Annotated in this window: 54 protein-coding genes and 1 pseudogene (2 of these 55 only partly in view); 23 read left to right on the plus strand and 32 right to left on the minus strand. The window is 71.4% G+C overall.

Translation table 11 applies throughout. The annotated features are described in order from the left end of the window. On the plus strand, nt 1-283 hold the 3' portion of the coding sequence (locus DVK44_RS28670) for a ketopantoate reductase family protein (RefSeq protein WP_114663351.1). 716 nt of this gene lie to the left of the window's left edge; 283 of the gene's 999 nt are visible here — the last part of the coding sequence; the start codon falls outside the window, past its left edge; its stop codon occupies nt 281-283. Nucleotides 284-460: 177 nt separating this feature from the next. Continuing rightward, nucleotides 461-868 (plus strand): hypothetical protein, encoded by a 408-nt coding sequence (locus tag DVK44_RS28675; RefSeq protein ID WP_114663362.1) that lies wholly within the window; start codon nt 461-463, stop codon nt 866-868. 20 nt (nt 869-888) lie between these two features. Here the strand turns inward: DVK44_RS28675 and DVK44_RS28680 are convergent, their stop codons facing one another. The 11 genes from DVK44_RS28680 to DVK44_RS37840 form a co-directional block, all read right to left on the minus strand. Then, nucleotides 889-1722, minus strand: coding sequence for a sirohydrochlorin chelatase (locus DVK44_RS28680; protein WP_114663364.1), 834 nt, complete (start codon nt 1720-1722; stop codon nt 889-891). A 5-nt stretch (nt 1723-1727) separates the two neighbouring features. Next, nucleotides 1728-2576, minus strand: a complete 849-nt coding sequence (locus tag DVK44_RS28685; protein WP_408055416.1) for an ABC transporter permease — start codon at nt 2574-2576, stop codon at nt 1728-1730. Between the two features lie 106 nt (nt 2577-2682). Continuing rightward, nucleotides 2683-3483: an ABC transporter ATP-binding protein gene (locus DVK44_RS28690; protein ID WP_114663368.1), complete on the minus strand. Its 801-nt coding sequence runs from the start codon at nt 3481-3483 to the stop codon at nt 2683-2685. A 55-nt stretch (nt 3484-3538) separates the two neighbouring features. Beyond that, a complete protein-coding gene (locus tag DVK44_RS28695; RefSeq protein WP_114663370.1) occupies nt 3539-4672 on the minus strand; it encodes an aliphatic sulfonate ABC transporter substrate-binding protein in 1134 nt (377 codons plus the stop codon). 286 nt (nt 4673-4958) lie between these two features. Continuing rightward, nucleotides 4959-6308 carry a sulfate adenylyltransferase subunit 1 gene (locus tag DVK44_RS28700; protein ID WP_114663372.1) on the minus strand — a complete coding sequence of 450 codons (1350 nt, stop codon included), beginning with the start codon at nt 6306-6308 and terminating at the stop codon, nt 4959-4961. Then, a complete protein-coding gene (cysD, locus tag DVK44_RS28705) occupies nt 6309-7247 on the minus strand; it encodes a sulfate adenylyltransferase subunit CysD (protein WP_114663374.1) in 939 nt (312 codons plus the stop codon). Next, on the minus strand, nt 7244-7840 hold the full coding sequence (gene cysC, locus DVK44_RS28710; protein WP_114663375.1) for an adenylyl-sulfate kinase: 597 nt from the start codon (nt 7838-7840) through the stop codon (nt 7244-7246). Before cysC ends, cysD begins: the two co-directional genes overlap by 4 nt. Continuing rightward, entirely contained in the window at nt 7840-8538 is a 699-nt protein-coding gene (locus tag DVK44_RS28715) for a phosphoadenylyl-sulfate reductase (RefSeq protein ID WP_114663377.1), read from the minus strand. The genes cysC and DVK44_RS28715 overlap by 1 nt, the downstream gene beginning before the upstream one ends. Further along, nucleotides 8535-8711, minus strand: a complete 177-nt coding sequence (locus DVK44_RS36835) for a hypothetical protein (RefSeq protein ID WP_181957551.1) — start codon at nt 8709-8711, stop codon at nt 8535-8537. Before DVK44_RS36835 ends, DVK44_RS28715 begins: the two co-directional genes overlap by 4 nt. Continuing rightward, nucleotides 8708-10405 carry a nitrite/sulfite reductase gene (locus DVK44_RS28720; RefSeq protein ID WP_114663379.1) on the minus strand — a complete coding sequence of 566 codons (1698 nt, stop codon included), beginning with the start codon at nt 10403-10405 and terminating at the stop codon, nt 8708-8710. The genes DVK44_RS36835 and DVK44_RS28720 overlap by 4 nt, the downstream gene beginning before the upstream one ends. 119 nt (nt 10406-10524) lie before the next feature. Then, nucleotides 10525-10608 carry a putative leader peptide gene (locus tag DVK44_RS37840; RefSeq protein WP_331461656.1) on the minus strand — a complete coding sequence of 28 codons (84 nt, stop codon included), beginning with the start codon at nt 10606-10608 and terminating at the stop codon, nt 10525-10527. Between the two features lie 226 nt (nt 10609-10834). On the opposite strand from DVK44_RS37840, the gene DVK44_RS28725 reads away from it, so the two are divergent. Beyond that, a complete protein-coding gene (locus tag DVK44_RS28725) occupies nt 10835-11257 on the plus strand; it encodes a VOC family protein (RefSeq protein ID WP_114663381.1) in 423 nt (140 codons plus the stop codon). On the opposite strand, the gene DVK44_RS28730 is transcribed toward DVK44_RS28725, so the two are convergent. Then, nucleotides 11197-11961, minus strand: coding sequence for a helix-turn-helix domain-containing protein (locus DVK44_RS28730; RefSeq protein ID WP_114663383.1), 765 nt, complete (start codon nt 11959-11961; stop codon nt 11197-11199). The two genes, DVK44_RS28725 and DVK44_RS28730, sit on opposite strands and share 61 nt — an antisense overlap. Nucleotides 11962-12147: 186 nt before the next feature. Then, nucleotides 12148-13287 (minus strand): YihY/virulence factor BrkB family protein, encoded by a 1140-nt coding sequence (locus DVK44_RS28735; protein ID WP_114663385.1) that lies wholly within the window; start codon nt 13285-13287, stop codon nt 12148-12150. 17 nt (nt 13288-13304) lie between these two features. Between DVK44_RS28735 and DVK44_RS28740 the strand changes: the two genes are divergently transcribed. From DVK44_RS28740 to DVK44_RS28750, 3 genes are all read left to right on the plus strand, one after another. Further along, a complete protein-coding gene (locus tag DVK44_RS28740) occupies nt 13305-14972 on the plus strand; it encodes an acyl-CoA dehydrogenase family protein (RefSeq protein ID WP_114663387.1) in 1668 nt (555 codons plus the stop codon). Nucleotides 14973-15175: 203 nt separating this feature from the next. Then, on the plus strand, nt 15176-16498 hold the full coding sequence (locus DVK44_RS28745; RefSeq protein WP_114663389.1) for a helix-turn-helix domain-containing protein: 1323 nt from the start codon (nt 15176-15178) through the stop codon (nt 16496-16498). A gap of 70 nt (nt 16499-16568) precedes the next feature. Then, entirely contained in the window at nt 16569-17108 is a 540-nt protein-coding gene (locus DVK44_RS28750) for a GNAT family N-acetyltransferase (protein ID WP_114663391.1), read from the plus strand. Between the two features lie 127 nt (nt 17109-17235). On the opposite strand, the gene DVK44_RS28755 is transcribed toward DVK44_RS28750, so the two are convergent. From DVK44_RS28755 to DVK44_RS28770, 4 genes are all read right to left on the minus strand, one after another. After that, on the minus strand, nt 17236-18252 hold the full coding sequence (locus DVK44_RS28755; RefSeq protein ID WP_114663393.1) for a LuxR C-terminal-related transcriptional regulator: 1017 nt from the start codon (nt 18250-18252) through the stop codon (nt 17236-17238). 80 nt (nt 18253-18332) lie between these two features. Continuing rightward, a complete protein-coding gene (locus DVK44_RS28760; RefSeq protein ID WP_114663394.1) occupies nt 18333-22022 on the minus strand; it encodes a S8 family peptidase in 3690 nt (1229 codons plus the stop codon). 1842 nt (nt 22023-23864) lie between these two features. Then, the gene (locus tag DVK44_RS28765) at nt 23865-24095 is read right to left on the minus strand and encodes a DUF397 domain-containing protein (protein WP_114663396.1); all 231 of its coding nucleotides are present in this window, start codon (nt 24093-24095) and stop codon (nt 23865-23867) included. After that, nucleotides 24088-24969, minus strand: a complete 882-nt coding sequence (locus tag DVK44_RS28770) for a helix-turn-helix domain-containing protein (protein ID WP_114663398.1) — start codon at nt 24967-24969, stop codon at nt 24088-24090. The genes DVK44_RS28765 and DVK44_RS28770 overlap by 8 nt, the downstream gene beginning before the upstream one ends. Before the next feature lie 234 nt (nt 24970-25203). On the opposite strand from DVK44_RS28770, the gene DVK44_RS28775 reads away from it, so the two are divergent. Further along, complete coding sequence (locus tag DVK44_RS28775; protein WP_114663400.1) at nt 25204-25623, plus strand: ATP-binding protein; 420 nt, start codon at nt 25204-25206, stop codon at nt 25621-25623. Nucleotides 25624-25796: 173 nt separating this feature from the next. On the opposite strand, the gene DVK44_RS28780 is transcribed toward DVK44_RS28775, so the two are convergent. The 5 genes from DVK44_RS28780 to DVK44_RS28800 all read right to left on the minus strand — a co-directional run bounded on the left by DVK44_RS28780 (nt 25797) and on the right by DVK44_RS28800 (nt 32547). Then, nucleotides 25797-28127 carry a spherulation-specific family 4 protein gene (locus DVK44_RS28780; protein ID WP_162794088.1) on the minus strand — a complete coding sequence of 777 codons (2331 nt, stop codon included), beginning with the start codon at nt 28125-28127 and terminating at the stop codon, nt 25797-25799. A gap of 225 nt (nt 28128-28352) precedes the next feature. After that, the gene (locus DVK44_RS28785; RefSeq protein WP_114663404.1) at nt 28353-28955 is read right to left on the minus strand and encodes a sugar O-acetyltransferase; all 603 of its coding nucleotides are present in this window, start codon (nt 28953-28955) and stop codon (nt 28353-28355) included. Nucleotides 28956-29198: 243 nt separating this feature from the next. After that, nucleotides 29199-30119, minus strand: a complete 921-nt coding sequence (locus DVK44_RS28790) for a S1 family peptidase (RefSeq protein ID WP_181957552.1) — start codon at nt 30117-30119, stop codon at nt 29199-29201. A 622-nt stretch (nt 30120-30741) separates the two neighbouring features. Further along, the gene (locus DVK44_RS28795; protein WP_114663407.1) at nt 30742-31908 is read right to left on the minus strand and encodes a serine hydrolase domain-containing protein; all 1167 of its coding nucleotides are present in this window, start codon (nt 31906-31908) and stop codon (nt 30742-30744) included. A gap of 126 nt (nt 31909-32034) precedes the next feature. Beyond that, nucleotides 32035-32547, minus strand: coding sequence for a CGNR zinc finger domain-containing protein (locus tag DVK44_RS28800; RefSeq protein ID WP_114663409.1), 513 nt, complete (start codon nt 32545-32547; stop codon nt 32035-32037). Nucleotides 32548-32628: 81 nt separating this feature from the next. Between DVK44_RS28800 and DVK44_RS36840 the strand changes: the two genes are divergently transcribed. From DVK44_RS36840 to DVK44_RS28815, 3 genes are all read left to right on the plus strand, one after another. Then, complete coding sequence (locus DVK44_RS36840; protein ID WP_181957553.1) at nt 32629-32955, plus strand: hypothetical protein; 327 nt, start codon at nt 32629-32631, stop codon at nt 32953-32955. Between the two features lie 71 nt (nt 32956-33026). Further along, nucleotides 33027-33377, plus strand: a complete 351-nt coding sequence (locus tag DVK44_RS28810) for a YkvA family protein (protein WP_114663411.1) — start codon at nt 33027-33029, stop codon at nt 33375-33377. Nucleotides 33378-33487: 110 nt separating this feature from the next. Beyond that, complete coding sequence (locus tag DVK44_RS28815; RefSeq protein ID WP_408055367.1) at nt 33488-35209, plus strand: glycoside hydrolase family 13 protein; 1722 nt, start codon at nt 33488-33490, stop codon at nt 35207-35209. Between the two features lie 66 nt (nt 35210-35275). Here DVK44_RS28815 and DVK44_RS28820 read toward each other — a convergent pair whose 3' ends face one another. After that, complete coding sequence (locus tag DVK44_RS28820; RefSeq protein WP_114663414.1) at nt 35276-35620, minus strand: DUF805 domain-containing protein; 345 nt, start codon at nt 35618-35620, stop codon at nt 35276-35278. Between the two features lie 366 nt (nt 35621-35986). Here DVK44_RS28820 and DVK44_RS28825 point away from each other — a divergent pair, with 366 nt between their 5' ends. The 3 genes from DVK44_RS28825 (at nt 35987) to DVK44_RS28835 (ending at nt 40102) form a co-directional block, all read left to right on the plus strand. Next, on the plus strand, nt 35987-38410 hold the full coding sequence (locus tag DVK44_RS28825; protein WP_331461640.1) for a M4 family metallopeptidase: 2424 nt from the start codon (nt 35987-35989) through the stop codon (nt 38408-38410). Between the two features lie 169 nt (nt 38411-38579). Next, nucleotides 38580-39785 (plus strand): S8 family peptidase, encoded by a 1206-nt coding sequence (locus DVK44_RS28830; RefSeq protein WP_114663503.1) that lies wholly within the window; start codon nt 38580-38582, stop codon nt 39783-39785. Nucleotides 39786-39922: 137 nt separating this feature from the next. Further along, nucleotides 39923-40102 (plus strand): hypothetical protein, encoded by a 180-nt coding sequence (locus DVK44_RS28835; RefSeq protein WP_114663505.1) that lies wholly within the window; start codon nt 39923-39925, stop codon nt 40100-40102. Between the two features lie 28 nt (nt 40103-40130). Here the strand turns inward: DVK44_RS28835 and DVK44_RS28840 are convergent, their stop codons facing one another. The 4 genes from DVK44_RS28840 to DVK44_RS28855 all read right to left on the minus strand — a co-directional run bounded on the left by DVK44_RS28840 (nt 40131) and on the right by DVK44_RS28855 (nt 44007). Next, nucleotides 40131-40829, minus strand: coding sequence for a TetR/AcrR family transcriptional regulator (locus DVK44_RS28840; RefSeq protein ID WP_114663507.1), 699 nt, complete (start codon nt 40827-40829; stop codon nt 40131-40133). A gap of 52 nt (nt 40830-40881) precedes the next feature. Further along, nucleotides 40882-42111 (minus strand): cytochrome P450, encoded by a 1230-nt coding sequence (locus DVK44_RS28845; protein ID WP_114663509.1) that lies wholly within the window; start codon nt 42109-42111, stop codon nt 40882-40884. Nucleotides 42112-42244: 133 nt separating this feature from the next. After that, complete coding sequence (locus tag DVK44_RS28850; protein WP_181957554.1) at nt 42245-43399, minus strand: SGNH/GDSL hydrolase family protein; 1155 nt, start codon at nt 43397-43399, stop codon at nt 42245-42247. 155 nt (nt 43400-43554) lie between these two features. Continuing rightward, nucleotides 43555-44007 carry an Lrp/AsnC family transcriptional regulator gene (locus tag DVK44_RS28855; RefSeq protein ID WP_114663519.1) on the minus strand — a complete coding sequence of 151 codons (453 nt, stop codon included), beginning with the start codon at nt 44005-44007 and terminating at the stop codon, nt 43555-43557. Between the two features lie 128 nt (nt 44008-44135). Here DVK44_RS28855 and DVK44_RS28860 point away from each other — a divergent pair, with 128 nt between their 5' ends. The 3 genes from DVK44_RS28860 (at nt 44136) to DVK44_RS28870 (ending at nt 45777) form a co-directional block, all read left to right on the plus strand. Then, entirely contained in the window at nt 44136-44753 is a 618-nt protein-coding gene (locus DVK44_RS28860; RefSeq protein WP_114663521.1) for a LysE family translocator, read from the plus strand. Nucleotides 44754-44790: 37 nt separating this feature from the next. Continuing rightward, nucleotides 44791-45270, plus strand: coding sequence for a PaaI family thioesterase (locus DVK44_RS28865; protein ID WP_114663523.1), 480 nt, complete (start codon nt 44791-44793; stop codon nt 45268-45270). 102 nt (nt 45271-45372) lie between these two features. Beyond that, entirely contained in the window at nt 45373-45777 is a 405-nt protein-coding gene (locus DVK44_RS28870; RefSeq protein ID WP_114663525.1) for a GNAT family N-acetyltransferase, read from the plus strand. 49 nt (nt 45778-45826) lie between these two features. Here DVK44_RS28870 and sigJ read toward each other — a convergent pair whose 3' ends face one another. Continuing rightward, nucleotides 45827-46783, minus strand: coding sequence for an RNA polymerase sigma factor SigJ (gene sigJ / locus DVK44_RS28875; RefSeq protein ID WP_114663527.1), 957 nt, complete (start codon nt 46781-46783; stop codon nt 45827-45829). Nucleotides 46784-47044: 261 nt separating this feature from the next. Between sigJ and DVK44_RS28880 the strand changes: the two genes are divergently transcribed. The 4 genes and pseudogenes from DVK44_RS28880 (at nt 47045) to rsgA (ending at nt 49699) form a co-directional block, all read left to right on the plus strand. Further along, nucleotides 47045-47380 (plus strand): hypothetical protein, encoded by a 336-nt coding sequence (locus tag DVK44_RS28880; protein WP_114663529.1) that lies wholly within the window; start codon nt 47045-47047, stop codon nt 47378-47380. Nucleotides 47381-47643: 263 nt separating this feature from the next. Continuing rightward, a pseudogene (locus DVK44_RS37390) lies at nt 47644-48102 on the plus strand (SCO2522 family protein); the annotation flags it as partial. A gap of 1 nt (nt 48103) precedes the next feature. Continuing rightward, entirely contained in the window at nt 48104-48304 is a 201-nt protein-coding gene (locus tag DVK44_RS28890; protein WP_114663533.1) for a hypothetical protein, read from the plus strand. A 288-nt stretch (nt 48305-48592) separates the two neighbouring features. Then, nucleotides 48593-49699, plus strand: coding sequence for a ribosome small subunit-dependent GTPase A (gene rsgA, locus DVK44_RS28895; RefSeq protein WP_114663535.1), 1107 nt, complete (start codon nt 48593-48595; stop codon nt 49697-49699). 38 nt (nt 49700-49737) lie between these two features. On the opposite strand, the gene DVK44_RS28900 is transcribed toward rsgA, so the two are convergent. The 3 genes from DVK44_RS28900 to DVK44_RS28910 are packed head-to-tail and all read right to left on the minus strand — an operon-like array spanning nt 49738 to nt 51727. Beyond that, nucleotides 49738-50103, minus strand: a complete 366-nt coding sequence (locus DVK44_RS28900) for a PPOX class F420-dependent oxidoreductase (RefSeq protein ID WP_114663537.1) — start codon at nt 50101-50103, stop codon at nt 49738-49740. 29 nt (nt 50104-50132) lie between these two features. Then, complete coding sequence (locus DVK44_RS28905) at nt 50133-50621, minus strand: DUF456 domain-containing protein (protein ID WP_114663539.1); 489 nt, start codon at nt 50619-50621, stop codon at nt 50133-50135. 23 nt (nt 50622-50644) lie between these two features. After that, nucleotides 50645-51727: a helix-turn-helix domain-containing protein gene (locus DVK44_RS28910; RefSeq protein ID WP_228447690.1), complete on the minus strand. Its 1083-nt coding sequence runs from the start codon at nt 51725-51727 to the stop codon at nt 50645-50647. A 376-nt stretch (nt 51728-52103) separates the two neighbouring features. Between DVK44_RS28910 and DVK44_RS28915 the strand changes: the two genes are divergently transcribed. The 3 genes from DVK44_RS28915 to DVK44_RS28930 all read left to right on the plus strand — a co-directional run bounded on the left by DVK44_RS28915 (nt 52104) and on the right by DVK44_RS28930 (nt 55809). Further along, nucleotides 52104-53273 (plus strand): protein phosphatase 2C domain-containing protein, encoded by a 1170-nt coding sequence (locus DVK44_RS28915; RefSeq protein WP_114663543.1) that lies wholly within the window; start codon nt 52104-52106, stop codon nt 53271-53273. A 236-nt stretch (nt 53274-53509) separates the two neighbouring features. Beyond that, nucleotides 53510-55252 (plus strand): pyruvate dehydrogenase, encoded by a 1743-nt coding sequence (locus DVK44_RS28925; RefSeq protein WP_114663548.1) that lies wholly within the window; start codon nt 53510-53512, stop codon nt 55250-55252. Between the two features lie 173 nt (nt 55253-55425). Further along, nucleotides 55426-55809, plus strand: coding sequence for an ATP-binding protein (locus DVK44_RS28930; RefSeq protein ID WP_114665509.1), 384 nt, complete (start codon nt 55426-55428; stop codon nt 55807-55809). Nucleotides 55810-55990: 181 nt separating this feature from the next. On the opposite strand, the gene DVK44_RS28935 is transcribed toward DVK44_RS28930, so the two are convergent. Further along, nucleotides 55991-56197, minus strand: partial view of a DUF2637 domain-containing protein gene (locus DVK44_RS28935; RefSeq protein ID WP_114663550.1) — the 3' end only. Its footprint extends 846 nt past the window's final position; the window shows 207 of its 1053 coding nt (coding positions 847-1053); its start codon lies off the right edge, out of view; it ends in the stop codon at nt 55991-55993.

Genomic DNA, 56197 nt, shown 5'->3' on the forward strand with positions numbered 1-56197 from the left:
CGGCGACGAGGAGCAGGCCGAGGCCAGGAACGGCCGGATGGACATCGACCCGGCCACCGGCGGCGGACGGCGCGGCGGCTCGTCCTGGCAGAGCCTCAGCCGTGGTACGGGCACGATCGAGGCGGACTACCTCAACGGCGAGATCGTGCTCCTCGGCCGGCTCCACGGCGTCCCGACCCCGGTCAACGAGACGCTCGGACGCCTCGCCGGCACCTTCGCCCGCGAGCGCCGCCCGGCGGGATCGCTGACCGTCGCCGAACTCACCGCGTACGTCGGGCACTAGACCGCGCACGTCGGGCACCAGCGCGGCCGGCGGCTAGCGCGGTCAGCGGCCCCGGAACCCTATTCCGGGCCACAACCGCCCCTTGGAGTGAAGCTCACCCCATGGGCTGTCGGGCCTCGCGCCCCGGAGCGACACTGACACCCCGGAGGTCCCGGAGGTCTCGGAGGTGACGGAACAATGTCGATTCGTCGGGTGTCGTGCCCGGCGCGGATCGTCTTCCTCGACGGGGAGATGGCCGCGCTCGACGAGCTGGAGGGCGGGTTCACCGCCGAACAGGCCCTGTGGTGCGCGCTGGAGGAGGGCCACACGGGGCTGCACCATGTGATCGCCCAGTGCGTACGCGGAACGGAGACCGCGCCGCCGTGGGTCATGTGGGCGCGCTGGCCGCCGGGGAACGAGTACGGCCCCGGGCGCGAGCTGCTGCGCCTCGACTCCTGCCCCGCCAAGTTCCTGGCGGGCGCCGTGTCGGAACAGGCGTGCAGCCTCCCGGAGGGCCATGTGGGCCGCCACGACTACGAGTTCGGGCCGCCCATCACCGAGGCCGACGTCATGCCGGACTGGCTGCTGCGCCGACTGGACGAGTAGCCGCCCCGCCGCGCCCGGCGTTACGCCGGGCGCGCCAGCGGGCTGTCCGGCCGGTCCGCGGTGCTGGTCCAGCGGCCGGCCGGGGCCGCCCGCGCCGCCGCGTCGTACCGGCGCAGCAGCAGCCGCGCCAGCTCCGGGGCCGGGCCCAGTACATCCGCCAGGATGTCCGCCCCGGCCGCCCGCGCGCCCGCGTCGATCCGGTCCGGCAGGCGGCCCGGGGCGATGACGTACGGGGCGACCGCGATCCGGCGGACGCCCTCGGCGCGCAGCGCCCGTACCGCGTCCTCGGTGCGGGGGAGGGAGGCGGAGGCGAACGCGGGCCGCACGGCGCACCAACCGGTGTGCCACCACTCCCGCGCGATGTCGGCGATCACCGCGATCGCCTCCGGGTCGGAGGAGCCCGCCGCGGCCAGGACGACCCCGGTCGAGCCCTTGTCGCCGGGCCGCACCCCGGCCTCGTACAGCCGCCGTTCCAGCGCGGCGGTCAGCAGCGGCGACGGGCCGAGCACCCCGGCCCGCCGGATCCGCAGCGCGGGGTTGCGCTCCGCCGCCTCGCGCAGGACAGCCGGGATGTCGGCCTTGGCGTGGAAGGCGCGGGTCAGCAGCAGCGGCAGCGCCACCACGTCCCGTACGCCGTCCCGCGCCAGCCGGTCCAGCTGCCCGGAGACCGACGGCGCCTCGAAGTCCAGGAAGCCGGTCTCCACCCGCACCCCGGGCCGCAGCGCGCGCACCCGGCGCACCAGCGCCCGGACCGTCACGGCGTGCCGCGGGTCACGGCTGCCGTGCGCGATCACGAGCAGCGCGGGAGACCCCGGGGGCTCGGGCGGGGGCGGCGGCGGGACGAAGAGGCGCATCGTGGTCAGCTTTTCACCAGAAGCCCGCGACCGCGCAGCACCCGGCGCTCCAGCGGGCTGAAGATCAGCAGATCGATGGCGATCCCGACGATCAGGATCAGGAAGATCGCGAGGAAGACCATCGACATGCTGCCGTTCGTCCGGCCGTTCTCCAGCAGCTGGCCGAGCCCCATGCCCAGATCGGGCGAGGTCGCGATGATCTCCGCCGCCATGAGCGAGCGCCACGAGAACGCCCAGCCCTGCTTCAGCCCGGCCAGATAGCCCGGCAGCGCGGCCGGCAGCACGACATGCCAGGTGCCCCGCAGCCCGGTCGCGCCGAGCGTCCGCCCGGCCCGCAGGAAGAGCGGCGGCACCTGATCGATGCCGGACACCAGACCGTTGGCGATGGACGGCACGGCGCCGAGCAGGATCACCGCGTACATCATCGAGTCGTTCAGACCGAGCCAGATCACGGCCGGCGGCACCCACGCCACCGACGGCAGCGACTGGAGCCCGGAGAGGATCGGGCCGATGGCCGCGCGGACGAACTTCACCCGGGCGACCAGCAGCCCCAGCGGGGTGCCGATCGCCAGCGCCAGCGCGAAGCCCAGCAGACCGCGCGACACACTGGTCCAGATGAAGCCCAGCAGGGTGCCCTTGTTCCAGGCGTCCGTCAGCTCCGCCCACACCGCGTCCGGCGACGGCAGCTTGTAGCGGGGGGCCACCTCGGCCCAGACGAGGACCTGCCACACGATCAGCACCAGTCCTACGGCGAGGACCGGCGGCAGGACCTTCTGCACGAGGGTCGTCCGCAGCGGTGTGCGGGCCGTCTGTACGGTCTCCAGCGCGTCGAGCCCGGCCTCCAGACCGGCCATGTCGCTGTGCGGCACGGGCGCTCCGCCGCCGGGTCCGCCCTCCGGCCCGGCGCCCGGGCCACCGCCCGTACCCGTACCCGTCTCCGGTCCGGGCTGCGTGCTCGTGTCAGTGCTGGCCATGGCGGCGGATCTCCCCACGCAGTTCTTCGGTGATCTCGACGGACAGCTCCGCGACCGCGGGGTCCTCGATACGGCGCGGCTGCGGGATGTCGACCCGCCACTCACGGGCGACCCGGCCGGGCCGCGACGACAGCAGCACGACGCGCTCGGCGAGCCGTACCGCCTCCCGCACGTTGTGCGTGACGAACAGGACCGACAGCCGGGTCTCGCGCCAGATCCGGGTCAGCTCGTCGTGCAGCACATCCCGGGTGATCGCGTCGAGCGCCGCGAACGGCTCGTCCATCAGCAGCAGACTGCTGTCCTGGGCGAGCGCGCGGGCCAGCGCCACCCGCTGCCGCATCCCGCCGGACAGCTCGTGCACCCGCTTGCCGTACGCGCCCTCCAGCCGGACGAGACCGAGCAGCCGCTCCGCCTCGTCGCGCCGCTCCTGCTTGGGCACGTCGCGCAGCCGCAGCGCCAGTTCGATGTTCTTGCCCGCCGTCAGCCACGGGAACAGCGCGTGCTCCTGGAACATCAGGGCCGGCCGGCCGCCCGGGGTCGCGATGGACCCGGCGGACGGCCGGTCGAGCCCGGCGACCAGATTGAGCAGCGTCGACTTGCCGCAGCCCGACGCTCCCAGGAGGGTGACGAACTCGCCCGGCGCGACATCGAGCGTGATGTCGTCCAGCACGAGCTGCTGCCCGGCCGGTGTCACGAACGACTTCGAGACATGCGCGATACGGGCGGCGTGGTCCACCGCCGGTGTGCTCTCGGCGGCCTTGGCGAGGGTGGATGCCACGGTCGTCACCTCCTGGGACTCCTGGGAACGGGCGGACGAATGGAGCGATGAAGGGACTACGAGGTCACTTGACGCCGAGACCGGCGTCGGAGACCTCCGGCTGCCCGGCCTCCTTGAGGACCTTGTTCAGCGGGCCCAGGTCGTAGATCCCGTTCAGGTCGGGCTTCTTCAGCAGCCCGGCCGCCACCGCGTGGTCCGCCTCGGACTGGAGCGTCGCCGCCAGCGGGTCGTCGGTGAAGCGCAGCGACTTCCACGCCGGGTCCAGCACCTCGGCGGGCAGCGCCTTCCCGGACAGCTTCTCCAGCGCCTTGTTGGCGGCGGCCTTCGCCTCGTCCTCGTTGGCGTTGATCCACGCGTTCGTCTTCACCGAGCCGCGCAGCACGGCCTCGACGACGGCCGGGTGCGCCTTGAGGAACTTCTGCGACACGATGATGTTCGTGATCACGAACTTCTCGTCGGGCCACAGGGTGGACTCGTCCAGCAGCACCTTCGCGCCCTCGGCGACCAGCTTGGACGCGGTCGGCTCCGGCACCCACGCGCCGTCGATGGAGCCGGCCTTGTAGGCGTCCGGGGTGATCTTGTTGTCCGTGCGGACGACGGAGACATCGCCCTTGCCGGACTGCGCGTCGACCTTCCAGCCCTTCTCCGCGACCCAGTTGAGGAACGCCACGTCCTGCGTGTTGCCGAGCTGCGGGGTGGCGATCCGCTTGCCCTTGACGTCGTCCAGGGTCTTGATCTTCTTCGGGTTGACGACGAGTTTCACCCCGCCCGACGCCGAACCGCCGATGATCCGCAGGCTCTTGCCGTCGGTCTGCGTGTAGCCGTTGATGGAGGGGGAGGGGCCGATGAAGCCGATGTCGATGCTGTCCGCGTTGAGCGCCTCGATCTCCGAGGGGCCCGCGTTGAAGGTCGAGCCGGCCACCTTCGTACCGCCCAGCTCCTTCTGGAACAGGCCGTTCTGGATACCGACCAGGGCGGTGGCGTGGGTCAGGTTCGGGAAGTAGCCGATCTTGACGGTGTCGAGACCGTCGATCTTCTCCGCCCCGGCCGCGACCTCGGTGGCGTCACTCGACTCCGCCTTCTCCGAGCCGTAGCCGCAGGAGGTGAGCGCGAGGGTGAGCAGGGGGAGTGCGGCGACGGCGGTGAGCGTACGGCGCCTGGCGGCGCGGGAGAGACCGGAGGTGCGGGAGGCAGGCACGGGAGGGGTTCCTCTCGTTGGCCCGGCGCGCACACCCCTTGAGGATTACCGGGGTGTGGCCGGGAGAGCGGCAGGTCTTCGACGACTGAGGTGGTACGGGTGGGACGGGTGGTGCGACAGGGCCGACCCGTACGGGGACGGGTGGACGGAGCGGGCGCGCGAGCGGTGCGCGTACGTCATCGCGCACATCGCGCCACCCCGCCCGTGCCCGCGCCGAGCGCGCCGCTGCCCACCCGGCCGCCCTCCTTGGCGAACGTCGCGTACATGTCGTACACACCGATGGTCATCAGAAGTCCCAGCCCTCGTCGTCCGCCGCCGCGGCCGGCGCTTTGTCAGGGGTGGCCGTGCCGTCGGTGAAGGCGGCGCCCGCCATACCGGCGGTCAGCGTCGTCCCGTCGGCGGGGTCGATCAGCAGAAACGATCCGGTACGCCGTGAGTCCGCGTACGCGTCGAGCGCCAGCGGCTCCGCCGTACGGACCACGACCCGGCCGATGTCATTGGCGACGAGCTGCCCCGGCGCCGGATGCTGGGACAGGTCGTCCAGGGTGAGCCGGGACGGGATGTCCTTGACGATCGCCTTGACCGTGCGGGTGGTGTGCTTCAGCAGCACCCGCTGGCCGACGCTCAGCGGCCGGTCCGCGACATGGCAGACGGTCGCCTCGATGTCCTGGGTGGTCGCGGGCGCGTCACCGGACGGCACGATCAGATCGCCGCGCGAGATGTCGATGTCGTCGTCGAGCAGCAGCGTGACGGACTGCGGCGTCCAGGCCAGGTCCACCGCCGTGCCCAGCAGGTCGATACCGGCGATCCGCGACGTACGGCCGGACGGCAGTACGGTCACCTCCTCGCCGACCCGGAACGTACCGGCCGCGATCTGGCCCGCGTACCCCCGGTAGTCCGGGTGCTCGGCGCTCTGCGGCCGGATCACGTACTGCACGGGAAGCCGGGCGTGGCAGCCGGTCAGATCGTGGCTGACCGGGACCGTCTCCAGGTGTTCGAGGACGGTGGGGCCGCCGTACCAGTCCATGTGCGCGGACGGCTCCACGACATTGTCCCCGGCGAGCGCCGAGATCGGGATGGCCGTGATCTCCGGGACACCGAGGGAGGCGGCGTACGCGGTGAACTCCTCCGCGATGGCGGCGAAGACGGGCTCCGCGTAGTCGACCAGGTCCATCTTGTTGACGGCGAGGACCACATGCGGGACACGCAGCAGCGCGGCGACGGCGGCGTGCCGACGGGTCTGCTCGACCACCCCGTTGCGGGCGTCCACCAGCACCACGGCGAGTTCGGCGGTGGAGGCGCCGGTCACCATGTTGCGGGTGTACTGCACATGGCCCGGGGTGTCGGCGAGGATGAACCGCCGCTTCGGCGTGGCGAAGTAGCGGTAGGCGACATCGATGGTGATGCCCTGCTCGCGCTCGGCCCGCAGCCCGTCGGTGAGCAGCGCCAGGTCGGGCGCCTCCTGGCCCCGGCTGAGGGAGGCCCGTTCGACGGCTTCGAGCTGGTCGGTCAGGACCGACTTCGAGTCGTGCAGCAGCCGGCCCACCAGGGTGGACTTGCCGTCGTCGACGGAGCCGGCCGTGGCGAAGCGCAGCAGCGTGGTCGCGGACGCCTGCTCGGTGAGGGTGGTCGTCACTTAGAAGTACCCTTCGCGTTTGCGGTCTTCCATCGCGGCCTCGGACATCTTGTCGTCGGCGCGGGTGGCACCGCGTTCGGTGAGCCGGGAGGCGGCGATCTCGGTGATCACCGCGTCGAGGGTGGTGGCGTCGGAGTCGACGGCGCCCGTGCAGGACATGTCGCCGACCGTGCGGTAGCGCACCAGCCGCTTCTCGACGGGCTCGGACTCCTTGGGGCCGCCCCACTCGCCGGCGGTCAGCCACATACCGGCGCGCCGGAACACCTCGCGCTCGTGGGCGAAGTAGATCTCCGGCAGCTCGATGCCCTCCCGCGCGATGTACTGCCAGACGTCCAGCTCGGTCCAGTTGGAGAGCGGGAAGACCCGGACATGCTCACCGGGCGCGTGCCGGCCGTTGTACAGCTGCCACAGCTCGGGCCGCTGACGGCGCGGGTCCCACTGGGAGAACTCGTCGCGCAGCGAGAAGACCCGCTCCTTGGCGCGCGCCTTCTCCTCGTCGCGCCGCCCGCCGCCGAAGACCGCGTCGAACCGCTCGGCCTGGATCTTCTCCGTCAGCGGCACGGTCTGGAGCGGATTGCGTGTCCCGTCGGGCCGCTCGCGCAGCTTCCCGGCGTCGATGTACTCCTGTACGGAGGCGATGTGCAGCCGCAGTCCGTGCCGGGCCACCGTACGGTCGCGGTACTCCAGCACCTCGGGGAAGTTGTGGCCGGTGTCCACATGGAGCAGGGTGAACGGCACCGGCGCGGGCGCGAACGCCTTGAGCGCCAGATGCAGCATGACGATGGAGTCCTTGCCGCCGGAGAAGAGGATCACCGGCCGCTCGAACTCACCCGCCACCTCACGGAAGATGTGCACCGCCTCCGACTCCAGCGAGTCGAGGTGGCTCAGCGCGTACGGGGCGTCCGTGCCCTCGGTGACGGCCGCTACGGTGGTGGTCACGCGAGACCCCTCTCGGTGAGCAGTGCGTGGAGCGCGTCGGCCGACTCCGCCACGGACTGGGTGTGCGACTCGATCCGCAGGTCGGGCGCGTCCGGGGCCTCGTAGGGGTCGTCCACCCCGGTCAGCCCGGACAGCTCGCCGGCCGCCTGCTTGGCGTACAGCCCCTTCACATCCCGTACGGAGCACACCTCGACCGGGGTGGCCACATGGATCTCCAGATACGTGGTGCCCGCCGAGCCGTGCCGCTTGCGCACGGCCTCGCGGCTGTCGGCGTACGGCGCGATCACCGGCACCAGCGCCTTGACGCCCTGGGCGGCGAGCAGTCCGGCGACAAAGCCGATGCGCTGGACGTTGGTGTGCCGGTCCGCGCGGCTGAAGCCGAGGCCCGCGGAGAGGAACTCCCGGATCTCGTCGCCGTCGAGGATCTCGACGCGGTGTCCTTCGGTACGCAGCCGGTCGGCCAGCGCGTGGGCGATCGTGGTCTTGCCGGCGCTGGGCAGACCGGTGAGCCAGACGGTGGCGCCCCGCCCGGTCGCGTCCGTACGGTCCGACAGGCTCGTCGCACTCAATCGTTTCTCCTGGTCGTCGGTCATCAGTGCAGCCCGCATTCGGTCTTGGACCGGCCCGCCCAGCGGCCGGCGCGCGCGTCCTCGCCGGCCAGCACCCGCCGGGTGCACGGCGCGCAGCCCACGGAGGCGTAACCGTCCGTCAGCAGCGGGTTGGTGAGGACGCCGTGCTCGGCGACGTACGCCTCGACGTCGTCCTGGGTCCAGCGGGCGATCGGCGCGACCTTGACCTTGCGGCGCCGCGCGTCCCAGCCGACGACCGGGGTGTTCGCCCGGGTGGGGGACTCGTCCCGGCGCAGCCCGGTGGCCCAGGCGTCATAGCCGGTCAGGCCCTCTTCGAGGGGCTTGACCTTGCGCAGGGCGCAGCACAGGTCGGGGTCGCGGTCATGCAGCTTCGGGCCGTACTCGGCGTCCTGCTCGGCGACGCTCTGCCGCGGGGTGAGCGTGATGAGCCGCACGTCCATCACGGCCTCCACGGCGTCCCGGGTGCCGATGGTCTCGGGGAAGTGGTAGCCGGTGTCGAGGAAGACCACATCGACCCCGGGCCGGACCCGGGAGGCGAGATGGGCGACCACCGCGTCCTCCATCGAGGAGGTCACACAGAACTTCGCGCCGAACGTCTCCGTCGCCCAGGCGAGGATCTCCGGGGCGGTGGCCTCCTCCAGCTCGCGGCCCGCGCGCTCGGCGAGATCCTGGAGATCACCGGTCTCGGTCAGTGCCGTCATATCGCTTCCCCTCCGTCACCCTGCCGCAGCCCCCGGGCGAGCAGCCCGAGGAACTTCAACTGGAAGGCCCGGTTGCATGCCGCGCATTCCCAGGCGCCATGGCCCTGCTCGTGCGGACGGAGGTCCTCGTCGCCGCAGTACGGGCAGTAGAAGGGGGCGGCGCGCTCGCTCATGACAGCGCCTCCTCGGAGGCGCGGGCGGCCCAGGTGGCGAAGCGCTCGCCGTCCTCGCGCTCCTTCTGGAAGCGGCCGAGCACCCGCTCGACATAGTCGGGCAGCTCCTCGGACGTCACCTTCAGCCCGCGGACCTTGCGGCCGAAGCCGGCCTCCAGACCGAGCGCGCCGCCCAGATGCACCTGGAAGCCCTCGACCTGGTTGCCGTCCCTGTCCAGCATCAGCTGGCCCTTGAGACCGATGTCCGCGGTCTGGATCCGGGCGCAGGCGTTGGGGCAGCCGTTGATGTTGATGGTGATCGGCTCGTCGAACTCCGGGATCCGGCGCTCCAGTTCGTCGATCAGCGTGGCGCCGCGCAGCTTGGTCTCGACGATCGCCAGCTTGCAGAACTCGATGCCGGTGCAGGCCATGGTGCCGCGGCGGAACGGGGACGGCTCGACCCGCAGGTCCAGCGCCTCCAGTCCGGCGGTCAGCGACGCGATCCGGTCCTCGGTCACATCGAGCACGATCATCTTCTGCTCGGCGGTGGTACGCAGCCGGTCCGAGCCGTGCGCGGCGGCCAGCTCGGCGATCTTCGTCAGGGTGGCGCCGTCGACCCGGCCGACGCGCGGCGCGAAGCCGACGTAGAAGCGGCCGTCCTTCTGCCGGTGCACCCCGACGTGGTCGCGCCAGCGGTGGACGGGCTGCTCGGGCGCCGGGCCGTCGATGAGCTTGCGCTCCAGATACTCGTCCTCCAGGATCCGCCGGAACTTCTCCGCGCCCCAGTCGGCGAGCAGGAACTTCAGCCGGGCGCGGGTGCGCAGCCGGCGGTATCCGTAGTCGCGGAAGATCGAGATGACCCCGGTGTAGATGTCCGGGACCTCCTCCAGCGGCACCCATGCGCCGAGGCGCTGGCCGATCTTGGGGTTGGTGGAGAGCCCGCCGCCCACCCAGACGTCGAAGCCGGGGCCGTGCTCGGGGTGGTTCACCCCGACGAACGCGATGTCGTTGATCTCGTGCGCCACGTCCAGCGAGGGCGATCCGGAGATGGCCGACTTGAACTTGCGCGGCAGGTTGGAGAAGTCGGGGTTGCCGATGATCCGGCGCTGGATCTCGTCGATGGCCGGGGAGCCGTCGATGATCTCGTCCTCGGCGATGCCGGCGACCGGCGAGCCGAGGATCACCCGGGGTGTGTCACCGCACGCCTCGGTGGTGGAGAGCCCGACCTCTTCGAGGCGCCGCCAGATCTCCGGGACGTCCTCGATACGGATCCAGTGGTACTGGATGTTCTGCCGGTCGGTGAGGTCCGCGGTGCCGCGCGCGAACTCCTGGGAGATCTCCCCGATCACGCGCAGCTGCCCGCTGGTCAGCCGGCCGCCGTCGATCCGTACCCGCAGCATGAAGTACTCGTCGTCCAGCTCCTCCGGCTCCAGCACGGCGGTCTTCCCGCCGTCGATCCCGGGCTTGCGCTGGGTGTACAGCCCCCACCAGCGCATCCGGCCGCGGAGGTCGTTGGGGTCGATCGAGTCGAAGCCCGCCTTCGAGTAGATCGTCTCGATCCGTGCCCGTACGTTGAGCCCGTCGTCGTCCTTCTTGAACTGCTCGTTGCCGTTGAGCGGAGTGAAGTGCCCCACGGCCCACTGGCCCTCACCGCGGTGACGGCTCACCTTGCGGCGCGGGCTGGGGGCTGACGGGCTATCCGGGGTGGCGGCCATGGCGGATACGTCCTTCGGACATGCGGGAGGGCGGCTCTGAACCGCACACTCGCACGAAGGGCGTGGCGGTGCGCGGCAAGGAACAGAGATTCGAGGAAATCGCGGCGGTGCTGGGACTCTCAGCCCGCCGGACAGATGGCGCTGGACATGCGGCAGAGATCGACGTGCCGTCGACTCACCAAGGCGATTCCAGCTGTAGGCATGTGGGAAGCGTGGCACGCAGATCTCGGGACAGTCCACTGTCTTCCATCATATGGACGTACTCGTCTCGAATGGTGAGACGCTGTGGTGTTTTTCACGGCGGGACGGGGTTTGGCGGTACGTCCGGGGCACGTCCGATCTACGTCCGGTCCCTCTCCGGTACACGTCCTCCGGTACACGTCCGATTCCTTCAAGACCGGCTCCGGGCGGTGTCCCTACGGTGGACCCATGACCACCGCACCACACACCCCCGCCCCTGCCCCGCGGCTCGACGCGATCGGCCTCGTCGCCGCCGACATGGCCGCCTCCCTCGCCTTCTACCGGCTCCTCGGCCTGGACATCCCGGCGGACGCGGACACCGCGCCGCACGTCGAGGCCACCCTGCCCGGCGGCCTCCGGATCCTCTGGGACACCGAGGACACCGTACGGTCCTACGACCCCGGCTGGACCCGCCCCGAGGGCGGCAGCGGGCGCGTCGGGCTCGCCTTCCGCTGCGCCGGGCCCGAAGGGGTCGACGCCACACACGGCGCGCTGGTCGCGGCCGGGTACCGGAGCCACCTCGCGCCGTGGGACGCCGTCTGGGGACAGCGTTACGCGGTCGTGCTCGACCCGGACGGCGGCGAGGTCTCGCTCTTCGCCGACGCCGGGTAGCCGGGACGTACCGGAGCGGTCAGTGCCCGCAGCGTCAGACCGGTCAGCGCGCGGGTCTCCCGGGCGAGATGCGCTTGGTCGGCGCAGCCCGCGCGCAGTGCCGCGTCCGCGTACGGCACTCCGCTCCGTACCAGCGCCAGAGCGCGCTGGAGCCGCAGGATCCGCGCCAGCGTCTTCGGCCCGTACCCGAAGGCGTCCAGCGAGCGGCGGTGCAGCTGCCGGGCGCCGAGCCCGACCGCGCCGGCGGTCTCCGCGACCGTACGGCCCGCCGCGAGCCCGCCGACGACGGCCCGCAGCAGCGGATCGGGAGGCCCGGCCCCGGCGGCCAGCTCCAGCGCGACGGCCTCCAGCGCGCCCGCCGGGTCCCGGGCCGCCGCCAGCCGCGCGGTGAGCCGGCGCACCCGGGCTGCGGGCCACAGATCGACGGGCTCCACTCGCCGGTCCCGCAGCTCATGGGCCGGTACGCCGAGCAGCGCGGGCGCGGTCCCGGGCGGGAAGCGCACCCCGGCGCAGTACACCCCGGCGGTCCCCTCGGGGACGTACGCGCGGGTGTCGGGCCCGGCGACGAGCAGCCGGCCGCCGATCCAGAGCAGATCCATACAGCCGTCCGGCAGCACGGGGTACGGATCGGATCCGCCCCCGGCAACCGGCGGACGGGTCCAGACGACCGCGCCGTCGAGCCGCGACGGCCGTTCCGCATACATACGGTCCAGCGTACGTACCCTCTGACTAAGACCGACCGTCACATGGGGGGCGGCGTCACGGGGGCCGGCACGCACATCTGCGGCGTTGTCGTCGGTCACGATGGCTCCGCCATCACTCCCTCCTCCGCCTTGCAGCTGCACGCACCAGCCCCCGCTCCTTCACCCACCCCCCATGTGCCGGTCGGTCTAACCCTTGTCCCGGCCGCCCGCGCGGTACTTCACCCGCGACTTCACATCGTCGGGCGGCAGGAACCGGGACCAGCGCTCGGGGAACTCCGAAGGCATGTCGGGGTCGGTCACATCGTCGTCCTGCGGACCGTCCGGAGCCGCCTCCGTGACCGTCGAGCGGGCCACCACCTCCGCCGCCTGGGCGGCGCGCAGCCGGTCGTTGGCCGCGCGGGCCGCCGCCGTGGCGACCGACGGCCACACCCGGTCGATCGCGGCGTTGACGGCGGCGCCCACCAGCACCGCGAACGCGGAGACCCCTATCCACAGCAGCACCGCGATCGGCGCGGCGAGCGAGCCGTAGATGGTGGGGCCCTCGACGGTGCTGGTCAGGTAGATACGGAGCAGGAAGCTGCCCAGCACCCACATGCCCAGCGCGATGAGCGCGCCGGGCACGTCCTCCACCCACGGCGACCTCGCCGGTACGGACACGTGGTAGAGCGTGGTGAGGAAGACGACGGAGAGCAGGGTCACCACCGGCCAGTACAGGACACTGACCACCTCCGTGCCCCACGGGATCAGCTCGGCCACCCGGTCGGGACCGACCACCGCGAGCGGCAGGACCACCGCGCCGATCAGCAGCGCCACGATGTAGAGCAGAAAGGCGAGCAGCCGGGTCGCGACGATGCCGCGTCGGCCGTCGAGCCCGTACATCACCGTGATCGTGTCGACGAAGACATTGACCGCGCGGGAGCCCGACCAGAGGGCGATGGCGAAGCCGAGCGAGATCACATCGGGCCGGCCGCCGTGGGTGATGTCCTCCAGCAGCGGTTTGGCGATCTGGTTGACGCCCCGGTCGGAGAGGACCGTGCCGACGGCCGTGAGGATGTTCTTCTCGAACGAGGCGACCGTGGCCGTGTTCGTCCAGTCGTCCACGTAACCGAGCAGCCCGATCAGCCCGAGCAGCAGCGGCGGCAGCGAGAGCAGCGTGAAGAACGCGGCCTCGGCCGCGAGCCCGAGGATCCGGTACTCGATGCACGAGTTGACCGTGTCCTTGAGCAGCAGCCATACCAACTTCCGCTTGGAGACGTTGCGGTAGAGGACTCGGGCCCGGTGGAGTCGACCCTCCGGCCGCTCGGGTGTTTCTTTTGCTGCCTGCACCTCCTTACCGTATCCGTATGGCAGCCAGCACCCACACAGTGACCAATCAGGTTCCGCCCCTGGTCGGATACGACGTATTCGGTACGGACCGGGTCCTTTCCGAGGCCGTCGCGCGGCACGCCGGACCCGGGCAGCTGGACGGGATCCGTACGGAGCTGACCGCGCTGGGCCGCGCCGCGGGCTCCGCCGAGGTGACGGAGTGGGGCCGGCGCGCCAATGAGCATCCGCCGGTCCTGCGCACGCACGACCGGTACGGCAACCGGATCGACGAGGTCGAGTTCCACCCCGACTGGCACCGGCTGCTGGACGGCGCGGTCGGCGCCGGACTGACCGACGCCTGGGGCCGGCCCGCCGGGCATCTGCGCCGCGCGGCCGGGTTCTTCGTCTGGACGCAGGCCGAGGCGGGCAACGGCTGCCCGGTGTCGATGACCCACGCCGCGGTACCCGCGCTGCGCGCCGAGCCCGGCCTCGCGGCCGAGTGGGAGCCCCGGCTCACCTCGCACCGGTACGAGCCGGGCCCGCGGCCCGCGGCGGCGAAGGCCGGCGCGCTCCTCGGGATGGGCATGACGGAGAAGCAGGGCGGCAGCGACATCCGCGCCAACACGACCCGGGCGGTGCCGCTGGACGCGGCGGGCGAGTATCTGCTGACGGGGCACAAGTGGTTCTGTTCCGCGCCGATGTGCGACGGCTTCCTGGTGCTGGCGCAGGCGCCGGGCGGGCTGACGTGCTTCCTCGTACCGCGCGTGCTGGACGACGGCACGCGCAACGTGTTCCGTATCCAGCGGCTCAAGGACAAGCTGGGCAACCGGTCCAACGCGTCCGCCGAGGTGGAGTTCGACGGGACATGGGCGCGCCGGGTCGGTGAGGAGGGGCGCGGGGTGCGCGTCATCATCGGCATGGTGGCCGCCACCCGGCTCGACTGCGTGCTGGGCTCGGCCGCGCTGATGCGGCAGGCGGTGGCCCAGGCGGTCCACCACGCCACGTACCGGCGCGCGTTCGGCGCCGAGCTGATCGACCAGCCGCTGATGCGCAACGTCCTGGCCGATCTCGCGCTGGAGTCGGAGGCGGCGACCACGCTGGCACTGCGGCTGGCGGCGGCGTACGACGCGGACACCGAGCAGGAGCGGGCGCTGCTGCGGCTCGCGGTGCCCGCCGCCAAGTACTGGGTGACCAAGCGCTGTACGCCGCTGGTCGCGGAGGCGCTGGAGTGTCTGGGCGGCAACGGGTACGTGGAGGAGTCCGGCCTGCCGCGGCTGCTGCGCGAGTCGCCGCTCAACTCGATCTGGGAGGGCTCGGGCAACGTACAGGCGCTGGACGTGCTGCGCGCGCTCCAGCGGGAGCCCGCCGCGCTGAACGCCTTCCTCCAGGAGGTGGGCGCGGCGCGCGGCGCGGATCACCGGCTGGACAACGCGATCAAGGGCCTGCTGACCGAGCTGGCCGATCTGAGCGGGATCGAGGCGCGCGCCCGGCGGCTGGTGGAGCGGATGGCGCTGGTGCTCCAGGGCTCGCTGCTGGTGCGGTGGGCGCCGCCGGAGGTGGCCGACGCGTTCTGCGCGTCGAGGCTCGGCGGGGACTGGGGCGCGGCCTTCGGCACCCTGCCGCACACGCTGGACCTGGCGGCGGTGGTGGACCGGGCGGGCGTGGGGGACCCGGCGGTGGTGGACCGGGCGCGGCCGGCCGGCTGACCACCGGCTTCCCGCCGCTGCCGGCCGGCCACCGGCTTTCCGCCGCTGCCGTCAGAGGTGGTGCCGCGCCGACACGGCACCACCTCTGACTGACTGTCACTTTCTGCCACCCGCGCACGGTTTACCAGGGTTGCAAGCCGTTGCAGAAGAACCGTTACAGCGCCGAAGGACCGTTACGGCTCAGACGTTCACAGGGGGACCACATGAAGGACACATCACCGAGCACCACGACGCCGCCGGCTCCGCCGCTCGACCTCGCGACGCTCATGGCGATGGACCACGCGCAGGCCGGCCGGCTGCTGCACCAGGTACGGGACGCCGCCCTCGCGGGCGAGCCGCCGCCGGTGGCGCCCCGGCCGGTGATCGACGCGTCCTGGCGGCGGATGCTCAGCCTCGGGCTCGACCCGGACCGGCCGGCCGGCGGCGATTCGGTGCTGGAGCCGGACGAGCTGGAACACCGGCGCCGCTCCTGCGCGCTGGGCGAGACGATGCGCACCATCAGCGAGTCCCTCGGCGGGATCATCGACCCCACCCGCCAGATCCTGGCCGTCAGCGACGACGAGGGCCGGGTGCTGTGGCGCGAGGGCGGCATCGCGGTGCTGCGCCGGGCGGACGGCATCCGGCTGGAGGAGGGCGCGGCCTGGGCGGAGCCGGTGACGGGCACCAACGCCATCGGCACGGCGCTGGCCGTGGGCCGGCCGGTCCGGGTCCACGCGGCCGAGCACTTCGCGCATGCCCTGGGCCAGTGGACCTGCGCGGCGGCCCCCGTGCGCGATCCGCGCGACGGACGGCTGCTCGGCGTGGTCGATGTGAGTGGCCCCGCGCGCGGCTTCCATCCGACGACGCTGGCGCTGGTGACCTCGGTCGCGCGGCTCGCCGAGGGCGAGCTGCGCGAGCGGCACGGGCGGGCCGTCGACCGGCTCCGCTCGGTGGCGGCGCCGATCATGTGCCGGCTGGGCGGGCGCGCGCTGGCGGTCGACACACACGGCTGGGCGGCGGCCGTCACGGGCATGGCGCCGGTCGACCGGCTGCCGCTGCCGAAGCCCTTACGCGCCGGCCGGGCATGGCATCCGTCACTGGGCATGTGCACGGTCGAGCCGCTGCCGGGCGGCTGGCTCATCCGGGTGGACACCGAACGCCCCCCGAGCGAACCGCCGAGCCGGGTCGTCCTGGACCTGAGCCGCCCCCGGAGCTGGTCGGTGGCGGTGACGGGCCCGTCGGGCAGCTGGACCCAGCCGCTGACCCCGCGCCACGCGGAGCTGCTCTGCGTCCTGGCCCTGCACCGGGAGGGCCGCAGCGCTGCCGAGCTGGCCGCCGACGTCTTCGGCGATCCGACCCGCACGGTGACGGTACGGGCCGAGATGTCCCGCGTCCGGCGCCATCTGGCGGGCGTGCTGGCACACCGGCCGTACCGCTTCAGCGAGGAGGTCGAGGTGGAGGTGGCCGGCCCGCCCGACCCGGCGGACCTGCTGCCGCACTCGACGGCCCCGGCGGTCCTGGCGGCACGGCGGCCGACGCGCCGCTGACCTGGGACGTCCGCCCGGCTCCACCGGGCCCGGCTTGGAGCGCGAACCGGACGCGTGTTCTCCTGACCGTATGAGCATCACTGTGACCACCTGGTCCCTGGAGCAGACCTCGCCCACCGACCTGAGCCCCGCCGCCCAGGTCCCGGACGACGTCCGGATCGTCCGGGCCGAGGTGCCCTCACCCGCGTTCAGCCGCTTCCTGTACGCGTCGGTCGGCGCGGACGTCAGCTGGACCGACCGGCTGCCGTGGCCGCCCGAGCGCTGGCGGGAGACGGTCTCCCGGCCGGGCTTCGAGACCTGGGTGGCCTACGAGAAGGGCACCCCGGCGGGCTATGTGGAGCTGGTGGCCGGGGACGACGACGCCACGGTCGAGATCGTCTACTTCGGCCTGCTCCCCGACTTCCGGGGCCGCCGCATCGGAGGCCACCTCCTCTCGTACGGCACGGCCCGCGCCTGGGACCTCGCCGACCGCTGGCCGGACCTGCCCCCGACCAAGCGCGTCTGGCTCCACACCTGCTCCAAGGACGGCCCGCACGCCATGGACAACTACCTGCGGCGAGGCTTCCGCCTCTTCGACACGAAGACGGAGACCGAGCCCGCGGCTCCGTAGCCTGTCCGCACCTCACGCCAAGCCGTTGCCGCGTGGCACCCGGCGAGCAGCGCCACGCGATCCGGGGGGCGTAGCTGGGGGTTGCCCCCGTGACGAGGGCGCGGCCCCCAGCCGGCTCCTCCGCGTGCTACACCCAGTTCCGCTGGGCGGCCCGTACCCCCAACTGGAACCGGCTCGCCGCCCCCAGCCTCTCCTGTAGCTCGCTCACCCGCCGGCGCAGCGTCCTGAGGCTCACTCCCAGATGGCGGGCCACCGCCTCGTCCTTCATTCCGGCCGTCAGCAGCCGTATCAACGTCCGCTCGCCCTCGGAGAGTTCACCGTCACCGGCCGCCCGGCCGAGGGGCGCCGCCTGCTGCCACGCCATCTCGAAGAGCTTCTGAAGGGCCTCGGTCACCGCCGAGTGCCACACCACGACGGCGCAGTAGCCGCCCGCCGCGGAGGCGGTCAGGGGGAGCATCGCCCGGCACCCGTCGACCACCAGCAGCTTGAGGGGTACGGACGGCAACACCCGGGCCTGCTCGCCGAGTTCCATCATCTTCCAGGTGCGGGACAGGATGATCGGATCCTCCAGGGCGGTCGCCGCGTAGATCCCGCGGGAGACGACCCCGCGCTTGAGCAGATCGGCCTGGAGATCCGCCTGCGGGGCGGGCGGGGCGAGATACGGCGGTGTGTCGAAGAGGCACACCTCGTGCTCGGCGCGCGCGTACAACTCCTCCAGGCGCGCGGCGATGGCGCCCTCGCCCGAGGCGACCTCGATCAGGCGCGCGGGCTCCTCGCGCAGCAGCCCGGCCTCGTACGCGGTGGCGATCTCCTCGGCGGTGGCGGCGAGGAGTTCGGACTCCGTCTCGCGCCGCCGGATCAGCGCGCGGATCGCCACCCGTGGGTCGATCGCGCGCAACCCGCCCATGGAGTCCGGCGATTGGATCAGCCCGAGCGTGAGCAGCCGGTCGCAGGCTTCCCGCATCTGGGCGGGGGAGGCACCTGTCAGCAGCGCCCAGCCCGCCGCTCCGGCGTCGGGCTGCTGGAGGACCGCCTGGTACACCCGCTCCTCCAGAGCGGAGACCCCCACCGCGGCCCAGGGGCTCGCGGCAGGGGCCGGTCCTGCCGTGTGCTGCGGATCCGTCTCGTATGCCGTGTTCACCATGGCCCGGCACGGTAGAGGATTCCTGTTAAGGGGCTTCGCACCGCCCCGGTCCGCCGCTCAGTTCAAGCCGAACGCCGTTTTTACCTCAGGCCGAAAGCCCGCAGCACGGTCTGGTCGATCCGGTTGCCGTCCTGGTCGGCGGCCCGCACGCGCAGCGACACGAACTCCGCGCCCTTCGGGTGCTTGAGTTCCGCCTTGCCGTGCTTCACCTTCACCTTCTTCCAGGACGTGCCGTCGTCGTAGGAGACCCAGGCACTTAGGTCAACGGCCGTGACGCTCGCCGTCTGATTCCGGACGGAGAGTCCGAGCGCCGACCTGTGCCCCGCTTCGGCGCGGTTGAGGAGGTCGAGTCCGTCCAGGCCGTAGTCGACGGAGAGCAGCGGCAGCGCCGTCTGCTGGTCCGTGTGCGCCGAGGTGAAGGACCATTCGGTGTGGGTGCTGGTGGAGTACGCGGCCCAGCCGGCCGTGCGCCGGGCGTCGAGCACGAGACGGTAGGGCACCTTCGCCGCCGCGACGTCGAAGGTGCCGGCTCCGCCGAGCGCGGTGTCGCCGACCAGCTGTCCGTCCGCGTACAGCCTGCCCTTCGCGGTGTCCTGGACGTTCTCCACGGACCCGTAGTGACCAGGCGTGGCGTCGCTCAACTCCGGGATCCTGAAGGTGAGTTTGTCGCCGGTGCGCTGGGAGACGCCGTACTGCCGACTGGTCGCCGGACGGACGACCTGGCGCAGCCAGTCCTCGGCGGGCAGCTTGCCCGCCTTCTCGAAGGTCTTCAGGGAGTCCCACTGAGGATGGTTCGCGTTCCAGTCCGGATAGACGGCGTGCCAGATCCGCGCGTCGGAGACGTTGTAGTACTCGGTGCGCTCCGTGCCGAGCCGTACCTCGTTGACGGTCGCGATGTCGATCTTCTGCCAGGGACGGTACCGGTACACGGCGTCCTTGCCGATCCGGCCGGCCTGGGCCGCGTGGTAGCGCACCTTCTGCTTCACCGTGGTGGAGCTGTCGAGGTCGTACGTCTGGTGGGCCGAGACGGCGCCCGACTGCGGGAACATCACGCTGTACACATACGGACTGACCGGGGTGGAGTCCAGCTTCAGTTCGACCTTCTTCCCGCTCTTCAGCAGGGCACCGAGCTTCGCGCCGTTCTCGCCGGTGGCGATCATCAGCGGGATCGGCGTGCTGTTCACGGCGGCGATCCAGTACCCGGGCGTCTCGCGGCTGGCGATGACGTAACCGGCCCCGGCCGCAGCCGCGTTGGCCAGAGCCGCGTCCGCCGTCTGCCCGGCGGCCACGCGGACCACCGCCACCTTGCCCTTGACGTCGAGCCCCTCGAAGTCGGCCGTGGTTCCGCTGCCCGCGTCCACGGCCCGTACGGTGCGCCTACCGCTGAACTTCGCCGGGAAGCCGGTGTACGTCTGCGTGTAGTCGAGGGGCAGCGGGTACTTCTCGGGGCTGATGACACTCGCCGTCAGCTCCTTCTCGTACAGCCGGAACTTGGCGGAGAACTCCAGCGTGCCCTCGGTGACCTGCTCGGTCGGAGCCACATAGACGTGGTCGGTCCAGAAGCCCTGGCTGTAGGTCACCCCCCAGGCGCTGCCCGGCCCCTCCCGGTGCCAGTTGGTGCTGAAGCCCTGGAACTCCGAGTTCTCCTTGGTCTTCGGCTTGATCTCCACGGCCCTGCGGGCGTCGAGGACGACCTCTGTGTCTCCGTCGACCCTGACCTCGGGATCGCCGACGACCGACGTACCGACGGCCAGTCCGGCCCTGTCCACATCCGGGATCCACGACGCCATCGAGTACGTACCGGCCGGCACCTGGAAGGTCCAGCCCTTGCCGAGGAACCCGTGGGTGTCCGGATACGCTCCGTTCAGTTCCTGGAGCATGAAGAGCGAAGCGCCGGTGGACGGGGCACCGTCGCGGTTCAGCACGGAGACCTTCAGGTCGTAGGTCTTCGGCGCCTTCTCGAAGCCGACGGCGGTGGTGACCCGGATACCGGTGGCGCTCGCGGTGATGTGGCCCGTGTACCGGCCCGTCGCTCCGGCCGGGTTCGCCGTGACCGCGACGGTGGCGGTGTCCTTCGCCGGGACGGTCACGGTGCCGGCTCCCGGGGCGGTGGCGGTGAGGGTCGAGGCGATCTTCAACTCCACCGCTTTGTCAGTGGTGTTGGTGTAGGTGATGTCTTTGGTGACGAACTCGGTGCCGCCGTCCTCGAACTTTCCGAAACTGAGCGCCGGGGTCGCGAAGACGCCCTGGTTCACCGCCCGTACGGCATCGACCCGGCCGGCGCCCTGTTCGAAGACGGTGGCGTCCGGCATGGTCCTGGCGGTGCTCGCCAGGTCCGCTTTGATCTGCTGGCCCGTCCAGTCCGGATGCGCCTGCGCGACCAGCGCCGCGGTGCCCGTGACGTGCGGGGTCGCCATGGAGGTCCCGTTCGCCGACGTGTAGTTGTCGTCGACGGGGGTGCCCATCGTGGTGCCGGCGGCGCGTGCCGCCGTGATGTTCGCGCCCGGCGCGGTGATCTCCGGCTTGACCGCGGAGTCGCCGAGGCGCGGTCCGCGGCTGGAGAACGAGGCCAGCCTGTCCGACGCGTCGACCGCGCCCACCGTCAGCGCCGAGTCGGCGATGCCCGGGGTCCCCAGGCTCTGCTCGCCCGGTCCCGCGTTGCCCGCCGCTATCACGAAGAGGGCGCCCGTGGACGCGGACAGCTCGTCGACGGTCTCACTCAGCACGTCCGAGGGACCCGTCGCCGTGCCGCCCAGGGACATGGAGACGATCTTCGCGCCGGATTTCGCCGCCCACTCCATGCCCCCGAGGATCCAGGAGGTCTGGCCGCGGCCGTCGTCGGCCAGAACCTTGCCGATCAGCAGCTCCGCGCCCGGCGCCATACCCTTGCGCCTGCCGTCCGAGGCCGCGCCGGAGCCGGCGACGGTGGACGCCACATGGGTGCCGTGCCCGTGGCCGTCCCGTACCGTCTCGCCGGGCACGAAACTCACCGACTCGGCGATCCTCCCGGCGAGGTCCGGGTGGCCGGCGTCCACGCCGGTGTCCAGGACGGCGACCTTGACGCCCGCGCCGTCGTAGCCGGACCGCCACACCTCGGGCGCGCCGATCTGCGGGACACTGACGTCGAGGGACACCTCCACCTTGGCGTCCAGCCAGATCTTCCCGATGCCCCCATCGAGCCGGCGTGCGGTCTTCGAGGTCGGCTCGGTGCCGAGGGCCGGGGCGACGTCCGCCCAGAAGTCCGTCGACTTCCGCGCGTTCAGCGCGGCGCCGTCGATCCCGGGCAGCGCGCGCGTCCGGCGCGCCCCGTCGGGGGTCGCGGTGCCCTGCTCGTACGTCACGATCAGCGGGGTGGCGCCGGTCTCCGCGTCCGTGTAGCCCTGCTCCACCAGCCGGCTGACGTTGAACAGGGCCGGGTCGAGACGGCCCGCCTGCACCAGCGGGATCGTGTCCGCCGGGAAGACGCTGATCTCGCCGTCCCGCTCGCTGGACAGGAAGGTGGCGGCCTCCCGGCCCTTCCCGCGCCGGACGTCGACGGCGGCCCTGCCGTCCGGCCCGGCGGTGAACGACACGGTGTCGCCGGTGATGAGGGTGACGGTCTGCGTACGTGGGGCACCCGGTCCGGTGAGGCCCGGCGTGCCCGTGGCCCGGGACTCGGCAACGGGTGACTCGGCGACCGGTGACTCGGGGCCGGCCGTCGCGGGGGTGACGGCCCCCACGAACAGTCCGGCCGCTCCCGCCACGGCCCAGAGGGCTTGGAGTCTTCGCATATGTGGCCTTACTCCTCTGAACGTTGAAGGCTCCCGCGCCGGTGAGCGGGAGTCAGTGATCAGAGTGAGCGCCGCGCGGAATGCGGCTCAAGAGATCGCTGTGGCCGAGGCGTGCCAATGCCTCCTTCGGCCACGACCGGCCCTCCGGCCGACCCTTCGTACGGCCCATGGCCCTTTGGCCGGTGGTGCCGCCACGGACTTGACACCTCCCCTTCCGGTGCGTGTACGGGAGAGGGGGCGGCCGGGGGAGGGGCCCGGGGGTCCGCTGTACTGCCGGTCGGTTCAGGGTCCGACGGGCCGGTGGGCCCTGCGGGGCTGCGCGGCAGAGGATTGGGGCTGCGGGGGTCGTCTCGGCGGCTGACGGCCGTCTGTTTACTGAGACTCATGCCCCGCTGGGCGCCGTGGGGTTGTCGGGTGCGGGTCAGTACCGAGAGGTAGACCGGGGTGTACGGGGGCGAGGCGCTGGGCGCTTGGTGCGGGGTGGGCCGCCCCTCCTCCTGTCAGTGTCGCGCCTCCAGGGGAGGTGTAAAGGGCGCTCCTTCGTCGCGTCGGCTGCGCCGACTCCGCTGCGCTTCGCCCTTGACACCTCCCCTTCCGGCGCGTGTATGGGAGAGGGGGGGCGGCCGGGGGGAGGGGGCCCGAGGGGTCCGCTGCACTGCCACTCGGCTCAGGGTCCGGCGGACGGGTGGGCCCTGCGGGGCTGCGCGGCAGAGGAGTGGGGCTGCCCGGCTCGTCTCAGCGGCTGACGGCCGCCAGTTCCTCAGACACATGCCCCGCTGGTCACCGTTGCGTTGTGGTGCCCGGAAGGTGGAGGGGTTCTGCTGCCCGGCCGGGTCTGCGGGCCGGACACCCTGCCCGCATTTCCCATATGGGACGGTTTGGCGACCCGTTGAGGGTCTCCTCGGGCGGCACATGTGTCCTCAGGTGTATAAGCGGCACTCCTGGACGCATGGACGGCCTTCAGGGGCCCACTCGCCGCCACGCCTGTCCCGGTAGACCCTTCCTCGCGCCGCCGGACGGGTCCCGCTGCCCGGCCGGACCCTCAGGCCACCCACTCCCACTCGCGTGTCCTATATGGGCTGGTTTGGCGGCCCGTTCGGGGTCTCTTTGGGCGGCACGTGTGTCCTCAGGTGCATTGGGGGGCACTCCTGGACGCATGGGCGGCCTTCCGGGGCCCACTCGCCGCCACATGCGCCCCAGCGGACACCTTCCGTACTGCCGGACGGGGCCTGCCGCCCGGTCGACCCCTCAGGCCGCCCACTCCCACCGGTGTGCCCCATATGACCCCATTTGATGGGGCGTTGGGGGTCTTCGCGGGCGGCACATGTGTCCTCAGGTGCATTAGCGGCACTCCACGACACATAGACGGCCTTCAGGGGCCCACTTGCCGTCACCCGCGTCCCAGCAACCCCGCAACCCACACCACGGTGACCAGCGGGGCATGTGTCTGAGGAACTGGCGGCCGTCAGCCGCTGAGACGAGCCGGACCGCCCCATTCCTCTGCCGCGCAGCCCCGCAGGGCCCACCGGCCCGCCTGCCCCTGAGCCGAGTGGCAGTACGGCACCACCCCTTGGGCCCCCTCCCCCCGGCCGCCCCCCCCTCTTCCGTACACGCGCCGGAAGGGGAGGTGTCAAGGGCGGAGCGCAGCGGAGTCGGCGTAGCCGACGCGACGAAGGAGCGCCCTTTACTCCTCCCCTGGAGGCGCGACACTGGCAGGAGGAGGGGCGGCCCAGGCGCCCACCACCTCCGCCACCGGCCCACCCCGGTCTACCTCTTGGTACTGACCCGCAGCCGACAACATCACAGCGCCCAGGGGGCATGAGTCCCCACCGGCCCGCCCGGTTAGGCGCCGGTGAGGGTGTCGGTGGTCAGGGCCGCGAGGAAGGTGGCCCAGGCGGCGCCGGAGGTGTGGGCGGCGGGGAGGGCGCGGTCCTTGGTGTCGCGGAAGGCTATGCCCGTGATGGCGGGGATGGGGGCGACTTCGACGCAGTTGCTGTCGCTGGCGGTGTAGGAACTCGTGCGCCAGGCCGCACCTGTGAGGTCGATGGCGTGGTGATCGGCCAGCTCATTCATTCAAGATCAGCTCTTTCTCGACGCTGTTGATCAGCTCCCGGCTATCGTCCTCCGAGAGCGCGGCCCCGGACAAGTTCCCGAACAGACGGCTCAGACGCTTGAGTGCCAGCGGATCGTCCCGATAGCCGAGAAGGCTCTCCGCGGACTCGGTGAAGGCGACGTCCACTTGAGAGTCTCTCTGTGAGGCGAACAGAGTGAAAGCCCCTGTGCTCACGGCCCGCTCGCCCGCCTGGAAGGGGATGACCCTGAACCGGACATTGTCCAGCTGAGAGACCTCGGTGAGGTGCCTCAACTGCTCGCCCATCACCGTGGCGCCGCCGATGAGGAGGCGCAGCGCCGCTTCGGTGACCACAGCGTCAAGGATCAACGGCTCTTCCTCGCGCAGCCGTTCCTGCCGTCGCATCCTTACCTCGACAAGGCTGTCCACCTGATCGGGACCCAATGCGGCTACACCGGTAGCGGTCACCGCACGTGCGTAGGCCGTCGTCTGGAGCGGTCCGGGGATCAGCAGCGGCTGGTACTCGAAGCATCGGACGGCCTCTGCCTCGTAGGCGAGGAATTCGGCATAGTTCGCGCTGATCACGTCGTTGTACGCGTACCACCACGGCGGAACCTGTTGTCGTCCCTTGATCATCAGTTCTCTGAGTTCGGACAGCATGGGTTCCGCGACCTCGAACAGGTCCATGAAGGCTTCGAAGTCCTTCTTCGTGCAGGTGCGTTTCCCGTTCTCTATGCGGCTGACCTTCGAGTTGTGACAGTTGAGGTGCGTTCCCACCTCCTCGGTGGTGAACCCCTGCTGATCGCGCAACTTGCGCAGTGCGACGCCGAGTTTCCGGCGCGAGGCGAGCGGGCTCACGTTGCTCAGAGCGGTCATGGCTCCTCCATCTCTCCTGTCCGTGAATGTCGCTGAGGCTACCGCTTCGTCCCCTTCGTTCCGGCGATCCTCACTCGAAAGACTGATGTTCTGCGCTGAATTGGCAATCTGCCAAACGCTGCCTTGACTGGCAAGCGGCAGCACCCACAGCATGTGTCGATAACGCGGAGCGATCGTTCCGCGACGGATCGTTGATCAACCCTGCCCTGCGTTCGGAGAGGGCCTGGAGGCGACGTGGAATCCCCCAACACACAACGTCCCGACCATCAGTACCGCTTACTGCTCACCGTCCGCCTGAGCGAACTCCCCGGGATCCGGCGCAAGATCACCGGCCGGCTGCGCCTCTGGGACCTGGAGCACCTGGCGGACGACACCTGCGCGATCGTCACTGAGCTGCTCGCCAACGTGCACCGGCATGCCGACGGCCGCGCCGTTCTGCTTCTGCGGCGGTGGCCCGGGCGGCTGTTGATCACGGTCAGCGACCGGTCCAGGGAGCTGCCCGCCGCCAAGGAGCCGGACTGGATCGCGGAGTCGGGGCGGGGGCTGTGCATTGTCGACGCGCTGGCCGACTGGTGGCGGGCCGAACCCACCGCGACGGGCAAGGACATCACCGCGTCGCTGGCGTGCCGGGAGAACGTACGGGCCCTGTGGTGAGTCGGCCCGAGATCGCCGTCACCCTCTGCGCCGCCCTGTGGATCGCCGCGCTGGCCGTCGCCGTGGCCCGTCCGTAGGGGCGTAGGGGCGTAAGGGCGAAACGGCAAGCGGCGGCCCGCACGTCGCGTGGACGTACGGGCCGCCGGGCCAACAGCGCCTGGAGTGCGGCTACTTCACTTGGCCGTGTAGACGTTGGTCAGCGGGCCGTAGCCCTCGCCCTGGAAGCTGATGTAGTCGGACGAGCCGACAACGTCGGAGGCTTTGACCGTCCAGGAGTACGTGTAGCCGTTGATGGTCGGCGGCACATAGGCGATCGGGTTCCACGACCACTGCCCGGAGGTGGCTCCGGCGTAGGACAGCAGGGTGGTGTTCTCGATGACCCAGGTGCCGCAGAACGGGTCGGCCGGTGAGTCGGTGGCGATCAGCCAGCAGCTCGCGGGCTTGACCGTCGGGCTGACGTACACCCGGTGGAAGGAGTACGGGACGAGGAAGTCCGCCGAGTACGTGACATTGCCGCCGGAACGGGTGACCTTGGCGTTGGTGACGGTCTTTCCGCCGGTCAGGGTCAGTGTCTTCGCGCTGACCGTGTTGGACGACGGTGCCACGGTCCCGTAGAAGTTCTGGGCGACCACGCTCAGTGTGTAGGTGTTTCCGCCGGGGTTGAGCCCGCCGATCGTCGTTGTGTGGAATCTGCCGGGCAGGGACGCCACGGTCTTGCCGTTGAGGACGATGTAGTAGCGGGCGATGCCGGTGGTCGACCTGGTCCAGGAGAGCGAGACCGAGGTGTAGTCGACCTTGGTCACGGTCAGATCCGTGGCCGGCTCGATCGGGGGACCCTGCGTGTCCGAGTACGGTGACGGGGGCGCGATGATCGGGACGCCGCCCGAGACCGCGTTCTGGTGTGCTGTCCAGTAGTCCCCGGACGGCAGTGTGTCGTAGGGGTTGGGCATGATGTCGTCGGTGATCTGGATATAGCCCGCCCCGCGCTCCTTGGAGGTGGCGGCGACCCGGGCGACCTCGGAGGCCGGGACGTCGTAGATGATGTGCCAGATCTTCGACGGGTCCGCCGGAGTCCAGTCGAGCGGCTTGTAGTTGAGCGCCGCGTTGGAGTTCCGGCCGTAGTAGGCGGCGTAGTCGCTCTCGTACGTCATGAGGACGTCCGCCGTGTCCTCGTAGCACTGCGGTACGACGGTGCCCGGGTTGAGGACGGTCATCGCCCCGGGGTGGCGGACCTTCGCGTACCGGTTGATCTCCTTGTAGAAGTTCGCGTAGTCGTTGTCGATCCCGCAGACGTTGTAGCCCTCGTCGAAGAAGATCCCGCCGATGGAGTCGCCGTACAGCTCGTACCAGGCGTCGACGTCCTGCTGGATCTGCGCGATCCAGTCGGCCATGCTCGTCGAGCCCAGCCGGGTGGTGATGCCGGTGTGTCCCAGGTATCCGGTGGGTACGTAGCCGAGCACGCGCTTGCCCGACGCGTGGCCCCGGTTGATCACATCGGCCCAGGCGCTGTTGCGTTTCGAGTCGGGCCCGTTGAGGACATTGGCGACCATCACACTCACCTTGTCCGACCGGGCGCCGATCAGCCGGTTCCAGGCCGCTGGATCAGCTCCGGGATGGATGTACGAGGCGATCGCCACCATCTGGCTGCTGCCGGCCTCGCTGCCCCACTCGGCCATGGCCTCGTCGAGAAGCTCCTCCAGCTCGATCATGATCCCGGAGGTCTCCCGGGCGGCTTCGGCGAGCGGGGTGCCGAAGCGGGAGCCGATCGACGGCACCTTGGAAGCCAGCCATGTGCCGAGCTTCTTGAAGGCCGCGGGGAGGTACTCCTTGGCGAACCCGACGAAGTACTTCTCCCACAGATACCCCAGGGCCATCCCGGCCAGTGTGGCGAGGACGATGTCACGCCACGCCGTCGCGGTGTCGAGGTCCTTGTCGATCGCGTGGGTGATGACACTCGCGAAGAAACCGGCCGAGGCGCCGCCGAGGGGGGTGCAGATGAGCGGGATGGTCGCCGCGCCCACACCACTGGAGGTCAGCCCGCCGATGCACAGCATGCGGAGGCCGTATCCCGCGAGACCGCCGACCACCATCGCGCCGAACTTCGCCCACCAGCTCGCGGACGCCTGGATCTCCGAGCCCGGGACGGTGAGGGTCATGGAGGAACCGTCGGAGGCCGATGACAGGGACCCCTTGAAGTCCACCCAGTCATCGTCGTCGTAACCGCTCTTGGTCACCGGGTTGTCGGTCATCGACTGCTTGAGCGAGGCGCTCAGGCTGCCGGCCTTGCTGATCTCCGCCTGGATCTCGGGTACGGTCCGCCGGATGACGGCCGGATCCAGGCCCAGCTCCGCCGCGTTGAGGGAGAGGGTGAAGTCCTCGGCCGCCGCGGCCGCTCGCGCGGGCGGCGCGGTGACGGCCACGCCGGAGAGCATCGCCAGTGACAGCACGACCACCAGTGTGCGGCACCAGCGGACCACACCGTTGATTCCGTAAGTTCTTCGCACGTACCTGCCTGCCTGTTGAGAGAAACGCCGGATCGGATCCCCCGGATGTGGCGCGTCGGCCTTTCTACGGGGCGGAACGGGCGGCAGGGGTGGCAGGCGAGAAACCGGGCGTGGTATTTGGGTTAATAGTCTGAGGGACCGTCAAAGTGCTGTGCGGACGGCGGTGTTCAGTGCCGCCGCCGCGCGGCCCAGGGCCAGGGACCGCGCGGCGGCGCCGCCGCGCTGTTACGCCGTGGCGGTACGGGTGGCGAGGTCCTCGTCCGTGATGGCGCGCAGCACCCGGCAAGGGGTGCCGACCGCGACGCTCATGGGCGGGATGTCACGGCTGACGACACTGCCGGCGCCGATGACCGATCCGTAGCCGATCCGGACGCCCGGGAGGACGACGACGTTGCTGCCGATCCAGACCTTGTCCTCGATCACGATCGGCTCCGAGAACCGCCCGAAGTCCACCCGCCGCGAGGGATGGACCGGGTGTCCGGTCGTGGTGAGGGTGACGCTGGGGGCGATCATGACACCGTCCCCTATCCGGATGTCCACATCGTCGACGAACGTCAGGTTCACGTTCCCGAAGAAGTCGTCGCCGATATGGACGTTGCTGCCGAAGCCGGCATGGAACGGCGGCAGCAGGATCGTGCGCTCGCCGACCGTTCCGAAGATCTCGACCAGCAGTTCCCGCTGCCGCTCCGTCTCGCCCGGCGGTGTGTGGTTGTACGCGAAGATCTGGTCGGTGCGGCGCCGGGGGGCCTGGAAGGCCGCCTCCGACTCGGTGTAGACCAGCCCCTTGGCGATGCGGGCCAGGACCTCTTCCTCATGACCTTGTGACACTGTGGTGCACCCCGTTCGTCGGACTCTTGAACCACAGCCTATTCCCGCCGTGAGGGACCCGGGCGGCACCCGCGCGGGACCCGTGCGGAGACCGGAGAGGGCACACGGGACGGGCCGCGCACCAGGTGCGCGGCCCGTCGGTGTTCCGTGGGGGGAGTGGGTGAGTGTGCGTGACAGGTGGGGGGGAGTGGGGGTGTGGGGGTGTGGGGGTGTGGAGAGTGGGGGAAACGCGGGAGTGTGCGGTCAGGCGAGCGTGACGCCGTACGCGTTCAGCGCCGCCACCACCGGCTGGAAGAACGTGGTCCCGCCCGAGGTGCAGTTGCCGCTGCCGCCCGAGGTCAGACCGTAGGCGACGGTGCCGTTGAACAGCGAGCCGCCGCTGTCACCGGGCTCGGCGCAGACGTTGGTCTGGATCAGGCCGGTGACGATGTTGCCGCTGCCGTAGTTGACGGTCGCGTTCAGACCGGTGACCGTACCGCTGCGCAGCCCGGTGGTCGAGCCGCTGCGCCGGACGGTCTGGCCGACGGTGGGGTTGGCGGCCGAGGTGATGGTCTGGTACGAGCCGTTGTACAGGTAGACCCGGCCCTCGGCGTTGGCCGAGCTGGTGTGCCGGATGATGCCGTAGTCGTTGCCCGGGAAGCTGGAGCCGGCGCGGGTGCCGAGCGAGACGGTGGTGGCCGAGTTGGTGTACCAGGCGGAGCTGATGTTGGTGCAGTGGCCCGCGGTCAGCGCGTAGTAGGTGGAGCCGCTGCGCACGTTGAAGCCGAGGGAGCAGCGACCGCCGCCGCCGGCGTAGATGGCCTGGCCGCCGGCGATCAGCTCGGTGAACCGGCCCTCGGTGTGCTTGATGGTGAGGCCGGCCTCGGTGTCGGCGACCGAGCGCTTGATCGTGGCGATCTCGGCGTCGGTGACCGTGCTGTCGACGGTGACGACGATCTTGCCGGTGGCCTTGTCCGTGTACCAGGCCGTGCCGGCGATGTCCGCGTCCTGGACGGCCGCGTCGGCGACCGCCAGCGCGGCGGCCGACGGGAGGGGCGCGGGCGCCGGGGCGGCGACGGCGCTGGGTGCGGCGAGCGCGACGGCGGTCACCAGACCGGAGGTGACGGCGAGGAGCCGTACTCGTCTGGAGATCGTGCCGAGGGGGGAGAAGCGCTTGAAGGTCACAGAATCCTCCATTGGTGGGGGGAGTGCGTGGTCCGGTGGGGTGGTGGACCGTTGTGGGCACGACGGTCCGCGGCCTCGTTTGGCCGTGTCCTGTCAATTGCTTGACTGAATCTTTAAGTCAGCGCGCCTTTCGGGCAAGGCCCACTTCTGGACCGGCGGCGACCGACGATCCGTCAGGGTCCGCATTTCGGGGCGAAGTTCCGTTCGTCGGCGCGCGCGGTGGCCCGTATGCCGGGTCGGCCCGGCTCCGCGCGATCCCGTTCGGGGCGTCCGCTCCGGCGCCTCCGCGATTTTGCTGAATGAACGTCAGAAACGCTTCCGAGCATGGGAATTGCCGGATGGCGTCCGGCGGGCGAACGGCCGGTGCGGCAGGAATGCATATGCGCCACGGTTGGTACGGGGCCCGTGGCGCGATGAGTTCGATATTCGGCAGCGGGAGGGGGCAAGGAGAAGGATCTACGCGCGAAGCTCGTCCGCTTGTGCGAGGTAACCCCGAAATGCGCGCGTGTTGATCATGGCTGAATCGCTTCCCTTGCGGGATGTCCTGGATCCGTGCGAAGAGAAGGGGCCGCGCGCGCCGGAAGCGCGGGCGCGCGCGGCCCCACCGTCCGCGGATCGTCGCCTACAGCGCGGCGTACACCGCGTCGATCAGCGCCATCCGGCGGGGATCGTCCACGATCCGCGTCCCCATCCGGTTCATCACATATCCGAGGCTGATGCCCGCCTCCGGATCGGCGAGCCCGCAGGAGCCGCCGGCGCCCTCGTGCCCGAACGCCCGGGGGTTGGGCCCGTACGAGTGGTTCTCACCGCTGAGCCAGAGCCCGAGGCCCACCTCCGTCTCGTGCGCGAAGCCCACGCCCAGGACCAGGTCCCGGCAGCGGCCCTGGCCCTCCCGTACCCGCTCGACCGTCTCCGCGGAGAGCGCCCGGTGCTCACCCGCCCGGCCACCGGTGGCGAAGATCCCGTACAGCGCGGCGACCGCGCGGGCCGTGCCGTGGCCGTTCGCCGCCGGGACCTCGGCGGCCCGCCACCGGGCGCTGTTCGCTTCCGTCAGATCGATCGCCGGGTTGGTCAGCGCCGCCACCCCCACCGGCTCCAACCGGGCGAAGGCGGCGGCCTGTTCGGGGGTCGGGCCGGTGGTCGACGCCACCAGCTCGGCGAGCCGGCCGACCTCCTTCTCCGGCAGCCCGATGGTGAAGTCGATCCCGAGCGGCTCGGTCACCTCCTGCCGCAGGAAGGCGCCGGGCAGCTGTCCGGTGATCCGCCGCACCAGCTCGCCGACCAGGAAGCCGTACGTCAGTACGTGGTAGCCGGACCGGGTGCCCGGCTCCCACCACGGCTCCGTCGCGGCGAGCCGCGCGGTCGTGAACTCCCAGTCGTAGAACTGCTCCAGCGAGTGCGGCTCGCGCAGCGCGGCGAGCCCCGCGCGGTGCGCCAGCAACTCCCGTACGAGGACGGACTCCTTGCCCGCCGCCGCGAACTCCGGCCAGTACGCGGCGACCGGCGCGTCCGGGTCCAGCAGCCCGCGGTCGATCAGCAGATGCGCGCAGAGCGCCGTCGCGCCCTTCGTCGTGGACCACACGTTGACCAGGGTGTCCCGCTCCCACGGCCGGGTGCGCGCGCCATCGGCCCAGCCGCCCCACAGATCGACCACGGGCTCACCGTCGGCCAGTACGGTCACGGCGGCGCCGAGTTCGTCGTGCGCGTCGAAGTTCCGCTCGAACGCGGCGCGCACACCGGCGAAGCGTGTGTCGCAGTGGCCCTGGATCCGCGGTACGCGTTGTGTCATGGAACCCTCCGTCGCCCCGGGCGGACCGGGTCGGCCCGCTGAGATCCGGTTCTCGGCAACGTACCGACGGGCAATGGCGGTTGGAAGACGTGGGAAGGCGCGGTCCCAGGGGGTGTCCCGCGCGCGTCAGCGCCGCCGGTGACGCGCGACGGCGTCGTTGTTGGCGCACCGCACCGAGCAGTAGACCCGTCTGCCGTTGCGGGAGGTGTCCACGAAGGCCCGCCCGCAGCCGGCGCGGGCGCACCTGCCGAGCCGGGTGTGGCTGGCGAAACAGACGACGTACGCCAGCCCGGCCGCCGTGGCCGCCTTGATGTGCGCGACCGAGCCGAGGGCCGGGTCCGCGTAGTGGAGGTGGGGCCCGTGGCCGTCGTGCGTGGTGATGTACGGCCGGCTCGCGGCGTCGGCCAGCAGGGCGTTGACCCGGTCGCGCCGTACCTCCAGCTCCTGCGGCCCGAAGCAGGGCGCCAGCCGGCGGCTCCAGACCTCGACGGCGGCGGTGCCCGAAGCGGAGAGCGCGTGCCGGACGATCCCGCGCGCGATCAGGAGCGCCTCCGTCCGCTCCGGGGTGAAGGGCGACTCCGCGTTGGCCAGATCGGCGGCGAGCAGCGCGGCCTCGCCGCCGTAGTGGTTGAACTGCATCGGGCCAATGTAGAGGCCGATCCATGGGATGAACCGCTGTAAGGGTTGAATGTATCTAGGTGATGACCTCAGCCTGAGTCCATGCGGACGTGCGGCGGTGACGGCAGTGGCGACGGCAACGGCAGTGACGGCAGTGACAGCGGCAGCGACGGCGGCGGCGGTGACGGACACGTGGGGGACGACGACCGGTGCGCGGTGTGCGACCGGCCCGGCGCCGACGCGTGCCGCTGGTCCCTGCTCTCCTGCCACACCACGTCGGCGGGGGTCGTGGAGTACTGTGGCTGCCGCTGCGGGACGGTCGCGGTCCTGATCGACGGCCGGATCGACAAGGTCCTCGGCCGCCGGGGCGCCCACTGGGCGCCGGACCGGACGGGTGAGGAATCCGTTGAGGCGCCGCTCCGGGGGTAACAGACAGCGGAGCGCGAACGTTTCCGATCCGATTCGATCCGATCCGAAGCCCGAGGGAAGAGCGGACCGCCATGAGCGACCTCCAGATCGTCCTTGCCGTGGGCGCGGTGCTCGCGGCCCTCACCCTGGGCGTGGCGATCACGCTGACCGTCCGGCTCGTACGGGCGCGTGGCGCGCTGCGCGCTGCTGGCCTCCCCACCGGGAAGCGCTGGGTGTTCTGGGCGGCACTCGCCTATCTGGTGCTGCCGGTCGACCTGATTCCCGACCCGGTCTACCTCGACGACATCGGTGTGCTGCTGCTGGCGCTGCGCTCGATGCGCGCCGCCGTCGACCCGGGAGCGGATGTGGACGCGGGTGCGGGTGCGGGGGCGCACGGGATCGAGGGAGGCGTGATCAAGGGCGGTCGCCGGCTCCGGGGCTGAGTCCGGACCGGTCCACGTCTGATCCGACGATGAATTCGGCAGATGATCGCACCGCTCGTCGCCCCGCCATTAGAGTTTCCGCTGAGGCTCATCCGGCACGAGAGGCACCAGTGACTCAGCACGCGCCCCCGGACGGCAACGGCGCCGTCACCGTCCGCACCACCGCCCCCGCCGGCGACTGGTGGCGCGAATCCGTTGTCTACCAGGTGTACGTCCCCAGCTTCGCCGACGCCGACGGCGACGGGATGGGTGACCTCCAGGGCATCACCGACCGGCTCGGCCATGTCGCGGAGCTGGGCGCCGACGCGGTCTGGCTCACCCCGTTCTACCCGTCCCCGCTGGCCGACGGCGGCTACGACGTCGCCGACTACCGGGACGTCGACCCGCGCCACGGCACCCTCGACGACTTCCGCGCGCTGCTGGACCGGGCCCGCGCGCTCGGGCTCCGTACCATCGTCGACGTCGTGCCGAACCACACCTCCGCCCGGCACCCGTGGTTTGCCGAGGCCCTCGCGTCCGCGCCCGGCTCGGCCGCCCGTGACCGGTACGTCTTCCGGGACGGCGCCGGTCCCGACGGCGCGGAGCCGCCCGCCGACTGGCGGTCGAAGTTCGGCGGGGCGGCCTGGACCCGGGTCCCCGATGGCCAGTGGTACATGCATATCTTCGCGTCCGAGCAGCCCGATCTGAATTGGGATAATCCAGATGTAGCCGCCGATTTCGAGCGCACCCTGCGCTTCTGGCTCGACCTCGGCGTGGACGGCTTCCGTATCGATGTCGCCCACGGGCTGCGCAAGGACCTCACCCCGCCGCTGCGGAACACCCGGGGCGCCGACTCCGTCTCGCTCAACGCCCCGCCGAGCGGTGAGAACCATCCGTTCTGGGACCGCGACGAGGTGCACGACGTCTACCGGACCTGGCGCAAGGTGACCGATTCGTACGCACCGCCCCGGATCATGGTCGCCGAGGCCGGGGTCAGCGCGGCCCGGCTGCCGCTCTACACCCGGCCCGACGAGCTGCACCAGGCGTTCAACTTCTTCCATCTGCGCTGCCCGTGGGAGGCCGGCGCCTTCCGCGACGTCATCGACACCTCGCTGGCCGGCGCCGCCACCACCGGATCGCTGCCGACCTGGGTGCTCTCCAACCACGACGTGGTGCGCCATCTCAGCCGGTACGCGCTGCCCGATGGCGCCGACATACCCGGCTGGCTGCTGACCGGCGGCCGGAGCCCGGCGGCGGACGGGGAGCGGGGCCGCCGCCGCGCGCGGGCCGCCGCCCTGCTGACCCTCGCGCTGCCCGGCACGACATATCTCTACCAGGGCGAGGAGCTGGGGCTGCCCGAGGTGGCCGACCTCCCGGCGGACGCCCTGCGCGACCCGATGTGGGAGCGCACGGGCCACGCGCTGAAGGGCCGCGACGGCTGCCGGGTGCCGCTGCCGTGGACCAGGACCGGATCCTCGTACGGCTTCGGTCCCGGCGGCAGCTGGCTTCCGCAGCCGGACGGCTGGGGCGAACGGTCGGTCGAGGCCCAGACCGGCCGGCCCGGCTCCTTCCTGGAGCTGTACCGTACGGCGCTGACCCTGCGCCGGGGCTTCCGCGGCGACGAGCGCTTCACCTGGCTGCCATCGGCCCCCGGCGAACTCGCCTTCCGCAAGGGCGCGGGCCTGGTGTGCCGGGTCAACCTCTCCGGCGCGCCGATCCCGCTGGCGGGCGGCGGCACGGCCGCGCCCGGCTCCGGACCCGCCGCCGTACCGCTGCTGGCCAGCGGGGAGCTGCCCGGGGGCGGCGTGCTGCCGCCGGACACGGCGGTGTGGCTGGACGCCCGGGAGGGCTGAGGCGGCCCGTACGGCACCGGTCCCGTCGGCCGCGTGGGCCGACGGGACCGGAATCCGCCTGAGGCGCTATGCCTGCTTGGGGTCCGGACCGTAGGCGTTCGGGCCCTTCTCGCCCTCGGTGGCGAAGAACACGATCAGGATGATGAAGCCGACCAGCGGGATGAGGCCGAGCAGCAGCATCCAGCCACTCTTGCCGGTGTCGTGGAGCCGGCGCGCACCCACGGCGAGGTTGGGGATGAAGACCGCGAGGGCGTAGATCGTGCTGAGGATCGTCAGGTCGAGGACGTTGCCGATGATCCCGACGACGATCGCCACGATGATGTTGATCAGGAAGAACATCCAGTATTCCTGGCGACGCGCACGCCCGTTGAAGACGGCGTAGTTCTTGAGGACGTCGAGATACCAGTTCATGTGCTTCCCCCGGGAGTGGTGAGGCTCGCCGCATTTGTTCGAGCCAGGGTGCAGAACATAGGTGGCTTGAACTGCACAGGTCAAGCGCGGTGTCCGAGTTGGTGACAGAGAGCTGAAAGTGGCCAAAGTCGCCCGCTGAACGGAGTGTTGCCGTGCGGTAAAGCCGCATGTGATCCACCCCGAATGGGAGCGCTCCCACGGCGAAGTTCCCGACCGGATTCAGGACAACGATCTCCGCCATGGTGACAACGGCGGCCTCCGGTTGTCAGGCTTCGACCACCGCACGGACGTCGACGCACCTCTCCTTGCCGGTGGGGGCAGCCACTGCCCGCACCGGTCCACGCTGACGCCCAAGGAGTCACCGGAGTGACGATCAACTTCCTTTCCACCAGGGCAGCGTCGCCCCACCCCGTCCGCAGATCCCGGCCTCGTACCCGGCCCCGGCCTGCCGCGCGCCGCGGCATGGCCGCCCTCGGCGCCGCCATCCTGACCGCGCTCCTCCTGCCCGCCCTGCCGGCCTCGGCCGCCCCCGGCCCCGGTTCCACCGGATCCCACCAGGCGCCACCGCGGATCGCCGCCGAGCCCAGGCCCGGTGCCGCCGCCGTCCCGCTCTCTCCGGCGGGGCGGGAGAAGCTCATCCGGGCCGCCGCCGACGCGGCGGGCGCCACCGCCCGCTCGCTGGAGCTGGGCACGCGCGAAAAGCTCATCCCGAGGGACGTCGTCAAGGACGCCGACGGCACGTTGCACACCCGCTACGAACGCACCTTCGCCGGACTCCCGGTCCTCGGCGGCGACTTGGTGGTCCACGACCGGGTGGCCGCGGGCGGGAACGGGGGCGCCGCCGCGAACAGCGTTGCGGGCGGCGGCGCGGGCGCCCGTACCGTCACCAAGGCGTCGGACGCGACGCTCGCGCTGCCCACGACCGAAGCCGCCGTCCCCGCCGCCGCGGCGAAGAAGTCCGCCCTCGCCACCGCGAAGGAGGAGGGCACGGGCAAGGCGGCCCCGGACGGAGCGCCCCGGCTCGTCGTCTGGCTGGGGGAGACCGAACAGCCCACGCTGGCCTGGGAGTCCGTCGTCGAAGGGGTACGGGACGACGCCACGCCCAGCAGGCTGCACATCATCACCGACGCGGCGAGCGGCGAGCGGCTGGAGACCTTCGACATGGTCCACGCCGGCGTCGGCGTCGGCAAGTACAACGGCCGGGTGGAGATCGGCACCACCCACAACGGCCGGACCTTCGAGATGACCGACACCGGACGCGGCGGCCACGGCACCTACGACTCGAACAACACCTCGGTCCGTGGTGCACTGATGACCAGCCCGGACGACACCTGGGGCGACGGCACCGTGACGAACCGTCAGACCGCCGCCGTCGACGCCGCGTACGGCGCCCAGCAGACCTGGGACTTCTACCGCGACCACTTCGGGCGCAACGGCATAGCCAACGACGGCGTCGCCGCGTACTCCCGCGTCCACCACGGCGACGGATACGCCAACGCCTTCTGGGACGACTACTGCTTCTGCATGACCTACGGCGACGGGATCGGCAACGCCAAGCCGCTGACCTCGCTCGACATCGCCGGCCACGAGATGAGCCACGGTCTCACCTCCGTCACCGCCAAGCTCAAGTACTCCGGTGAATCGGGCGGGTTGAACGAGGCGACCAGCGACATCCTGGGCACCGGAGTGGAGTTCTACGCCAACAACCCCCAGGATGTCCCCGATTACTTCATCGGTGAGCTGATCGATGTCCGGGGCACCGGAAAGCCCCTGCGCTATCTTGCCCATCCCTCCAAGGACGCCTCGGACGTGGGCACTTCGCAGGACCACTGGACCTCCGGGACCAGGAAGCTCGACCCGCACTTCAGCTCCGGACCCGCCAACCACTTCTTCTACCTCCTCTCCGAGGGCAGCGGACGCAAGACCATCAACGGCATCGACTACGACAGCCCCACCTTCGACGGCACACCGGTCGCCGGCATCGGCCAGCGCGAGGCGCTCCGGGTCTGGTACCGGGCGCTGACCCTCTACATGACCTCCACCACCGACTACGCGGGCGCCCGCGCCGCCACCCTCAGCGCCGCCACCGATCTGTACGGGGCGAGCAGCCAGGCGTACGAGGCGGTCGGCAACGCCTGGGCGGCCGTCAACGTCGGCGCCAACTACGTCAACCACATCGCCGCGAAGGCGCCGTCCAACCGCGACGCGGCCGTCGGCCAGCCGGTCAGCCGGCCGATCGAGGCGACCTCCACCCGGCCCGGCCCGATCGTCCACTCCGCGACCGGACTGCCGGACGGCCTGACGATCGACCCGGACACCGGGCTGATCTCCGGAATCCCCACCAGGGCGGGCGACTTCAGCCCCGTCGTCTCGCTGCGCAACTCCGCGGCCGAGGTCCGTACGTTCGCCTACGACTGGACCGTCCTCGCCTCCGGTGGCGACTTCTTCGTCAACCCCGACCGCGTCGACATCCCCAACTGGAAGACCGTCGAGTCCCCGCTCACCGTCACCGGCCACCAGGGCAACGCCTCCGCCGCCCTCAAGATCTCGGTCGAGCTGTACCACCCCTTCTCCGGCGGCCAGATCATCCGTCTGATCGCGCCGGACGGTACGACGCTCCTGCTGAAGGACTTCGTCTGGGGAGGCGACCCCGAACTGCGCGAGACCTACACCGTCGACGCGTCCGCGTTCCCCGCCAACGGCGTCTGGAAGCTCCGCGTCACGGACAACACTCCCGGTATCTTCACCGTCGACCCCGGATATCTGGACCGCTGGAGCATGCGTTTCTGACCAGTTCTCCGACCGGATCTCTGGCCTGATCCCGGCTGCTCCGTCCGGGTGAGGTCGCTCAAGCAACGGGCGGGTCGTGGACGAAAGAAGGACGGGTCCGCCGTACCGCGCGGACCCGCCACGTCCACGACCCGATCCCGTTTCCCGCTTCCGCACCACAGGAGCACGCATGCGCTTGAGCGCGCGTTGGGCACCCACCACTCTTCTTCTGCTGCTCGTCCCCCTGCTCACCGGCGCCGGCGGCGGCGCCGACGCCACGCCGGGTCCCGCCCAGGGCCTTGTCCCGGTGCAGCGCGCCGAGCGGGCGATCCCCGGCGAGTACATCGTCACCGTCCATCCGGCCTTCGTCCCCGGCACGGTGGCGCGTCAGCTCGGCGTCGTCCCGCTGCACACGTACGGCACCGCGCTGCGCGGCTTCGCGGCCCGGCTGACGCCGGGTCAGCTCCGTACCGTACGGTCCCTGCCCGCCGTCCGGGCCGTCGAGGAGAACGCCGAGGTCGGCCTCGATCTGCCGACGTCCCCCGGGCCCCGGCGGAGCGAGCGGCGGGTGCCGGCCGCGAGCTGGGGCCTCGACCGGATCGACCAGCGACACCTGCCACTTGACGGGCAGTACGACGTGACGGGCACCGGCCGGGGGGTCACCGCGTACATCCTCGACACCGGGATCGAGACCGCGCACAGCGAGTTCGAGGGCCGGGCCACGGTCGGCTTCGACTCCGTGAACGACGGCCGCAACGGCCAGGACTGCAACTCCCACGGCACGCATGTGGCGGGCACGGTCGGCGGCAAGACGTACGGTGTGGCGCGTGAGGTCTCCCTCGTCGCCGTGCGGGTGCTGGGCTGCAACGGCAACGGCAGTTCGGCCGGGGTCATCGCCGGCTTCGACTGGGTCGCCGGCCACGCCGTGGCGCCCGCGGTGCTGAACGCGTCCGTCGGCGGCCCCGCCTCCACCGCGGTCGACACCGCCGCCAACGCTGTCGCGAACGCGGGGGTGCTGCCCGTCGCGGCGGCCGGGAACAGCACCGTGAACGCCTGCGGCGACTCACCCGCGCGGGCCGGCTCGGTGTTCACCGTGGGAGCCACCGACCGGGCGGACCAGGAGGCGGCCTTCAGTAACTTCGGCCCCTGTCTGTCGCTCTACGCACCCGGCGTCGACATCGTGTCGGCCAAGCTCGGCGGCGGCTCCAGCACCCTGAGCGGTACGTCGATGGCCAGCCCGCATGCCGCCGGGGTGGCGGCGCTCTACAAGGAGGCGTACCCGAACGCCACACCGAGCCAGGTGGCCGGCTGGCTCACCACCAACGCGACCGTGGACACCGTGTCCCCGATCCACGCGGACTCGCCCAATTTCCTTCTCTACACCGACGGTCTCTAGGGCCTACGGCCGACCGGGTGATTCGCTCAGGAACCCCCGCAGCGGGGCGAACCCGATGGCGGGCCAACGTCGTTGGGCGACTGAAGGATCAGCCGGATCCCCCCCACACACACACACCATCTGAAGAAGGAGTCACCATGGACGCGATCCGTGTCACCGCCGTTGCCCTCGGGCTGGCCGCCGCCACCGTACTGCTGGGCGTCGGTACGGCCAGCGCCGCGGCCCACGCCGGTCACGAGGACCCCCAGGTCGCGCAGACCGCCCACTACGACGGCGACACCGGCAGCTACACCGCCTCGTTCCTCGCGATCAACTGACCGCCGGCCCCACCCCGTCCCGCCCGGCTCAGGAGCCGGGCGGGCGGGTGACCGGGGCCAGCAGCAGGCCGGCGACGGCGTCGAGGAGGAAGTGGCCGACGTCGTCCCAACCACCGCCCGTAGTACGGTCCTTGCCGTCGGCCAGCTCCCGCTCGAAGTTGGCGCAGGCGTGCACGATGACCAGCATCACCAGCCGGCTCCGGTGCCGCAGCACCTCGTGGTCCGCGCTGTCGACCAGCGCCGTGAGCCGCGCCCAGATCCGCTGGTGGGAGGGGGAGGCGGCCAGCTCACGGGTCAGCTCCCCGGCGAACGACGGGTCGGTCATCGCCTGGAGACTGAAGCGCGCGTACCAGGTGGGCGGGCCGAGGCGCCTGAGGTATTCGGTCAGGGGGAGCACCAGACAGGCGATGTAGTCGCGCGGATCGTCCGACCCGGCCCCCGCCCCCGACTCCGCCTTCCCCGCCGCCTTCCCCTCCGCCTCCGCCAGCATGCGGCCGCGGATCTCCTCCAGCTCCGTGTTGTGTTTACGGACGATGGCGAGCAGCAGCCCGGTCTTGTTGCGGTAGTGGTAGAGGACGGCGGAGTTGTTCGCCGCGCCCGCCACCTCCGCCACCCGCCGGTTCGAGACCGTGGCTATGCCGTGCTCGGCGAACAGGCACTCCGCCGTGTGCAGCAGCATCTCCGGTGTGGGCAGTCGGATGCCCGCCGCGGGCTTTCTCGGTTGCATGCACCTGAGATATCACACCTCGCGATATCGCCCTGCCGCCGAACCGGCGACGTCACCAGGCGACCCAGATGTCCTGGAGCCCGCCGCTCATCCCGCCGGTACGGAGCTTGAGATCGTCGGCCCCGTCGCGCAGCCGGAGCGTCGGCAGCCGGCGGGCGAGGGTGCCGAGGGCGACCTGAAGCTCCATCCGGGCCAGCGGCTGACCGACACAGAAGTGCGCGCCGGCGCCGAAGGTCAGATGCTGGGCGCTGTTCTCCCGCTTCTCGTCGAAGCGGTCGGGGTCCGGGAATTTGCGCGGATCCCGGTTGGCGGCGGCGTTGTGGGGGAGCACCGTCGTCCCCGCCGGGACCGCGACGCCGTCCAGCTCGATGTCCTCCGTGATGAACCGGGGGATACCGATGACCGCCAGGGTGGTGTCCATCCGCAGGACCTCCTCGACGGTGTTCGCGATGAGCGCCGGATCGGCGGTCACCGCCTCGAACCGGGACCGCTCCGACAGCAGCAGCGCCGCCATGATCGCGATCATGTTCGAGGTGGTCTCGTGTCCGGCGAGCAGGATGCCCCGGACGGTGGCGACCAGCTGCGGTGTGTCGAGCCGGCCGTCCTCGCTGTCCGAGACCCTGGTCAGCTCGCTCAGCAGATCGTCGCCGGGATCCGCCCGCCGCCGCTCCACGAGATCCTCGACATAGCCGTTGAAGTCCCGGTAGGCGTCGTCCACTTCGGCCTGTGTGTAGCGCGTCAGGGTGAGCATGACGCTCGACCAGTGGGCGAACTTGTCCTGGTCCTTGTCCGGGGCGCCGACGAGCGCGCAGATCACCCGTACCGGCAGGGGGAGGGCGAAACGGGCCGAGAGGTTCCCCGGCGATCCGTCGGCGAGCAGGCCGTCCACCAGGTCGTCGGCCATCGCCTGGACCCTGGGCCGCCACTCCTCGATCTTCCGCGCGGTGAACCAGCGGGTCAGCAGCCGCCGCCACTGGAGATGTTCGGGGCCGTGTGTGGCGAGGGGGCTTTCGCGCAGGAAGATACCGCCGTCGTCGGTGGTGGCGATCCGGGCCGCGCCGGCCCCCGAGCGGGTGAACCGGGGGTCCGCCAGCACGGACCGGACGCTGTCGTAACGGGTCAGCAGGGCCGCCTCGTCGCCGCTCGGCAGCCGTACGTGGGCCACCGGGCAGCCCTCGCGCAACTCGGCCCAGGCGGGCGGGGGTTCCAGGGTCGTCTCGCGGTCGAAGGGATAGTCGGGAAGGGTTTCGGGGGCGGTGTCGGGGGTCGGGTCGGCAGTCATCGTGCCTCCGCTCGGTGTGGGGAGGCATCACGGTAAGTCGCTTGACTTATCTGGCCAATCGGGCGACTGATGAATTCAGGCCATACATTAATTCGACCGACTTACCCGTTTGGATTCCCGGCCGGCGGTTCGGTCACCAGCGCAGCGGCAGGGCGGCGAGGTGGCCGAGGAGCAGGCCGGAGATGATCCGGTGGTCGTTCAGCGAGGGATGCCAGTCGCAGCCGAGGCGGTCCAGCCCAGGATCGTCGTAGGACCAGTGGCCGATCCGGTGGTCGCCGCGTCCGCCGCGTTCCCGTACGACCCGCTCCGCGGTCCGGGTGAGGGCGGTGGTGTTGGGGAGCGGGGTGGTGCTGACCACGATGTACGCCCCGCGGCCGTACCGGGTGCGCAGTGTGTCGAGGAAGCCGTGGTACGCGGTCGCGTAGGCGGCGGCGAGATCGTCCTCCGTGGCCCAGCGCTCACCGGGGTTGAGGGCGGTCGAGAAGTCGTTGATGCCGAGGCCCACCACGATGACCTGGGGCCGCCAGGTGTTCGGCCGCTGCCAGATGTCGCCCTCGACGTTCAGCAGGGCGCGGTCGTAGTACGTACGGAAGTCGGTGGTGGGGTTGCCGCCGTTGTAGTTGCGGACCATGCCGAGGCCGGAGTACGCGTTGAGCTGGTGGTCGGCGCCGAGGGCGCGGGCGGTGAGGGCGCCGAAGGAGAGGTCGGCGTTGCTGTTCCGGTTGACCCCGCCGTTGCCCGAGCAGTCGCGGGTGCCCGAGGCGTTGCCGTATCCGGCGGTGAAGGAGTCGCCGATGAACTCGATCTGCCTGCTCCGCGCCCGGGGCCTCGCGAGGATCGCGCCTCCGGGAGCCGCCACGAAGCCGCCGAACAGGCCCGCGGCCCAGGGGCTTTCCGTACGTTTGACGATCCGTACGGTGTGTTCGGTGTGGCGGAGGCCGCCGATCCAGGAGGTCGTCCGGCCGGGGGTCACCAGGGTGGTGGTGGTCGTACCGTCGATCTGGACGTCGTAGTCGTTGTCGGCGTCGTCGAGGACGATGCCCACGCCGGTGCCGCGGAACCGGCCCTCGAAGGCGATGCCGGGCCAGGTGTACCGGACGGCGCCGCCGGCGGCCGGGCTGACGCGGCCCACCGTGTGGAATGGGGCCGCTGCGCGGGGGCCGGGGGCGGTGGCCCGGGTGGGGGAGGCGGTGGCGGTCACCGGGGAGACGGCGGTCACCGCGCCCGCGGCGGCGGCCGTGAGCAGGGTGCGGCGGGATATCCGGGAGGCGTGCGGAAGTGGCTTCATCTGGCCGTCCTTGTGTGGGGTGGGGGGTGAGGCCGATGGGAGCGCTCCCAATGCGCGCCCGCTGTCGAAGGTGACCGCGAAACCGGCCGCCGTCAACCCCTCGGGCGGCGCGTGCGTGGGCGCTCCGCCGCGCGGGGGCACCCCCGGGCGGGCGCTCACGAGGGCAGGGGCCGCTCGTCCACGACGTGCTTCATGACCAAGGTGGAGGTCAGCCGCTGGACGCCCGGGAGGGTGGCCAGCCGGTGGTCGTACAGCTGCTGGAAGGCGGCGAGGTCGGCGGCGGCGACCCGGAGCAGGTAGTCGGGTTCGCCGAAGAGGCGCTGCGCCTGGATGACATGCGGGACGGCGGCCACGGCCTCCTCGAAGGCGGCCGAGGTGTCACGGTCCGCCCCGCGCAGCGTGGCGAAGACGAGGGCCTCGAAGTTCAGGCCGACGGCGGCCGGGTCGACGATCGCGCGGTAGCCGCGGATCGCGCCTGTCCGTTCGAGGTCGCGCAGCCGGCGGTGGCAGGGCGAAATGCTGAGCTGCACGCGGGCGGCGAGTTCGGTCACCGTCAGCCGGCCGTCGCGTTGCAGCTCGGCAAGAATCTTCCGGTCAAGGGCGTCCATGCGAAGAATTCTCCCCCATGGGTGGCCTGCGTGGGCAAAACACGGCAACACTTTCGGGCAATACGGCCCTAATCTTCCGTAGTGAGGCGATCAGCGCAAAAGGCAAGAGGGAACGGGAACGAACAGCGATGGATACGTCGACGGTGGCGGCTTTTCTGGCGGTGGATCTGCTGCTGGTGTTCACACCGGGCGCGGACTGGGCCTACGCGATCACGGCGGGGCTCCGGGACCGCTCGGTCGTCCCGGCGGTCGCGGGGCTGATAGCCGGCTACGCGGGATACACCGCGCTCGCCGTGGCCGGTCTGGTGGTGATCGTGGCAAGCTCCGCGACCGTACTCACCGCGCTGACCATTGCCGGGGCGGCGTACCTGATGTGGCTGGGGTGGGGCGTCCTGGCGCGGCCGGCGGTGCTGGGCGCGGCGACGGAGGCGATGCCCTCCTCGCGGGCGCGGATCATGCTCAAGGGGGCCGGGATCAGCGGGCTGAACCCCAAGGCGCTGCTGCTGTACTTCTCCCTCTTCCCGCAGTTCATCGACCCCGGAACGGGCTGGCCCGTCGCCGCGCAGACCGGACTGCTCGGCGCCCTCCACATGGCCGCCTGCGCGGCCGTCTACCTCGCCGTCGGTGTGTTCGCCCGTACGGTGCTGAAGACCCGGCCGTCGGCGGCGAGGGCGGTCACGCGTGCCTCCGGCGCCATGATGATCGCCATCGGCGGCTTCCTGCTGCTGGAGCGCCTGGCGCGCTGAGATCCTCCACGAGGCCGGCCGAAGGAGAAGAGGACACATGACAGAGCGGGCACAGCAGCGGCGGGAGCAGCGGCAGCAGCCGGAACAGGCGAGCCCCGAGGTACGGGCACGCGTCCGGGCGAGCTTCGACCGCCAGGGCCTGATGGCCCTCCTCGGCGCGCGGCTGACCCTGATCGCACCGGGCCGGGCGCACATCGTCCTCCCGGCCCGGCCCGAAGTGACCCAGCAGCACGGCTACTTCCACGCGGGCGCCACCAGCGCGATCGCGGACACCGCGGGCGGCTACGCGGCGTTGACCCTGTTCCCGGAGACGAGTGAGGTGCTCACGGTCGAGTACAAGATCAACCTGCTGGCACCCGCGATGGGCGACCACATCGAGGCGGTCGGCACGGTCGTCAAGTCCGGACGCACCCTGACCGTCTGCCAGTTGGAGGTCTTCGCCGTCCAGAGCGAGGAACGCGCCCTGGTTGCCAACGGCCAGCAGACCCTGATCCGCGTGAACAGGCCGGAGCGGTAGGCCCGTAGGACCGTAACCCGTGGGCCTGCGGGCCCGTAACCCGCGCGCCCGCGGGCCTGTAATCCCGTCGCCGGGAGCGGACGCCTGCCTTAGGCTCCGCGCGTGACGATCACGTACGAGTGGCGGGGCGCCATCGACAACGCCCCCCTCAACGCACTGCACGCGGACGGCTTCGGCTCCCCAGCGGCCCGGACGGCCGGGACCGACTGGCGCACCCGCCTGCACCGCCACAGCCTCGGCTGGGTCTGCGCCCGCGAGGACGGCTCGCTGGTCGGCTTCGTCAACGTCGCCTGGGACGGCGGGGTCCACGCCTTCCTCCTGGACACCGTGGTCGCCCGGCACCGCCGGTCGCGCGGGGTGGGCGCCGCGCTCGTCGCGGCGGCGGCCGACGGGGCCCGCGCGGCCGGGTGCGCGTGGCTCCACGTCGACTTCGAGGAGCGTCTGCGCTCGTTCTACGTCGAGGTCTGCGGCTTCCGGGAGACCTCGGCCGGGCTGATCGCGCTCTGACACCGCGGGGCGCCCGTACCCCCGTACCCCGTACGCCCCTCTCCCCGCGTCACCGCGGTTCGTGTTCGGTCCACGCGCGGAGTTTCTCCGGGTTGCGGACCGCCCAGATGCGGGTCACCCGGTCGTCGGAGAGGCTGAACGCCGCCACTGTCATCGTGACACCGGCGCGCTGGGCGATCAGGCCGGGTGTGCCGTTGACCGTGCGTTCCAGGAGCGTCAAGTTGGGGACCTTGTCGGCGATGTGGATCAGGTACTGGGCGATGGGCATGCTGCCCTCGACCGGGCGGAGGACCGTGCCGACCAGACCGCCGCCGTCGGCGATCATCGTGGCGTCGGGGTCGAGGAGCGCGACGAGGGCCTTGATGTCCCTGGCCTCCCACGCCTCCTTGAAGTGCCGCACCAGACCGGCCTGCCCGGCCTTCGGAACCGGCGGAGCCTGCGCGGCCCGCACCCGCCGGCGGGCCGACGACGCCAGCTGCCGGCAGGCCGCCGGTGTCCGGCCGACGATTCCGGCGATCTCGGCGAAGGGGTACTGGAAGACGTCGTGCAGGATGAACGCCACGCGCTCGGCCGGTGTCATCGACTCCAGGACGACGAGGAAGGCCATGTTCACCGACTCGTCCAGGGTGATCCGGTCGGCGGGGTCGGCCGGCTCGGACCTGCCGCCGCCCGCCCGTCCGCCGATCCACTCCGTACGGTCGGGCAGCGGCTCGGGGATCCACGTACCGACGTAACGCTCGCGCCGGTGCCGCGCCGACCCCAGCATGTTCAGGCAGATCCGGCCGGCCACCGTCGTCAGCCAGGCGCCGGGCGACTCGATGGCCTCCTGCTCCTGCCGCGACATCCCGTACCACCGGGTGTACGTCTCCTGTACGGCGTCCTCGGCCTCGGCCAGCGAACCGAGCAGCCGGTAGGCGAGATTGGTCAGCTGGCGCCGCTCGCCGAGGAGCACACTCAGGCCCGGCTCGGACCGGTCATGCCCTGGCTCGGACGGGATCGTGCTCATGGCCGTCGCTTCACCTCACATTTCGAGGGCCCACGTTGTCGGACCACCGAGACACTACCGATCCACCGCCGCGAGGCAGAACGGGGGACCCGTCATGACCGCACGCGCGACGACAGAGCCGACAGAGACGACAGAGACGACAGCACCGACGGAGCGGCGCGGCCCCGCCTTCCCGGAGGCCCAGGCGCGCCCACCGCCGGAATACGGCCGGCCCTGTGCGAAAACATCACTTTGCTCTGACTCAATAGAAAGATCACTGGCATGGAGATCCTGCGGTACGTGTTCCTCGTATTCCACCTTTTCGGCTTCGCCGCGATCCTCGGCGGCATCTTCTACCAGCTGCGCGCAAAGGACCTGGTGACGGGCGGCTACATGGTGAGCAGCGCGGTCGTTCAGCTGGTCACGGGCGCGGGACTCGTGTGGACGCGCGTTTCCCTGGACCTGCCGTTGTCCCACGGAAAGGTAGGGGTGAAGCTGGCCCTGGACGTCCTGGTGGCGGTCACCGCGCTGGTGGGCATGCGCAACAAACAGCCGTGGGCCTTCTTCGGCGTAGCGGTGTTCACGGCGGCCGCGGCTGTTGTGGCCGTCGTGTGGTGACGCCGGACGCACCCGGCGTGGCGGCGCGCGGCGGTGCCCGCCCCTGAAACGCCTTGCCCTGGTCCTTGACGCCGCTCGCCCAGTACGTTTGGACGCGCTCATACGGCCAGGGCTCCGCCGGCTCACCGCCGACCGCGTCGCCGACGCCGTGATTCCCGGCTCCGTACCGTTCGACTCGACTCGCCCCCCGTCGCCGGCATGGAAACGCTGAGGGCGTTCCCGGGCCCGGCCGGCGTACGGACCGTGGAAGGGCGGCCGACGCCGCCGGCCGGCAGCCGCCCGCCGAGACCACCGCCCGCCGGCACTCGATCTTCCTGGACGCCGGACTCCGGGACGCGCCGGGCGCCCGGCGCGTCTGGTCATGCGCGTTCCTGGCCGCCGTCTGGCAGCTGGCCCGGCTCGGACTGCTGCGGCACTCCGGTGAACCCGTACTCCAGCCCGTGCCCTGGCCGGCCGGCGAGGACTTCCCGGGCGACTGGGACGAACTGCCGCCACTGATCCGGCTCAGCCCCTCCGCCGCGCCCTTCTCCGCATACCGCACCTGTTCCGTCCTGCCGTCCCGCCTCCTGCCGGTCGAGCACGCGGTACGGGTCGTCCTCGACCAGGTGAACGTCGAGCCGCGGGCGCTCCGTCAAGTCGCCGAGCGCGCCTTCGGCGAGGGCCTCTCCGTACCCGAGGAGATTCCCGGCCGTATCTCCTACGTCTTCCGCGAGGGGACCTGAGATGGCCGGGGGCGCGGTCACCGGTGAGCCGTACGGGCGGAGTCCGGAGCCCGTCCTGGTCTTCGGAGAGGTGCACACCTGCCTGCTGCCGCACTCCCGGGCGCTGACCGGGCACGCTGCCACCGACCTTCTGCGCTTACGGGCGGGCGAGCGCGTCCGGCTGTGGCCGTTCACCACGGCTGGAGTGGCTTGTGCCGCGTGATCGTTCGCTCCGGCGGGTGCGGGGAAAATGGCTCGCGGTGGGGTGCGCGGTGTGGTTAGGGTGGGCGGCGTCCGGGAGGGCGGGCGTAACGTGCCGCTTTCGGGGCGTTGTTGGTGGTGGAGACACGGAGGTGAGGACATTGATGACGGTCACTGTGCTGGGCGCTGCCCAGGTTCATCAGAGGTTCCTCGTTCTTCTCCCCGTGGTCTCCGGCTGACCTTTCCGTTTCACTTCCGCGCCTGAGCGCGCGTGTGTTTGTGCCGGGGCCACCCTTTGAAGGGTTTCCCCTTGTCTTTCTCTTCTCTTCGCGCTTCCTCCGCTCCGCATCCCCTCGCCGCTCATGGCTGGGACGAGGGCTGGGAGGCCGAGTTCGCTCCGCACGGTGTTCAGGGGCTGGTGCCCGGTCGTGTCGTCCGGGTGGACCGCGGGCTCTGCGATGTCGTCACCCCGGACGGCACCGTACGGGCCGACACCGAGTTCGTCGTGCCGCGCGACCCGATGAAGGTGGTGTGCACGGGGGACTGGGTCGCCGTCGACCCGGCGGGCGGCGATCCGCGGTACGTACGTGCCCTCCTCACGCGCCGCAGCGCCTTCGTACGCTCCACGTCGTCCAAGCGCTCCGAGGGCCAGATCCTCGCCGCCAACGTCGACCACGCCCTCCTCGTGATCTCCCTCGCCGTCGAACTCGACCTGGGCCGCACCGAACGCTTTCTCGCCCTGGCCTGGGAGAGCGGCGCCCTCCCGGTCGTCGTTCTCACCAAGGCGGACCTGGTCGACGCCGCCGTCCTCGGGCATCTCGCCGAGGACATCAAGGCCGTCGCGCCCGGGGTGCAGGTGCTGGCCGTCAGCGCTCTGACGGGGGAGGGCGTCGAGGTGCTCTCCGCGGTCCTTTCCGGCGGTACGAGCGTGCTGCTCGGTACGTCGGGGGCGGGCAAGTCGTCCCTCGCCAACGCCCTGCTCGGGGCCGACATCATGGACGTACAGGCCGCCCGGGACGTGGACGGCAAGGGGCGGCACACCACCACGACCCGCAATCTCCTCGCCCTGCCCGGCGGTGGGGTGCTCATCGACACCCCCGGGCTGCGCGGGGTCGGGCTCTGGGACGCGGAGACCGGCGTCGGGCAGGCGTTCGCGGAGATCGAGGCGCTCGCCGCGCACTGCCGCTTCCACGACTGCGCCCACGGTGCGGAGCCCGGCTGCGCCGTGCTCGCCGCGGTGGCGGACGGCTCGCTGGCCGAACGGCGGCTGGACAGCTACCGCAAGCTCCTGCGGGAGAACCGGTACATCGTCGCCAAGACCGACGCCCGGCTGCGTGGGGAGATCCGGCGCGACTGGAAGCGCAAGGGCGCGGAGGGGCGCGCCGCCATGGAGGCCAAGCGCGGGCGCGTGCGGTAGCGGGCGGCGGGCGGGGGCCTCCCCATCCGCGCGTACGGTCAGTCCAGGCCCCAGCTGTGGATCTTGCGCGGGTGAATGCGGATCAGCTCCTCGCTGAAGTGCGGGCCGAGGTCGTGCGGGCCCGTCAGCAGCTCCGCCTCGCCCCGGATGTCCACCCCGCGGACCTTCCACGGGTCGGTGCTCACGATGTCGTCCACGACGAGCGCCACCCGTGGATTGGTCCGGAGATTGCGCCACTTCTTGGTGGTGCCCAGGGCGTAACCGCCGATCAGGATCGTCCCGTCGTCCCGCGGATGGAAACCGACGGGGTTGGCTTGCGGCTGCCCCTTCGGATCCACGGTCGCCATCCGGCCCAGCCGCTGCGTCCGCAGATACGCCCGCTCGGCCTCACTGAATTCCGTCATGCCTCACCCTCGCACGGGTCCGCGCGGGCCTACGACCCCGCCCAGATCACCGTACCCAGCCACGCCCCCACCACCAGGAGGCACGCGAACAGCTCCACCAGCAGCGAGCAGCCCGCCGCGCGCATCACCGTACGGGCCGACGCCCAGCCGTCCCGGTGGCTGCCCAGCCTGATCCGCTCCGCGCCGTAAATTCCCCCGACGAACCCCAGGATCCCGCCCGCCACCGGCACCACGAAGAAGCCGGCGATGGCCGTCACCCCGCCCACCACCAGCGTCCGGTGCGGGGCGCCGGTCCGGCGTGTCCTGCGGCCGGGGAGCAGCGGGCGCAGCGCCTGGTTGAGCAGCAGCAGGGCCGTCGCGCCGATCAGTACGCCCCACGCGGGCCGGCTGGTGTCGGTCAGCGCCCACCAGAGCACCGCCGCCCAGACGATCGCCTGGCCGGGCACCCCCGGGACCAGCACACCGAGCAGACCGAGCAGCATGACCAGGCCGACCAGCACGAGCTGCCACACGTCCATGCGCCCACTGTGCAGGATCGCGCCTAGGCGCGCAGGTCGCGCGCCACCCACTGTTTCTCGTACGCGTACCAGCCCAGCTGGAGCCGGGTGGTCACCCCGCTCAGCTCCATGAGCCCCCGCACCCGGCGCTGTACGGTCCGCAGCCCCAGGTCCAGCTGTTTGGCGACGCGGGCGTCCGTCATCCCGGCGAGCAGCAGCGAGAGGATTTCCAGATCGGTGGCGTCGGGGCCGGGGAGCCGGCCCTCGGTCACGCCGCCGCCGAGGCCGCCACCGCGGATGACGCCGCCGACGCTCCCGCCGACGGCGTCACCGCCGTCCCCCTCGTCCGTACGCTCCGTACCGTCGCCGCAGTCCGTACGGAGCCGCAGGGGCAGCGCCTCGCGCCAGACCGCCTCGAAGAGCCCCATGAGCGACTCCAGCAGCCCACTGGCGTGCACGACCAGCGCGGCGGGCTCGGCGCCCGGACCGGTCAGCGGGACCATCGCCAGGGAGCGGTCCGCGATCACCAGCTTCGTCGGCACCCGCTCGGTGACGCGTACCTGTTCGTCCCGGCCGAGGGCCGCCGACAGCTCGCTGAGCGCGGCGGGCAGCGAGAGCACATCGCGCTCGATCACCACCCGGTACGCCACCCCGCGCGCCGCCGCCCGCTCCTCCGCCTCGTTGTCCAGGCCCGTCACCGCGACCGGCTGCCCCGTGACCAGGGCGCAGACCTCCTCGGTGGCGCCCAGCTGGAGCTGGCGGAAGCGGTGGGCCACCGCGCTCGGGCCCGTCACCACCTCGATCAGATCGTGCACGGCCGGCTCGGTGGCCTCGGCCCGGTACTCCTCGGCGAGCACCACCGCCGCCAGTTCGGCCTGCTCCAGCTCGTGGCGGTGCTGGGTGAGCAGCGCCCCGAGGGCGACGGCGGGCGGCGCCGCGACCCATCGGCCGGTACGGGACGAGGACTGCGCGGCCAGCCCGTGCCGTTCCAGCTTGCGCAGCGCGTGTTCGGTGTCCGGCTCCGGGAGGGCGAGCCGGTGCGCCAGATCGGCGACCTCCGCCGCGCCGATCGCCACCAGCGCGCGGTACGTGGACTCCTGTCTCTCGTCGAGACCTATCGCTCCCAGCCCCAGCCCCTGCACCCCGGTGACCCCTCCCTGTACGCCCTGCGCGGCCGAATCCGGACGCGATGATTCCACAGCGGTCCGTGGCGGATACCGGCCACGGCGTAAACCCGCCGCGCCCATCATCCCTGTAGGGCCCGGCAGTCTGCCAAGGTGGCGCCATCACAGCAGCGACAGACCGTGGTCATATGCCCTTCGGGTATTCGTGACCAGGCTCTGCCCGGCAGCGATGACGCATACGGCCTTGTGCCGCCGTGTCCGCGCCGGCTGAACCTGTGACGGTTCGCCGGGCGTCCTTCCCGTGGGGGGTGGGGTCGCCCGGCGGACTCTTTTCCGCGATGTCCGTCCCCGCGTCGCCCGCGCGGCCGACAATGGGCGCATGAACCAGCAGGGGCAGCCGCCCGCCGGCGACGACTGGTGGAACCGGCTGTACGAAGAGTCCTTACCGGATGCCGAACCGCCGGCGGCGGACGCCGAGCCACCGGACGCCGAGCCACCGGACCCCGAGCCACCGGCGGACGCCGAACCGCCACCGGACGCCGGGCCCCGCACCCATGTCGGCGACCGGCCGCCCACCTACGGCCCCGAGCCGACCGCGCTGCCCGCCGCCGACGCCGACCGCGTGCACGAGATCGTCCCCGACACGGTCCTCGACGGCGCCTCCTACGGCGCGTACACCCTGCGGGCGATGTCCGTACGGGGCGACTCCGCGCGCCACCGCGGCGACCCCCGGCGCGACGCCCTGCTCACCGCGCGCTTCGGGACCGGCCCGAGCGCCCTCGTCCTCGTCGCCGTCGCCAGTGGCGCCCGGGCCGCCGCCGGGAGCGCCCGGGCGGCGGCGGACGCCTGCCGGTGGACCGGCGCCGCCGTCGGACGCAGCCACGGCCGGCTCTCCGACGACATACGGGCCGGCCGCAGGGGCGACCTGAAGTCCGGGCTGCACCGGCTCACCGACCGCACCTTCGGCAAGCTGCGCGCCCGCGCCGCCGAGCTGGGGCTGGAGCCGGGCGAGTACACCACGAGCCTGCGCTGCCTGCTGCTCTCCGCCGACCCCGAGTGCCGGACCCGGGTCTTCTTCGGGATCGGTGACGGCGGCCTCTTCCGGCTCAGGGACGGCGCCTGGCAGGACCTGGAACCGCTGCTTCCGGCACCCGCGTCCGCCGGCACCGGCGGACCGGTCGTCGGCTACGGCTCGCCCCCGCGGCAGCCGCGGCAGCCGGCGGACACGCCCGCGCCCGCCGGGGACGACCGGCTGACCGTGGATCCGGACATCGCGCGGCTCCACGTCCCGTACATCGAGGGCCCGCTGCCGCCGCAGTCCGACCCGTTCCGCTTCCGCGCCTCGGTGGCCCGGCCCGGCGACACCCTGCTTCTGTGCGGCCCCGGGCTCGCGGAGCCGATGCGCGCCGTGCCGGCCCTGAGCGCCGAGCTGGCGGGCCGCTGGGCCGCCCCGGAGCCGCCGGGGCTGGGCGGGTTCCTCGCGGACGCCGGCCTCCGGGTGAAGGGCTACGCCGACGACCGTACGGCCGTCGGCGTCTGGGAGGGGTAAGAAGCTGTTGTCCAACCCCGGCTGGGCTCGGAACGCCTGGCACGGCCGCTCGCGGCGTTGCCGAAATACCCGCATAGCTCCGCTATGAGGGCACTCCGGCGCCTTGCGATCGACCGCACCAGACGCCCCGAGCTGATCCAGCCGGAGTTGGACAACAGCTTCTCACCGCGCATGCGCGCCCCGGCCCGGCATGGCTTGATGGACCGGGGGGCCAGACCGAGGGAAGGCGCGGGTCCATGGCCAAGCAGAACGTGGCGGAGCAGTTCGTCGACCTTCTCGTCCGGGCGGGCGTCCGGCGGCTGTACGGGGTCGTCGGTGACAGCCTCAACCCCGTCGTCGACGCCGTCCGCCGTACCCCCGGGCTCGACTGGGTCCATGTCAAGCACGAGGAGACCGCGGCCTTCGCGGCCGGTGCCGAGGCCCAGATCACCGGCCGGCTGGCCGCCTGCGCGGGCTCCTGCGGCCCCGGCAACCTCCACCTCATCAACGGCCTCTACGACGCCCACCGCTCCATGGCGCCCGTACTCGCCCTCGCCTCGCACATCCCGTCGAGCGAGATCGGCCTCGGCTTCTTCCAGGAGACCCATCCCGAGCGGCTCTTCGACGAGTGCAGCCACTACAACGAGATGATCTCCCATCCGCGCCAGATGCCCCGGCTCGTACAGACGGCCATCCAGCACGCCATCGGGCAGAGCGGGGTCAGCGTGGTCACCCTGCCCGGGGACATCGCCGCCGCGCCCGCGCCCGAGAAGGCGGTGGAGCACGCCCTCGTCACCTCGCGGCCCTCCGTACGCCCCGGCGACACGGAGATCGAGAAGCTCGCCCACATGATCGACGAGGCCGACCGGATCACGCTCTTCTGCGGCAGCGGCACGGCCGGCGCGCACGCCGAGGTGATGGCGTTCGCGGAACGGGTCAAGTCCCCGATCGGCCACGCCCTGCGCGGCAAGGAGTGGATCCAGTACGACAATCCCTACGACGTCGGGATGAGCGGGCTGCTCGGATACGGCGCCGCCTACGAGGCCACCCACGAGTGCGATCTGCTGCTCCTGCTCGGCACCGACTTCCCGTACAACGCCTTCCTGCCCGACGACGTCCGGATCGCGCAGGTCGACATCCGGCCCGAACGCCTGGGCCGCCGCTCGAAGCTGGACCTCGCGGTCTGGGGCGACGTACGCGAGACGCTGACCTGTCTGACGCCCCGGGTACGGGCCAGGACCGACCGGCGCTTCCTCGACAAGATGCTCAAGAAGCACGCCGACGCGCTGGAGGGCGTCGTCAGGGCGTACACCCGCAAGGTCGACAAGCATGTGCCGATCCACCCGGAGTACGTGGCCGCCGTGCTGGACGAACTCGCCGCCGACGACGCGATTTTCACCGTGGACACCGGTATGTGCAATGTGTGGGCGGCGCGTTACCTCACGCCGAACGGCCGCCGCCGGGTCATCGGCTCGTTCAGCCACGGCTCGATGGCCAACGCGCTTCCGCAGGCCATCGGCGCCCAGTTCACCGACCGCGACCGCCAGGTCGTCTCGGTCTCCGGCGACGGCGGACTCGCCATGCTGATGGGCGATCTGCTCACGCTCGTCCAGTACGACCTGCCGGTCAAGGTGATCGTCTTCAACAACTCCTCGCTGGGCATGGTCGAGCTGGAGATGATGGTCGCGGGGCTGCCCGCGTACGGGACGGACAACCACCCCACCGACTTCGCGGCCATCGCGCGCGCGGCCGGCGCGTACGGCGTCCGGGTGGAGAAGCCCCGGCAGCTGGCCGGCGCGCTGAAGGACGCCTTCCGGCACCGGGGGCCCGCCGTGGTCGATGTGGTCACCGACCGGAACGCGCTCTCGATCCCGCCCCGGATCAGCGCGGACATGGTGACCGGCTTCGCGCTCTCCGCGAGCAAGATGGTCCTGGACGGCGGGGTGGGCCGGATGGCCCGCATGGCGCGCGCCAACCTCCGCAACGTACCGCGTCCCTGACGCCCCGGCGGGTCCCGGCGGAGTGCTCGCGACGGTGCGGTGACGGTCCGCTCACACAGTGGTGACGAACGCCATGAGTGGTCCCATACGGGCGGGGAATGCATCTCTTGAACACGGCGGCGCCGAGGGCGCGGCCGGCCACCAATGCCCGGGGGGACAGAGTGACACACGGGATTCGGCGCAGAGTCGGGGGCGCGGATCTGGCCGCCGTTCCCGAAGTACGGCACGCGCTGCGGGAGATGCTGGAGCACTGGCGGGAGCGGGACTCCGCGGAGGTGGCCGAGCTGCTCATCAGCGAGCTGGTCACCAACGCGCTGGTCCACACGGAGACCGGAGCGGTGGTCACGGCGACGGTGGCGGACAGCCGGCTGCGGGTGGAGGTACGGGACTTTGTCGCGGCGCTGCCCCCGCCACCCTTACCCGGCAGGCCGGTCCCCGACGACGCCACGCACGGCAGGGGGCTGGCGCTGGTGCGGAGCCTGGCGGACGACTGGGGGATACGGTCCAGGCCCGTCGGCAAGGTGGTCTGGTTCGAACTGAACGGGGCGGCGGCGTGAGGATGAACGCGCACGTCAGTGGGTATGGGTAGGGCATGGACCCGGTGATGGACGAACGAACCGGTGTGACGGTCGCCCGTCACACCGGCCTGTGTGTTCCCCACGTTCGTGCTGCTGCTGTCACTGGTGCTGCTGGTGGGGCTGGTACTGGTCGTGCTGGTCGTGCTGCTGGTTCTCGGCCTCAGCCGAACTGCCGCTCCATCTCCTTGAGCTTGCGCTCCAGGGAGTCGAGTCGCGGCAGCGCCTGCGTGTCGTCCTCGGCGGTGAGATCGACGGTGCGGGTCTCAGTGCCCTGGACGGGCTGGAGGGAGAGCCGAGATCGCTGGGGCAGCTGTCCCGGCTCGGGTATAGCAGGCTCCGCGGCGGCCTCAACGGCCGGCTGGGAGCC

The organism is Streptomyces paludis (assembly GCF_003344965.1).
GTDB classification, from domain to species: Bacteria; Actinomycetota; Actinomycetes; order Streptomycetales; family Streptomycetaceae; genus Streptomyces; species Streptomyces paludis.

Excerpts from the sequence above, each read along its gene's own strand:
- DVK44_RS28675 (WP_114663362.1), top strand. The coding sequence starts at position 461 with ATGTCGATTCGTCGGGTGTCGTGCCCGGCGCGGATCGTCTTCCTCGAC.
- DVK44_RS28680 (WP_114663364.1), bottom strand. The coding sequence starts at position 1,722 with ATGCGCCTCTTCGTCCCGCCGCCGCCCCCGCCCGAGCCCCCGGGGTCT.
- DVK44_RS28685 (WP_408055416.1), bottom strand. The coding sequence starts at position 2,576 with ATGGCCGGTCTGGAGGCCGGGCTCGACGCGCTGGAGACCGTACAGACG.
- cysC (WP_114663375.1), bottom strand. The coding sequence starts at position 7,840 with ATGACCGACGACCAGGAGAAACGATTGAGTGCGACGAGCCTGTCGGAC.
- DVK44_RS28715 (WP_114663377.1), bottom strand. The coding sequence starts at position 8,538 with ATGACGGCACTGACCGAGACCGGTGATCTCCAGGATCTCGCCGAGCGC.
- DVK44_RS36835 (WP_181957551.1), bottom strand. The coding sequence starts at position 8,711 with ATGAGCGAGCGCGCCGCCCCCTTCTACTGCCCGTACTGCGGCGACGAG.
- DVK44_RS28720 (WP_114663379.1), bottom strand. The coding sequence starts at position 10,405 with ATGGCCGCCACCCCGGATAGCCCGTCAGCCCCCAGCCCGCGCCGCAAG.
- DVK44_RS37840 (WP_331461656.1), bottom strand. The coding sequence starts at position 10,608 with ATGCCTACAGCTGGAATCGCCTTGGTGAGTCGACGGCACGTCGATCTC.
- DVK44_RS28725 (WP_114663381.1), top strand. The coding sequence starts at position 10,835 with ATGACCACCGCACCACACACCCCCGCCCCTGCCCCGCGGCTCGACGCG.
- DVK44_RS28730 (WP_114663383.1), bottom strand. The coding sequence starts at position 11,961 with ATGTATGCGGAACGGCCGTCGCGGCTCGACGGCGCGGTCGTCTGGACC.
- DVK44_RS28740 (WP_114663387.1), top strand. The coding sequence starts at position 13,305 with ATGGCAGCCAGCACCCACACAGTGACCAATCAGGTTCCGCCCCTGGTC.
- DVK44_RS28745 (WP_114663389.1), top strand. The coding sequence starts at position 15,176 with ATGAAGGACACATCACCGAGCACCACGACGCCGCCGGCTCCGCCGCTC.
- DVK44_RS28750 (WP_114663391.1), top strand. The coding sequence starts at position 16,569 with ATGAGCATCACTGTGACCACCTGGTCCCTGGAGCAGACCTCGCCCACC.
- DVK44_RS28755 (WP_114663393.1), bottom strand. The coding sequence starts at position 18,252 with ATGGTGAACACGGCATACGAGACGGATCCGCAGCACACGGCAGGACCG.
- DVK44_RS28760 (WP_114663394.1), bottom strand. The coding sequence starts at position 22,022 with ATGCGAAGACTCCAAGCCCTCTGGGCCGTGGCGGGAGCGGCCGGACTG.
- DVK44_RS28765 (WP_114663396.1), bottom strand. The coding sequence starts at position 24,095 with ATGAATGAGCTGGCCGATCACCACGCCATCGACCTCACAGGTGCGGCC.
- DVK44_RS28770 (WP_114663398.1), bottom strand. The coding sequence starts at position 24,969 with ATGACCGCTCTGAGCAACGTGAGCCCGCTCGCCTCGCGCCGGAAACTC.
- DVK44_RS28795 (WP_114663407.1), bottom strand. The coding sequence starts at position 31,908 with ATGACACAACGCGTACCGCGGATCCAGGGCCACTGCGACACACGCTTC.
- DVK44_RS28800 (WP_114663409.1), bottom strand. The coding sequence starts at position 32,547 with ATGCAGTTCAACCACTACGGCGGCGAGGCCGCGCTGCTCGCCGCCGAT.
- DVK44_RS36840 (WP_181957553.1), top strand. The coding sequence starts at position 32,629 with ATGCGGACGTGCGGCGGTGACGGCAGTGGCGACGGCAACGGCAGTGAC.
- DVK44_RS28810 (WP_114663411.1), top strand. The coding sequence starts at position 33,027 with ATGAGCGACCTCCAGATCGTCCTTGCCGTGGGCGCGGTGCTCGCGGCC.
- DVK44_RS28820 (WP_114663414.1), bottom strand. The coding sequence starts at position 35,620 with ATGAACTGGTATCTCGACGTCCTCAAGAACTACGCCGTCTTCAACGGG.
- DVK44_RS28830 (WP_114663503.1), top strand. The coding sequence starts at position 38,580 with ATGCGCTTGAGCGCGCGTTGGGCACCCACCACTCTTCTTCTGCTGCTC.
- DVK44_RS28835 (WP_114663505.1), top strand. The coding sequence starts at position 39,923 with ATGGACGCGATCCGTGTCACCGCCGTTGCCCTCGGGCTGGCCGCCGCC.
- DVK44_RS28840 (WP_114663507.1), bottom strand. The coding sequence starts at position 40,829 with ATGCAACCGAGAAAGCCCGCGGCGGGCATCCGACTGCCCACACCGGAG.
- DVK44_RS28845 (WP_114663509.1), bottom strand. The coding sequence starts at position 42,111 with ATGACTGCCGACCCGACCCCCGACACCGCCCCCGAAACCCTTCCCGAC.
- DVK44_RS28850 (WP_181957554.1), bottom strand. The coding sequence starts at position 43,399 with ATGAAGCCACTTCCGCACGCCTCCCGGATATCCCGCCGCACCCTGCTC.
- DVK44_RS28855 (WP_114663519.1), bottom strand. The coding sequence starts at position 44,007 with ATGGACGCCCTTGACCGGAAGATTCTTGCCGAGCTGCAACGCGACGGC.
- DVK44_RS28860 (WP_114663521.1), top strand. The coding sequence starts at position 44,136 with ATGGATACGTCGACGGTGGCGGCTTTTCTGGCGGTGGATCTGCTGCTG.
- DVK44_RS28865 (WP_114663523.1), top strand. The coding sequence starts at position 44,791 with ATGACAGAGCGGGCACAGCAGCGGCGGGAGCAGCGGCAGCAGCCGGAA.
- sigJ (WP_114663527.1), bottom strand. The coding sequence starts at position 46,783 with ATGAGCACGATCCCGTCCGAGCCAGGGCATGACCGGTCCGAGCCGGGC.
- DVK44_RS28880 (WP_114663529.1), top strand. The coding sequence starts at position 47,045 with ATGGAGATCCTGCGGTACGTGTTCCTCGTATTCCACCTTTTCGGCTTC.
- DVK44_RS28890 (WP_114663533.1), top strand. The coding sequence starts at position 48,104 with ATGGCCGGGGGCGCGGTCACCGGTGAGCCGTACGGGCGGAGTCCGGAG.
- DVK44_RS28900 (WP_114663537.1), bottom strand. The coding sequence starts at position 50,103 with ATGACGGAATTCAGTGAGGCCGAGCGGGCGTATCTGCGGACGCAGCGG.
- DVK44_RS28905 (WP_114663539.1), bottom strand. The coding sequence starts at position 50,621 with ATGGACGTGTGGCAGCTCGTGCTGGTCGGCCTGGTCATGCTGCTCGGT.
- DVK44_RS28915 (WP_114663543.1), top strand. The coding sequence starts at position 52,104 with ATGAACCAGCAGGGGCAGCCGCCCGCCGGCGACGACTGGTGGAACCGG.
- DVK44_RS28925 (WP_114663548.1), top strand. The coding sequence starts at position 53,510 with ATGGCCAAGCAGAACGTGGCGGAGCAGTTCGTCGACCTTCTCGTCCGG.